The sequence below is a fragment of the Micromonospora sp. NBRC 107095 genome, assembly GCF_030269705.1.
Classification (GTDB): Bacteria; Actinomycetota; Actinomycetes; order Mycobacteriales; family Micromonosporaceae; genus Micromonospora; species Micromonospora parva.
Map to the genome: position 1 here is coordinate 1 of NZ_BSTU01000007.1, position 57,671 is coordinate 57,671.

Annotated in this window: 48 protein-coding genes (1 of these 48 running past the window's edge); 27 read left to right on the forward strand and 21 right to left on the reverse strand. The window is 71.8% G+C overall.

The window, feature by feature from the left end:
* Positions 1–6: 6 nt before the first annotated feature.
* Positions 7–666: a C39 family peptidase gene (locus QSK15_RS28595; RefSeq protein WP_285797162.1), complete on the reverse strand. Its 660-nt coding sequence runs from the start codon at positions 664–666 to the stop codon at positions 7–9.
* 823 nt (positions 667–1,489) lie between these two features.
* Here QSK15_RS28595 and QSK15_RS28600 point away from each other — a divergent pair.
* From QSK15_RS28600 to QSK15_RS28610, 3 genes are read left to right on the forward strand one after another with little or no spacing between them, the layout of a single operon-like run.
* On the forward strand, positions 1,490–2,710 hold the full coding sequence (locus tag QSK15_RS28600) for a macrolide family glycosyltransferase (RefSeq protein ID WP_285797163.1): 1,221 nt from the start codon (positions 1,490–1,492) through the stop codon (positions 2,708–2,710).
* Between the two features lie 3 nt (positions 2,711–2,713).
* Positions 2,714–3,199: a hypothetical protein gene (locus QSK15_RS28605; protein WP_285797164.1), complete on the forward strand. Its 486-nt coding sequence runs from the start codon at positions 2,714–2,716 to the stop codon at positions 3,197–3,199.
* On the forward strand, positions 3,196–4,140 hold the full coding sequence (locus QSK15_RS28610; protein WP_285797165.1) for a hypothetical protein: 945 nt from the start codon (positions 3,196–3,198) through the stop codon (positions 4,138–4,140). The genes QSK15_RS28605 and QSK15_RS28610 overlap by 4 nt, the downstream gene beginning before the upstream one ends.
* Positions 4,141–4,144: 4 nt before the next feature.
* On the opposite strand, the gene QSK15_RS28615 is transcribed toward QSK15_RS28610, so the two are convergent.
* A complete protein-coding gene (locus QSK15_RS28615; protein WP_285797166.1) occupies positions 4,145–5,152 on the reverse strand; it encodes an FUSC family protein in 1,008 nt (335 codons plus the stop codon).
* 350 nt (positions 5,153–5,502) lie between these two features.
* The gene (locus QSK15_RS28620) at positions 5,503–5,691 is read right to left on the reverse strand and encodes a hypothetical protein (RefSeq protein WP_252419996.1); all 189 of its coding nucleotides are present in this window, start codon (positions 5,689–5,691) and stop codon (positions 5,503–5,505) included.
* Positions 5,692–5,710: 19 nt separating this feature from the next.
* Between QSK15_RS28620 and QSK15_RS28625 the strand changes: the two genes are divergently transcribed.
* The 5 genes from QSK15_RS28625 to pulA all read left to right on the forward strand — a co-directional run bounded on the left by QSK15_RS28625 (position 5,711) and on the right by pulA (position 14,116).
* Complete coding sequence (locus QSK15_RS28625) at positions 5,711–6,454, forward strand: hypothetical protein (protein WP_285797167.1); 744 nt, start codon at positions 5,711–5,713, stop codon at positions 6,452–6,454.
* Positions 6,455–6,491: 37 nt separating this feature from the next.
* Positions 6,492–6,881 (forward strand): DUF6841 family protein, encoded by a 390-nt coding sequence (locus QSK15_RS28630; RefSeq protein ID WP_030337824.1) that lies wholly within the window; start codon positions 6,492–6,494, stop codon positions 6,879–6,881.
* Between the two features lie 97 nt (positions 6,882–6,978).
* The gene (locus QSK15_RS28635) at positions 6,979–7,659 is read left to right on the forward strand and encodes a hypothetical protein (RefSeq protein WP_285797168.1); all 681 of its coding nucleotides are present in this window, start codon (positions 6,979–6,981) and stop codon (positions 7,657–7,659) included.
* 143 nt (positions 7,660–7,802) lie between these two features.
* Positions 7,803–8,510: a cellulose binding domain-containing protein gene (locus tag QSK15_RS28640; protein ID WP_285797169.1), complete on the forward strand. Its 708-nt coding sequence runs from the start codon at positions 7,803–7,805 to the stop codon at positions 8,508–8,510.
* A 110-nt stretch (positions 8,511–8,620) separates the two neighbouring features.
* Positions 8,621–14,116: a pullulanase-type alpha-1,6-glucosidase gene (pulA, locus tag QSK15_RS28645; protein WP_285797170.1), complete on the forward strand. Its 5,496-nt coding sequence runs from the start codon at positions 8,621–8,623 to the stop codon at positions 14,114–14,116.
* Positions 14,117–14,198: 82 nt separating this feature from the next.
* Here the strand turns inward: pulA and QSK15_RS28650 are convergent, their stop codons facing one another.
* From QSK15_RS28650 to QSK15_RS28660, 3 genes are all read right to left on the reverse strand, one after another.
* Complete coding sequence (locus QSK15_RS28650) at positions 14,199–15,854, reverse strand: hypothetical protein (RefSeq protein ID WP_285797171.1); 1,656 nt, start codon at positions 15,852–15,854, stop codon at positions 14,199–14,201.
* Positions 15,855–16,145: 291 nt separating this feature from the next.
* Positions 16,146–18,059: a right-handed parallel beta-helix repeat-containing protein gene (locus QSK15_RS28655; RefSeq protein ID WP_285797172.1), complete on the reverse strand. Its 1,914-nt coding sequence runs from the start codon at positions 18,057–18,059 to the stop codon at positions 16,146–16,148.
* A gap of 793 nt (positions 18,060–18,852) precedes the next feature.
* A complete protein-coding gene (locus QSK15_RS28660; protein WP_285797173.1) occupies positions 18,853–20,334 on the reverse strand; it encodes an aminopeptidase P family protein in 1,482 nt (493 codons plus the stop codon).
* Positions 20,335–20,465: 131 nt separating this feature from the next.
* Between QSK15_RS28660 and asnB the strand changes: the two genes are divergently transcribed.
* Positions 20,466–22,427 carry an asparagine synthase (glutamine-hydrolyzing) gene (gene asnB / locus QSK15_RS28665; protein WP_279518935.1) on the forward strand — a complete coding sequence of 654 codons (1,962 nt, stop codon included), beginning with the start codon at positions 20,466–20,468 and terminating at the stop codon, positions 22,425–22,427.
* 87 nt (positions 22,428–22,514) lie between these two features.
* Here asnB and QSK15_RS28670 read toward each other — a convergent pair whose 3' ends face one another.
* Complete coding sequence (locus tag QSK15_RS28670) at positions 22,515–23,609, reverse strand: lytic polysaccharide monooxygenase (RefSeq protein ID WP_285797174.1); 1,095 nt, start codon at positions 23,607–23,609, stop codon at positions 22,515–22,517.
* Positions 23,610–23,961: 352 nt separating this feature from the next.
* On the opposite strand from QSK15_RS28670, the gene QSK15_RS28675 reads away from it, so the two are divergent.
* Together QSK15_RS28675 and QSK15_RS28680 are read left to right on the forward strand one after the other, a co-directional pair.
* Complete coding sequence (locus QSK15_RS28675) at positions 23,962–25,170, forward strand: XdhC family protein (protein WP_285797175.1); 1,209 nt, start codon at positions 23,962–23,964, stop codon at positions 25,168–25,170.
* A 113-nt stretch (positions 25,171–25,283) separates the two neighbouring features.
* Entirely contained in the window at positions 25,284–26,219 is a 936-nt protein-coding gene (locus QSK15_RS28680; protein WP_285797176.1) for a PfkB family carbohydrate kinase, read from the forward strand.
* A 17-nt stretch (positions 26,220–26,236) separates the two neighbouring features.
* On the opposite strand, the gene QSK15_RS28685 is transcribed toward QSK15_RS28680, so the two are convergent.
* Together QSK15_RS28685 and QSK15_RS28690 are read right to left on the reverse strand one after the other, a co-directional pair.
* On the reverse strand, positions 26,237–27,067 hold the full coding sequence (locus QSK15_RS28685; RefSeq protein ID WP_285797177.1) for an MBL fold metallo-hydrolase: 831 nt from the start codon (positions 27,065–27,067) through the stop codon (positions 26,237–26,239).
* Positions 27,064–27,468, reverse strand: a complete 405-nt coding sequence (locus QSK15_RS28690; protein WP_285797178.1) for a thioesterase family protein — start codon at positions 27,466–27,468, stop codon at positions 27,064–27,066. The genes QSK15_RS28685 and QSK15_RS28690 overlap by 4 nt, the downstream gene beginning before the upstream one ends.
* Before the next feature lie 137 nt (positions 27,469–27,605).
* Between QSK15_RS28690 and QSK15_RS28695 the strand changes: the two genes are divergently transcribed.
* Positions 27,606–28,691 carry a phosphatase PAP2 family protein gene (locus tag QSK15_RS28695; RefSeq protein WP_285797179.1) on the forward strand — a complete coding sequence of 362 codons (1,086 nt, stop codon included), beginning with the start codon at positions 27,606–27,608 and terminating at the stop codon, positions 28,689–28,691.
* A 109-nt stretch (positions 28,692–28,800) separates the two neighbouring features.
* On the opposite strand, the gene QSK15_RS28700 is transcribed toward QSK15_RS28695, so the two are convergent.
* From QSK15_RS28700 to QSK15_RS28710, 3 genes are all read right to left on the reverse strand, one after another.
* Positions 28,801–30,384, reverse strand: coding sequence for a PH domain-containing protein (locus QSK15_RS28700; RefSeq protein ID WP_285797180.1), 1,584 nt, complete (start codon positions 30,382–30,384; stop codon positions 28,801–28,803).
* Positions 30,385–30,427: 43 nt separating this feature from the next.
* Positions 30,428–31,000, reverse strand: a complete 573-nt coding sequence (locus QSK15_RS28705) for a PH domain-containing protein (protein WP_502889660.1) — start codon at positions 30,998–31,000, stop codon at positions 30,428–30,430.
* Positions 31,001–31,242: 242 nt separating this feature from the next.
* On the reverse strand, positions 31,243–31,473 hold the full coding sequence (locus QSK15_RS28710) for a hypothetical protein (RefSeq protein WP_030337808.1): 231 nt from the start codon (positions 31,471–31,473) through the stop codon (positions 31,243–31,245).
* A 241-nt stretch (positions 31,474–31,714) separates the two neighbouring features.
* Here QSK15_RS28710 and QSK15_RS28715 point away from each other — a divergent pair, with 241 nt between their 5' ends.
* The 3 genes from QSK15_RS28715 to QSK15_RS28725 are packed head-to-tail and all read left to right on the forward strand — an operon-like array spanning position 31,715 to position 34,739.
* Positions 31,715–32,812, forward strand: coding sequence for an AAA family ATPase (locus QSK15_RS28715; RefSeq protein WP_285797181.1), 1,098 nt, complete (start codon positions 31,715–31,717; stop codon positions 32,810–32,812).
* The gene (locus QSK15_RS28720; protein ID WP_285797182.1) at positions 32,791–33,792 is read left to right on the forward strand and encodes a DUF58 domain-containing protein; all 1,002 of its coding nucleotides are present in this window, start codon (positions 32,791–32,793) and stop codon (positions 33,790–33,792) included. Before QSK15_RS28715 ends, QSK15_RS28720 begins: the two co-directional genes overlap by 22 nt.
* On the forward strand, positions 33,789–34,739 hold the full coding sequence (locus QSK15_RS28725; protein ID WP_279518923.1) for a VWA domain-containing protein: 951 nt from the start codon (positions 33,789–33,791) through the stop codon (positions 34,737–34,739). Before QSK15_RS28720 ends, QSK15_RS28725 begins: the two co-directional genes overlap by 4 nt.
* Before the next feature lie 387 nt (positions 34,740–35,126).
* On the opposite strand, the gene QSK15_RS28730 is transcribed toward QSK15_RS28725, so the two are convergent.
* The 4 genes from QSK15_RS28730 to QSK15_RS28745 form a co-directional block, all read right to left on the reverse strand.
* Entirely contained in the window at positions 35,127–36,395 is a 1,269-nt protein-coding gene (locus QSK15_RS28730; RefSeq protein WP_285797183.1) for an acyltransferase family protein, read from the reverse strand.
* Positions 36,392–37,297: an alpha/beta hydrolase gene (locus QSK15_RS28735; protein ID WP_285797184.1), complete on the reverse strand. Its 906-nt coding sequence runs from the start codon at positions 37,295–37,297 to the stop codon at positions 36,392–36,394. Before QSK15_RS28735 ends, QSK15_RS28730 begins: the two co-directional genes overlap by 4 nt.
* A gap of 99 nt (positions 37,298–37,396) precedes the next feature.
* Entirely contained in the window at positions 37,397–38,059 is a 663-nt protein-coding gene (locus QSK15_RS28740; RefSeq protein ID WP_030337802.1) for a response regulator, read from the reverse strand.
* The gene (locus tag QSK15_RS28745; RefSeq protein ID WP_285797185.1) at positions 38,056–39,291 is read right to left on the reverse strand and encodes a sensor histidine kinase; all 1,236 of its coding nucleotides are present in this window, start codon (positions 39,289–39,291) and stop codon (positions 38,056–38,058) included. Before QSK15_RS28745 ends, QSK15_RS28740 begins: the two co-directional genes overlap by 4 nt.
* 155 nt (positions 39,292–39,446) lie before the next feature.
* Between QSK15_RS28745 and fabG the strand changes: the two genes are divergently transcribed.
* From fabG to QSK15_RS28765, 4 genes are all read left to right on the forward strand, one after another.
* Positions 39,447–40,151 (forward strand): 3-oxoacyl-ACP reductase FabG, encoded by a 705-nt coding sequence (gene fabG, locus QSK15_RS28750; protein WP_124770856.1) that lies wholly within the window; start codon positions 39,447–39,449, stop codon positions 40,149–40,151.
* A 26-nt stretch (positions 40,152–40,177) separates the two neighbouring features.
* Positions 40,178–40,945, forward strand: a complete 768-nt coding sequence (fabI, locus tag QSK15_RS28755) for an enoyl-ACP reductase FabI (protein WP_285797186.1) — start codon at positions 40,178–40,180, stop codon at positions 40,943–40,945.
* A 101-nt stretch (positions 40,946–41,046) separates the two neighbouring features.
* On the forward strand, positions 41,047–42,075 hold the full coding sequence (locus QSK15_RS28760) for a ferrochelatase (RefSeq protein ID WP_285797187.1): 1,029 nt from the start codon (positions 41,047–41,049) through the stop codon (positions 42,073–42,075).
* 15 nt (positions 42,076–42,090) lie between these two features.
* Complete coding sequence (locus tag QSK15_RS28765; RefSeq protein WP_030337797.1) at positions 42,091–42,870, forward strand: HAD-IIA family hydrolase; 780 nt, start codon at positions 42,091–42,093, stop codon at positions 42,868–42,870.
* Between the two features lie 255 nt (positions 42,871–43,125).
* On the opposite strand, the gene QSK15_RS28770 is transcribed toward QSK15_RS28765, so the two are convergent.
* The gene (locus QSK15_RS28770) at positions 43,126–43,920 is read right to left on the reverse strand and encodes an Rv1486c family protein (protein WP_279518916.1); all 795 of its coding nucleotides are present in this window, start codon (positions 43,918–43,920) and stop codon (positions 43,126–43,128) included.
* 129 nt (positions 43,921–44,049) lie between these two features.
* Positions 44,050–44,625: a TetR/AcrR family transcriptional regulator gene (locus QSK15_RS28775; RefSeq protein WP_285797188.1), complete on the reverse strand. Its 576-nt coding sequence runs from the start codon at positions 44,623–44,625 to the stop codon at positions 44,050–44,052.
* A gap of 338 nt (positions 44,626–44,963) precedes the next feature.
* On the opposite strand from QSK15_RS28775, the gene QSK15_RS28780 reads away from it, so the two are divergent.
* Entirely contained in the window at positions 44,964–45,776 is an 813-nt protein-coding gene (locus QSK15_RS28780; RefSeq protein ID WP_285797189.1) for a DUF3097 domain-containing protein, read from the forward strand.
* 25 nt (positions 45,777–45,801) lie between these two features.
* Here QSK15_RS28780 and QSK15_RS28785 read toward each other — a convergent pair whose 3' ends face one another.
* Positions 45,802–47,103, reverse strand: coding sequence for a serine hydrolase domain-containing protein (locus QSK15_RS28785; protein WP_285797190.1), 1,302 nt, complete (start codon positions 47,101–47,103; stop codon positions 45,802–45,804).
* A 109-nt stretch (positions 47,104–47,212) separates the two neighbouring features.
* Between QSK15_RS28785 and QSK15_RS28790 the strand changes: the two genes are divergently transcribed.
* From QSK15_RS28790 to QSK15_RS28805, 4 genes are all read left to right on the forward strand, one after another.
* Positions 47,213–47,686, forward strand: a complete 474-nt coding sequence (locus tag QSK15_RS28790) for an NfeD family protein (RefSeq protein WP_285797191.1) — start codon at positions 47,213–47,215, stop codon at positions 47,684–47,686.
* A 4-nt stretch (positions 47,687–47,690) separates the two neighbouring features.
* Positions 47,691–48,797 carry an SPFH domain-containing protein gene (locus QSK15_RS28795; protein ID WP_030337791.1) on the forward strand — a complete coding sequence of 369 codons (1,107 nt, stop codon included), beginning with the start codon at positions 47,691–47,693 and terminating at the stop codon, positions 48,795–48,797.
* A gap of 151 nt (positions 48,798–48,948) precedes the next feature.
* Positions 48,949–49,716: a hypothetical protein gene (locus QSK15_RS28800; RefSeq protein WP_285797192.1), complete on the forward strand. Its 768-nt coding sequence runs from the start codon at positions 48,949–48,951 to the stop codon at positions 49,714–49,716.
* Between the two features lie 236 nt (positions 49,717–49,952).
* Entirely contained in the window at positions 49,953–52,154 is a 2,202-nt protein-coding gene (locus QSK15_RS28805) for a transglycosylase domain-containing protein (RefSeq protein WP_285797193.1), read from the forward strand.
* Positions 52,155–52,294: 140 nt separating this feature from the next.
* Here QSK15_RS28805 and QSK15_RS28810 read toward each other — a convergent pair whose 3' ends face one another.
* The gene (locus QSK15_RS28810) at positions 52,295–52,657 is read right to left on the reverse strand and encodes a DUF1330 domain-containing protein (RefSeq protein ID WP_285797194.1); all 363 of its coding nucleotides are present in this window, start codon (positions 52,655–52,657) and stop codon (positions 52,295–52,297) included.
* 134 nt (positions 52,658–52,791) lie between these two features.
* On the opposite strand from QSK15_RS28810, the gene QSK15_RS28815 reads away from it, so the two are divergent.
* Positions 52,792–53,409 carry a TetR/AcrR family transcriptional regulator gene (locus QSK15_RS28815; RefSeq protein WP_285797195.1) on the forward strand — a complete coding sequence of 206 codons (618 nt, stop codon included), beginning with the start codon at positions 52,792–52,794 and terminating at the stop codon, positions 53,407–53,409.
* A 122-nt stretch (positions 53,410–53,531) separates the two neighbouring features.
* On the opposite strand, the gene QSK15_RS28820 is transcribed toward QSK15_RS28815, so the two are convergent.
* The gene (locus QSK15_RS28820) at positions 53,532–55,421 is read right to left on the reverse strand and encodes a thiamine pyrophosphate-requiring protein (protein WP_502889658.1); all 1,890 of its coding nucleotides are present in this window, start codon (positions 55,419–55,421) and stop codon (positions 53,532–53,534) included.
* A 50-nt stretch (positions 55,422–55,471) separates the two neighbouring features.
* On the opposite strand from QSK15_RS28820, the gene QSK15_RS28825 reads away from it, so the two are divergent.
* A complete protein-coding gene (locus QSK15_RS28825) occupies positions 55,472–56,320 on the forward strand; it encodes a TrmH family RNA methyltransferase (RefSeq protein WP_285797594.1) in 849 nt (282 codons plus the stop codon).
* Positions 56,321–56,366: 46 nt separating this feature from the next.
* Positions 56,367–57,671, forward strand: partial view of an argininosuccinate synthase gene (argG, locus tag QSK15_RS28830; RefSeq protein ID WP_030337757.1) — the 5' portion only. 147 nt of this gene lie beyond the right edge of the window; the window shows 1,305 of its 1,452 coding nt (coding positions 1–1,305); its start codon is at positions 56,367–56,369; its stop codon lies off the right edge, out of view.

Consider the following 57,671-nt stretch of genomic DNA (forward strand, 5'->3'; position numbering starts at 1 on the left):
TGTGGGTCAGCTGGTGGCGTAGCCGCGGGTGGCGATCCAGTCGGCGAGGTGCTCGACGGTGACGTCGTAGGAGGCGGTGTCGGGGTTGGCGGAGTCGGCGATCTTCACCACGTTCCCGCCGTCGCGGTAGCCGACGACGCTGATGTAGTGCCCGCCCTCGAAGGAGTGGATGGCACCGTCGGTGTCGGTGGTGGTGCCGGCGATGTTGGCGACCACGGCGCGGCCGTCGTCGACGGTGCGGACGATGTCGGCGCGCAGGGTGTCGGTCTGCTTGGCGTCCGCTGCGGGGGTGCTGATCTCCACCGACCGGTAGGCGTCGCTCTTGCCGGTTTCCTTGTTCAGCACGGGGGTGATGTCGTTGATGGAGTTGGTGCCGGCTTCGGTGGTGCCCATTTCCTTGGCCATGGCGTCCACGCTGATGTCCTTGCCCTGCACGGACAGGGCGTTGCGGGTGGCGGCGGGGCCGCAGTAGTAGAAGTTCGGCTGGGCTTCGTAGCGCACGCCGAGCTGACGCTCGCCGGCGGGCTTGCGGTCGGTCTGGGTTTGGGTGGCCGGCTTGGCGTCCGACGCGGCGTACGCGGCGGTGACGGGTCCGGCGATGGCGCCGCCGGTGAAGGCGAGGCCGGCAGCGGTCAGGGCGGTCTTACGGATCAGATCGGTACGCATGATGGCGTGCTCCTCTGCATCAGGGGAAAACCGCACGGGCACTGAACACCGGGGGGTGTGGCCGTGCGGGGAGGTTCGCGGGGGCCCGGCGACCTGCTGGGGGGTCGGCGTCGGGACAGGGTGTAACGGTTGCCGGTGGCGGGTCATTCCGCCTGCCGGTCGGCCCTGTTGTGGTGCCCGGGCCTGGCTGGTTCCGCCTACCCGGGGCCGGCCGGTGGTGCTCGGCCGTGCGGGGGTGTAACCGGGGCGGCCTGGCGGGTGTTCCCGGCGGCTGCTCTCCACCGGCCCGGGGGCGCGGTGGTCTGCCAGGTATAACGACCCCGCCCGGCCCCCGATTCCACCCGTGGGGTGGCCCCGACCACCCGACACCCCCACCCAAACCGGACACCGGTGCCCGTCGGTCCGACCGACACCACGGCCAGCGCGGCGTGATCGACTCGGGTTCCTGAAAACCGCGCTGTCCCGGTGCGGCGGATACCGCGCTTTCCTGAAACCCGAGTGGATCACGCCCGTCTGCGCCGTTTGGACGCGGGACGGGCGGAGCGGACCGGGACGGAGCGGGACAGGGGCGAACCAGCCCCACACCACGATCAGGGTGGCGTGATCGACTCGGATTCACGGGAGTCGCGGTTGTCCCGGTGGCGGGGGATGCCCCGACCTCACTAAAGGTGAGCGGATCATGCCGAACTGGCCGTTGAGGAGTCGAGTACCCGGTCCACGGCGCGCTGCCACCAGGCAGCATCTAGGCTCTGACCCGAGAAGGGTGGATCATGGACGCTGCAACATGCCAAGCTCTGGCCCCTTCCCCGCCCGGGGTCGGCCGATGAGCTCAGTGGCATTCCTGAACATCGCCATGCATGGGCACATCAACCCGACACTGCCCGTTGTGGGGGAGCTTGTCCGCCGTGGTCACTCCGTCACCTACCACACGACGCCGGCCTATGCCGAGCAGATCGCGGCCACCGGGGCGCGGGTGTTCCTCTACCCCGGGGATGACCGACCGCTCTCCGGCCCGCCGACGCCCGTCACGGTGATGGAGCAGCTTGCCCATACCGCCGTACGCGTCCTGCCCGCCGTCCTCGCCGACCTGCGGGGTGCCCGACCCGATCTGATCGTGCACGACTCCCTCTGCCCGTGGGGGCCGGTGGCCGCCAGGGAACTCGGTGTGCCGCCAGCGTCGTCGTTCACCACGTTCGCCTTCAACCGGCACGTGCCCAGCCCGACCCGCGGCTCCTGGGAGCTGCTCCGCGCGGCGGCGGCCCTTCCCCGCCCCACGGTGGGATACCTGAGGTCGCGCTGGGCGCTGCGCCGCCGGTACGACACCCGAAGACTGCCACTGATCGACCTGGCCAACATCCGTCAGTCGCTCAACCTGGTCTACACCTCGCGGGCGTTCCACCCCGAGGCGGACAGTTTCGACAAGTCCTACCAGTTCGTCGGACCGAGCATCGGTGCCCGCCCAGCAGCCCCGTCGTTCCCGGTCGACCGATTGCGGGACCCCGTGATGTACGCCTCCATGGGCACGGTATTCGACGCCCCGCGGCTGCTGCGTACCTTCGCTGACGCGCTGGCCCCGCTGGGTGGCACCGTGGTCATCTCCACCGGGCACACCGATCCCGCCGCGCTCGGTCCGCTACCGGACAACGTGCTCGCCCACCGTTCCGTACCGCAGCTGGAGGTGCTGGCCCGCGCGGCGCTGTTCATCACCCACGGCGGGGTGAACAGCGTCAACGAGGCCCTGTACGCCGGCACCCCGATGCTGGTGGTCCCGCAGGGCGCTGACCAACTGCTGGTGGCGTCCCGCATCGTCGAGCTTGACGCTGGCCTGTCGATCCGCACCGAGGACGTCGCGGTGGAGGTGGTGCGGGCCCTCGCTCAGCGTCTGCTTGACGAGCCTCGCTTCCGGACCGCCGCGACCACCCTGCAGGTTGCCCAGCGCCAGGCGGGCGGCTATGCGCGTGCCGCCGACGTACTCGAGCGCTTCGTGCAGCAGACCGGCGCGGTCACGCCGCCGGGCTCCGCCGATCTGCCACCGCGGGGCTGACCGATGTCTCCCGTTGTCGCCATCCTGCTGCTGGTCGCCGGGCTGTCCGAGGCCGCCGGTCGTCTCCTGCCGGTGGTGGCACGCCTGTCCGGCGTGTCGCACGTGAGGGTGGTCAGCCTGTTGCTGGCGGGCGCGATCGTCGACGGCGCGGTGTTCGCGCTCTGGCCGCTGTCCGCGTGGGCCGTTGCCGATCTGGTGCTGCCCACCGCACCCTCCGACGCACTGGGCTGGACACCAGGTCTGGCCGTTCCGCTGGTGCTTGCCGGAGTCCTGGCGTTCCCGCTGCTCGGGCCACTGCTGCACCTGTTGCTCATGGTGGGAGTGGGGGCCGGCCTCGCCGGTGCACTCGCCACGGTGGTCGGAGTCGGCTGGTGGGAGGCCGCCGGCTGCGTGGCGATCGCGGGAGTCGGGCTCGGCGTCTCCGTCGAGGCCGTCCGGCGCCTTGTCGTGAAGCTCAACACCACCCGAGCAGCGGAGCCAGCCGCGTGATCGGACTGGCGCTCCTGCTGCTGCTCGGCGGCCTCGGACTGGTGCTGATCGCCGAGGCCCTGCTTGCCCGTTACGAGGTGCTGGTCTACGCCGCCGGCTGGCGCACACCCACCATCTCCCGCCCCGAGGGCATGTCCTACGCCCGCGGCGCGGATCCGGACCGCCCGCCGGACGCCTACCTGGTCTATCTGGACGGCATCGGGAAACGCCGTTTCCACGACACCCGCGATGGTGGCCGACTGGTCAAGGCCCTGATCAAGCGTGCGCCGGAGCTCAGGGTGCTGGGCCAGGTGCAGCCCTACTCCCCGCTGGCCGTGCCGCTCGCCGACCGGCCGGTCTGGACCTGGCTGCGCCGCCACATCGGGTTGCTGCTGTTCCTGCACAACGTGATGCAGATCTTCGTCGCCGCCGACCGGCGCTACCGTCCCCTGTACAACCGTGCCGTTGGTGCGCAGATCGCCACCGAGCTCCAGGTTGCCGGTTACCGGCCGGACAGCGGGATACCCGTGGTGTTGCTCAGCTACAGCGGTGGCGCCCAGGTCGCCAGCGGTGCGGTGAACGAACTGTGGTCCCAACTGCGCACCCCGCTCTGGCTGATCACTCTCGGCGGGTTCCACAACGGTGCCAACGACATGACCCATGCCCAGCACCTCGACCAGCTCACCAGTTCCGCCGACTGGATCGAGCGGGTCGGCACCTGGATCTTCCCCCAGCGGTGGCGGCTGTTCCGCTGGAGCGGATGGAACCGGGCCGAGCGCGAAGGCAAGATCACCGTGCACCGGCTCGACCCCGCCACGCACATCGGTCCCCGCAGCTACATCGCTCCGGAGGCCCGCTTACCCGATGGCCGCAGCCACCTTGACCGGACCACCGACACCGTGCTCGCGCTGATCCGGGACCGCCTCAGCGTGAGGGCGGAGACCGACGGCCCGCTCCCCTGAATGCTCACACGTCAGCGTTCAGACCGGCCCGCTGATTCGCCTCCGTCTGGGGGAGTCCGGAGATTTGGAGCAGTTGACTGACGACAACGCGCAGTTGCGAGACGACGACAGCCCCGGAGGACCCGACACCCTCGGCGTATGCCTCGTCGATGTCACTTATCACCTGGAGTGCTCGCCTTCGCGCGCGGTCCGGCTCCCGTCCAGCCAGGAAGTCACGGTGCAGGAGCCTGAACGCCTGGCCGAAGTTCTCGATCGCTGTGGAGAGGCCGGCCGGCAGCGTCTCCCGGGTGTGTAGTGCCGACACCGCCCACTGCACCATCTCGCGGCTGCTGGTGTAGGCGAGTTCGAGGTGCTCGGCCGCCTGCGTGTACCGGCGCATGATGCCCAGCCGTCTCCGCCGCCACGGTGAGAGAATCGCGACTTCGCGTGCTGCGGCGACCACGTCGGCCGTGTTACGTCGCTCCGCCTCTGCCGCACGTAGTCGCCGCAGGGCATCCTCGGCCTGCCGAACGTCGCGGTGAGCCAGCGCGTTGGCGGTGGTGGTCATCTCCCGGGCGATGGCGTCGACTGTGGGACCAGCGGCGCGGTGCACGATCCGCACCGGGTTGAGCGGCAGAATCAACAGGGCCACCACGATGGCCACCAGAACACCGACCAGCGCGTTCGCCGTCCGTGGGACGGCCAGGTCCGGCCGGTCCGGAGAAACCGTGCCGAGCAGGACGGCGGTGCTTCCCGCCTGGACCATGACGGCTCCGGTGCCGCGAAAAACGGCCGCCGCCGAAATCGCAAGTGCCACCACCACACCGGTCTGGATGGGGCCTGCCCCGATGAACCGGATGATCCCGTTTCCGACCAGCACTCCCAGGAACACCCCGGCGAGAAGTTCCAGTGTGCGACGGGCCCGGTTACCGATGGCCGCCGCGATCGTGCCGACTGCGGCGGCGGGTGCGAACAGCGGCTGCGGATTGTGCAGCACATCGCTGGCAACAAACCAGGCCAACCCGGCGGCCACCCCCGCCTGCACCGCGAGGATGAGGTATGTGCGAAGCCGTTCATAGGCCTCCCGGCCCTCGCGCAGCGCACTCTCCGCCGGTCGGGCACCGCGACGTCTGCCGCGCACCGCTCACCCCCCCACCACCGATCGGCTCTCTGACGATCGTCGTACGACGGCGAACGTCGGGTGCGCGAGATCCCCAATCTGATGCGCTGCCGACGCAGGCCCGCGCACGGGGGTGCGGAGGGGCATTCGGCCGACGGGGTGGGTCAGTCGGCGGTGAGTAGCTCCAGGACGGCGTCGCGGGTGGTCAGTACGGCCGTCCCGGATTGCGGGCCGTGGTTGAGGATGTCGAAGGAGTGGACAGGTCAGGCGGGGTCGGCAGGCTTCGCGGCGTCGCTGGCCTGGGCGTGCCGCTCCAGGAGCCGCTGCCGGATCTCCTCCGGGGTGTACGCGCGCCGACGCCGTTCGGCCCGCGCGATGACCACACCGGAGGCTGCGACGCCGGCGAGCCCGGCCAGCCCGAGAACCTTCCACCACCGCATTCGTTGCCGCATCGGCCTAGGCTAGTCCCTCATGAGCATCAGCCTGGACGAGGCCGTCGAGTTGACCCGCACCGGTGACGTGTGGGTTTTCCGGGGCCGCAGCGTGCCGGACCGGGCCATCCAGTTCACCACCAACAGCCCGGTGAACCACGTCGGGATGGCGGTGGTGTTGGACGACATGCCGCCGCTGATGTGGCACGCGGAGCTGGGCAGGTCGTTGCCGGACCTGTGGTCGGGCACCCACCAGCGCGGCGTGCAGCTGCACGACCTGCGGGACGCGGTCTGCGTCTGGGCCAACCGGTACGGCCAGCGGGCCTGGCTGCGACAGCTCGATCCGCCCGCCGACGGGGAGATGGAACGGGCGGTGCTGCGGACGATCGCGCGGTTGGACGGCACACCGTTCCCGTCGACAGCGCAGCTGGCGTGGCGCTGGGTGCGCGGTCGGGTGCCGACGCTGCCGCTCCCCGGCCGCCTGTCCGCGCTGCCGCTTCCCGGCCGGCCAGCACCTCGGCGAAACCCGGCGACCCCGGCGAACCCGGGGACCCCGGCGACCCCCGCCAGCCCGGCCGGATCGGCGGGCGAGCGGGACCGGGCGCTGGAGACGGCGTACTGCGCCGAGGTGGTGGCGGTGACCTACGAGGCCATGGGGTTGCTGCCGGCGGGGCGGCGTCCGAACTGGTATGACCCGGGGCGGTTCTGGAGTGGTGACGACCTCGGTCTGGCCGCCGGTGCCCGGTTGGGGTCGGAGATCGAGGTACGGGTTCCGCCACGCTGAGGTTTGACCAGGGCGGTGACCGGCAATTGCGGTGACCGTGAACGCCTCCACAGATCTTGACACGTTGGCCGACTTCTTCGACCGGTACGGCGTGGCGCTGACCTCCGGCGATCTGCCGGCCATCGCCGGCTGTTACGCCCTGCCGGGGCTGGTGGTGGCCGACACGTACAGCTTCTCGTTCACCACCGCGGCGGCGGTGGCGCTGTCCTTCGTGGGCGCCGCGCCCGACTACCAGGACCGGGAGCTGGTCGCGGCCCACGCCCGCATCGAGGATGTGCAGCCGGTGTCCGCGCTGTTGACGATGGTGGCGGTGGAGTGGGAGTTCCTGGACAGTCGGGGGCAGTCGGTGCCCGGGGAGCGGTACCGCTACCTGTTGCGTACCTCCGATGAGGGGCCACTCATCTGCACTGTCGTCCGGACGGGCTGACCGACCGGGGCCGGTCGGCCCGATCCGTACCCGCCAGGTTCCCGGCCCGCGCGGCGCTGACTACGCTGTCGCGTCGGTGGGGACGAGGGGAGACCTGATGGCGGTGCGGCCGGACGGTGCGGCAGATTCGCGGGCGGCGCGGGTGCTGGTGTCGGTGCCGTGGATCGTGGTGCTGCTCGGTGTGTGCGCGTTGGTGGTCCTCCTGGTGGTGGCGCTGTTCTCGTTCCGTGGCAGGGAGCGCGACGCCGGGCCGCAGGCAGCGCCTCCGGCGTTCCTGCCGACCGTGCCGGCTGGCGCATCCACCACCGGTGGGCCGACCCCGGCCGCTGTGGAGCGGCGCTCGGTGTCGCCGCGACCGTCACGCAGCAGTCGGTCACCGTCGCCGCGGGCCACGGCGACCGGCTCGCCGACGCCGGGGCGGACGAGCGTGCTGTCCGCGCCGACGACACCGGCGGACGAGCCCGTCAGCGCCCGGTACCAGGTTGGCACGAACGGCTGGAACGGTGAGGCGGCGATCCTGTCGATCGCCAACACGTCGAGTCGGTCGGTGGACTGGCAGGTGGAGTTGGCGTTCGACGACGACACCTGGGCGCTGCGAGTCGGTGACGACTCGGGCGTCTCGGTGCGGGGGCGCGGGGACGGCGAGTTCGTGGTGCGCGGCACCCGTTCGTTGGACCCGGGCGACTCCCGGACGCTACGGCTGCGCGTCGGCTTGGGTGAGTCGGCGCAACGACCGCTCACGTGCACGATCAACGGCGTCGACTGCCGGATCGGCTGAGCCGCAGCCGGGCCGGTGGCCCGGCGATGCCGCACGGCCGAGGCTTACCGCCCGGGCCGCCGATCGCTACGCCGCGTGGCCGAGGCTTTCCGGCCCGGGTCGCCGATCGCTACGCTGCGCGGACGATCCGCTGAGGGAGGTACATGTCCGGCATGCGCCGCCGTGCTCCGCGTCCGCCGCACGGTCCGGTCGCGATCGCATCGTCGCCCTGGATCGTGGTGGGTGCCGGTGTCGTCGTGATGGTGGTCCTGCTCTTCGTGGCGCTGGGCGCGTACCGGGGACGCAGCCCTGCGCCGGACAGCGCGCAGCCGCCGGCGCTGCCGGTGCCGTCCGTGGCGGCGGAGCCGAGCGTGCCACCGTCGGTGCCGTCCGCGGTGCCGTCTCCGGCGCCGGTGCTGCCGGGGTTGTCCGGGCGGGCCAGCGGGCTGCCGCCGAGCGCCGCGGCCGGTTCCGGTTCACCGTCGGCCGTTCCGACGGTCGCTGCGACCGGCAGGCCCACGGCGACGCGGTCGCCGACCCGGGCGGCACCGGGTCAGCCGGGGATGGCCGGGCGGTACCGGGTGGTGCAGAGTTTCGACGGCGGCTTCATCGGCGAGGTGGCGATGGTGAACACGTCCACCCAGAGCCGCGGCTGGACGGTGCGGTTGGAGTTCTCCGGTGGACGGTTGGTGACCGCCTGGGTGGAGGGCGTCCCCCAGGGGACGATCCGGCAGGGCGATGACGGCTTCACGTACGTCAGCGGGGTCGAGGTGTCGGCCGGCGGTTCGGTGTCGCTGCGGTTCCACATGGAGCGGGCATCCAGCACGCCACGGGAGTGCACTGTGGACGGGGTGCGCTGCGGCGGCCTCTGAGTGGCGGGTTTCGCAAGGTTGCTGCTTTGTTGCGACCATGTTTGCAAGGTATTGCAGAATGTTTCGGCAAGGGTTAGCGTGCGGCCATCAGCGACCAGAGGAAGGCGTCGATGAGACCCCCGCCGATACCGCGTACCGCCCTGCTGGCCCTTACCTCCCTGCTCACCGTCACCCTCGCCGGCGCTCCGGTCGCCGTGCAGCCCGCCGCCGCGAGCCCTCACCCGTCCGACCGTGCCTCACTCGCGGTCGGCGGCGCGACCCAGTGGCGCGACGAACCCAGCGCCGACGCGCTGCTGAGGGCCGGCGGCAACGCCGGCCGCGCCGAGCAGTTCTACTTCGTCCTGCCGGACCGGTTCGCCAACGGAGACCCCCGCAACGACCGGGGTGGCCTCACCGGTGACCGGCTGCGCACCGGCCTCGACCCCACCGACAAGGGCTTCTACCACGGCGGTGACCTCAAGGGCGTCATCGACAAACTGGACTACATCCAGGGGATGGGCACCACCGCCATCTGGCTCGCCCCGATCTTCAAGAACCGGCCGGTGCAGGGTGCCGGCAACGACATCTCGGCCGGCTACCACGGCTACTGGATCACCGACTTCACCCAGGTGGACCCGCACTTCGGCACCATGGAGGAGATGAAGCGCCTGGTCAGACTCGCCCACCAGCGCGGCATCAAGATCTACCTCGACGTGATCGTCAACCACACCGCCGACGTCATCAAGTACGCCGAGGACAAGTACGCGTACGTGGACAAGGCGACCTCGCCGTACACCGACGCGCAGGGCCGGGCGTTCGAGGACCGCAACTACGCCGACGGCAGCCGCGCGTTCCCGCCGGTCGACAAGGAGTCCTTCCCGTACACACCGACGTTCGCCGAGCCGGAGGACGCGAGCGTCAAGGTCCCGGCCTGGCTCAACGACGTCACCATGTACCACAACCGGGGTGACTCCACCTTCGCCGGAGAGAACAGCGAGTACGGCGACTTCTTCGGCCTCGACGACCTGTGGACCGAGCGTCCCGAGGTGGTCCGGGGCCTGACGAAGGCGTACGGGGACTGGATCGGCGCGACCGGCGTCGACGGGTTCCGGCTGGACACCGTGAAGCACGTCAACATGGACTTCTGGCCGCAGTTCAGCCAGGGCATCCAACGGGCCGCCGAAAAGGCCGGCAAGAAGGACTTCTTCATGTTCGGCGAGGTGTACAGCGCCGACCCGGAGATCAGCTCCAGCTACGTCCGCCAGGGTGGCCTGCCGGCCACCCTCGACTTCGCCTTCCAGGAGGCCGCGCGCGGCTTCACCGCCGCAGCCGGCTCCGCGAAGGCGCTCGCCGACGTGTACGCCCGCGACGACCTCTACGCCGCCCGGAACACCGACGCGGGTCGGCTGCCCACCTTCCTCGGCAACCACGACATGGGTCGGATCGGTTCGTTCATCGCCGGCGGTGGCACCGACCCCGCCAGTCACCTGCGCCGCGACCAGCTCGCGCACCAGTTGATGTTCCTGACCCGCGGCCAGCCGGTGGTGTACTCCGGCGACGAACAGGGCTTCACCGGGCCGGGCGGAGACAAGGACGCCCGTCAGGACATGTTCGCGTCGAAGGTCCCCGACTACCTCGACGACGACCTGCTCGGCACCGACCGCACCCACGCCAGCGACCAGTTCGACACGGGCCACCCGCTGTACCGGACCATCGCCGAGCTGGGCCGGCTGCGTCAGGCCCACCCGGCGCTGCGCGACGGCATGCAGGTCACCCGGTACGCGGCCGACGGGCCGGGCGTCTTCGCCGCCTCCCGGATCGCCCCGGCCGAGCGCACCGAGTACGTGGTGGCCGTGAACAACGCCGACACCGCGCAGACTGTCACGGTGGACACCTGGTCGGCCGGCGCCACCTTCACCGGCATCTACGGCGCCTCCGGCGACGCGCGGGCCAACGGTGACGGCGAAGTCGCCCTCACCGTGCCGCCGTTGTCGGCCGTCGTCTACCGGGCCGGCAGCCCCATCGCACCGGCCGCCGACAAGCCGACCATCACCATCACCAGCCCGACCCCGGACGCACCGGTCGCCACCCGGGCCGCGGTCACCGCCCGGGTCACCGGTGACCCCCTGGCCAGCGTCACCGTCGCGGCCCGGGTGGCCGGTGGCCGGTGGACGCTGCTCGGCAGCGCCGACCACGCCCCGTACACCGTGCAGCACGACCTGACCGGCCTGGCCGGCGGCGTCCGCGTCGAGTACAAGGCGGTGGTCCGCGACGGTCGGGGCAAGACCGCCACCGCCCGGTCCACCGCCGTCGTCGGCACCCCCACGCAGGGCGGCTCCCGGGAGTGGGCGGTGGTGCACTACCAGCGCCCCGCCGGCGGGTACGACGACTGGGGGCTGTACGCCTGGGGGGACATCGACCCGGCGTACGTCACCGAGTGGCCCAAGGGGCAGCCGTTCGCCGGGGAGGACTCCTACGGCCGGTTCGCCTGGGTGAAACTCAAGCCGGGCGCGACGTCGGTGAACTTCCTGGTCGTCGACAAGGCTGGCACGAAGGACGTCGCCCAGGACCGCAGCATCGACCTCACCCAGACCGGGGAGATCTGGCTCAAGCAGGGCGACCCGGCGATCTACCCGAGCCGGCAGGCGGCCACCGGTGAGCCGGACCCGCCGGTCGAGGAGGGCACCGCCGTGCTGCACTACCGGCGGGCCGACGGCAACTACGACGGCTGGGGCCTGCACCTGTGGGACGGGGCGGCCAACCCGACCGAGTGGTCCGCCCCGCTGCGGCCGAGCGCCGTCGACGCGTTCGGGGCGGTGTTCCGGGTGCCGCTGGCGGCCGGCGCCACCGGCCTGAACTACATCATCCACAACGGCGACACCAAGGACCTGCCCGACGACCAGCGGCTCGACTTCGCCAGCGCCGGGCGGGAGGTGTGGCTGCTCGCCGCCACACCGGGCCGGCTGCTGCCGTCGGCGGCCACCACCGCCAGCGGGGACACCGACATCAGCAAGCAGAAGGCACACTGGATCGACAGGTCCACCGTGGCGTGGCAGACACCCCCGACCGACGGCAGGACGTACGCGCTGGTCGCCGCGCCCACCGGTGGGGTCAGCGTGGTCGACGGTGAGCTGACCGGCACGTACACCAGCCTGCCGTTGCGGGCGCAGCGCAACGGGCTCACCGATGCGCAACGCGACAGGTTCCCGCACCTGTGGTCGTACCGTAGCTTCGCCCTGGACCGGGCGGACCTGGCCAAGGTCCCGGCGGCGTTGCGCGGGCAGTTGCTGGTCACCGCGCGCGACGCCGAGGGTGCGCTGCTCGCCGCCACCGGCGTGCAGATCCCCGGCGTGCTCGACGACGTGTACTCCCGGGCGGCCGACGCCACCCTCGGGCCCACCTTCGCGGGCCGGACGCCGAGCCTCGCGCTGTGGGCGCCGACCGCCCGGAGCGTGGCGTTGCAGCTGTTCGACTCGCCCACCAGCACCCCGAGGACGGTGCCGATGCGCCGCGACGACCGCACCGGCGTCTGGTCGGTGCGCGGCGACCACACCTGGACCGGCAGGTTCTACCGGTACGAGGTGCGGGCCTGGCACCCGGCAGCGCAGAAAATGATCACCGCGTCGGTCACCGACCCCTACTCGGTGGCCCTGGCCGCGGACTCCACGCACAGCCAACTCGTCGACCTCAACGACCCGGCACTGGCACCCCCCGGGTGGCGCACGCTGCGCAAACCGGCGCCGGTGCCGGCCGCGAAGGCGCAGATCACCGAGCTGTCCGTGCGGGACTTCTCCATCGCCGACGAGACGGTGCCCGCCGAGCGGCGGGGGACGTTCCTCGCGTTCACCGACCCGAAGACCGCAGGCATGACCCACCTGCGGGCGGTCGGCGCCGCCGGGGTCACCCACCTGCACCTGCTGCCGGCGTTCGACTTCGCGACGATCCCCGAGCGGCGCGCCGACCAGCGCCAGCCGGCCTGCGACCTGGCGGCCCTGCCCCCCGACTCGGCCGAGCAGCAGAAGTGCGTGGCGGCGGTCGCCGAGACCGACGGCTACAACTGGGGGTACGACCCGCTGCACTACACCGTCCCGGAGGGCGGCTACGCCGTCGACCCGGCCGGCGCGGCGCGGACCACCGAGTTCCGGCGGATGGTCGCCGGGGTGAACGACGCCGGGCTGCGGGTGGTCATGGACGTGGTCTACAACCACACGTCGGCGGCCGGCACCGACCCGAAGTCGGTGCTCGACCAGATCGTGCCCGGCTACTACCACCGGCTGCTGGACGACGGCACGGTGGCCAACTCCACCTGCTGCGCCAACACCGCCCCCGAGCACGCCATGATGGGCAAGTTGGTGGTCGACTCGCTGGTCACCTGGGCCCGGCAGTACAAGGTGGACGGCTTCCGCTTCGACCTGATGGGTCACCACCCGAAGGCCAACATCCTGGCCGTCCGGGCGGCCCTGGACCGGTTGACCGTCGCCCGCGACGGCGTGGACGGCCGGTCGATCCTGCTCTACGGCGAGGGCTGGAACTTCGGCGAGGTCGCCAACGACGCCCGTTTCGTGCAGGCCACCCAGGCCAACATGGCCGGTACCGGCATCGGCACCTTCAACGACCGGCTGCGCGACGCGGTGCGCGGCGGCGGACCGTTCGACGCCAACCCCCGGGTGCAGGGCTTCGCCTCCGGCCTCTACACCGACCCGAACGGCGACCCGGTCAACGGCTCACCGGCCGAGCAGAAGGCCCGGCTGCTGCACGCCCACGACCTGATCAAGGTGGGGCTCACCGGCAACCTGCGCGACTATCAATTCACCGACACCGCCGGGCGGCAGATCACCGGGGCGCAGGTCGACTACAACGGCTCCCCGGCCGGCTACACCGCGACGCCGGGGGAGGCCGTCACCTACGCCGACGCGCACGACAACGAGATCCTGTACGACGCGTTGGCGTACAAACTGCCGCAGGCCACCACGGCGGCGGACCGCTCCCGGATGCAGGTGCTGGCGCTGGGCACCGTGGTGCTGGGACAGGGCACCGGGTTCGTCACCGCCGGGACCGAGCGGCTGCGGTCGAAGTCGCTGGACCGCAACTCGTACAACTCGGGGGACTGGTTCAACCAGATCCGCTGGGGCTGTGAACGGGGCAACGGGTTCGGCGCTGGTCTGCCACCCGCGCCCGACAACGAGGACAAGTGGTCGTACGCGAAGCCGCTGCTGGCCGACCCGGCGCTGGTGCCGGACTGCGCGGCGATCAACACCACCGACGCCCGGTACGCGGAGTTGCTGCGCATCCGGGCGTCGTCGCCGGTGTTCGGGTTGGCCAGCGCCGAGCAGGTGCAGCGGCGGGTCGCGTTCCCGCTGTCCGGTGCCCAGGAGACGCCGGGTGTGCTGACCATGACCCTGGACGCCCGCGGGCTGGGCGGTGCGTGGAAGTCGGTGACCGTCGTCTTCAACGCCACCCCGTCGGCGGCCACCCAGACGGTGGCCGGGCTGCGCGGAGCGGACGTGGCACTGCACCCGGTGCTGGTCGACTCGGCCGACCCGGCGCTGCGGACCGCCTCGTTCGACCGGGCGGCCGGCACGTTCACCGTACCGGCGCGCAGCGTGGCGGTCTTCGTCCAGAAGTGACGGTGCACCGGCCCCCTTCCGCGTCTCGCGGAAGGGGGCCGGCCGGTAGTGCTGGCGCTGCGCTGTGGTCACCCGAGGGTGATCAGGCGAAGCAGTTCTCGATGGTGCCGCCCGGGATGGCCAGGCAGTTGGTCGGACGGTTCGCGGTGATGGCGGACTTGTCGTCCACGTTCACGTCTCCGAAGAAGCTGAAGACACCGCCCGGCGCGAAGGTGGAGAAGTTGTGGGCGACCTTCGTCTTCGACAGGTTGACCTCGCCGAAGATGTTGAAGATGCCGCCGCCGACCCCGATCGGGCCGATGGCCCGGTTGCCGACGACCTCGCTGTCGCGCAGCGTGGTGACGCTCAGGGTGTTGAAGAGCCCGCCGCCGAAGAAGCCGGCGGTGTTGTCCTTGATGCTGCTCTTCTCGAACGTGACAGCGCTGCCGAAGGCGATGGCGACACCGCCACCGACACCGGCGGTGCTGTTGCGCTCCACCGAGACCTTGTGCAGGTTCATCTGGCTGTCCGCCGCGGCGATACCGCCGCCAGCGAGAACCGCGGTGTTCGAGGCGAACTTGGTCTCGTACGCCGTGGTGTTGCCCTCGATGTCGAGGTAGCCGCCGCCGAAGCCCAGCGTCTCGTTGTCGGTGAGCTCGGCCTTCTTGAGCTCGACGGTACCGCCGTCGACGTCGTCGGTGAAGATCGGCGCGGCGCCGTTGGAGATGCCGCCACCACCGATGATGGCGGTGTTGTCCTTGATCTTCGACTCCTCGACCTTGAGCAGACCGGCGTTGAAGACGCCGCCACCGAAGAAGAAGGCGGTGTTACGGGTGACGGTGCTGTGCCAGATCTTCGTGGTGCCGAAGTTGGCCACACCACCACCGTTGCCGCCCGACTGGTTCAGGACGACCTCGGACTCCAGGATCTCGGCGGTGCCACCCGGCTGGACCAGGATGCCGGCACCGTCGGTGGAATCCGGGTACTCGACGAGCGGCGTGACGACGCCGCCCTGAGCGGCCGGCGCGGCCTTGGCCGCGACCTTGGGTGCCGCCTTCAGGCCCGCCTTCGGGTTGGCCTGTCGGGCGGTGAGCGCCTGGTTCAGCGGCACGCCCGCCTTCACCTGAGCCGCGATCGCCTCGGAGTCCGAGTAGGACGCCCAGACGGCCGCCGGCTCGACGCTGTTGAACAGCTCGAGGGTCTGGCCACCCTTGATGGTCAGGCCCTTGATCGTGAGGTGACCGCCCGCACCGACGTTCAGGATCCGGAAGTAGTCAGCGGTGGCTTCCCGAGCGATCGTGGTGTGCTCGCCCTTGAGCGTGATCCGCTCGGTGATCACCGGCAGACCGTTGCCCTCGTAGTCGTTGCGGGTCAGGTTGTAGGTGCAGCCCTTGGCCAGCTCCAGCACACCGCCGTGCTTGTTGTTGGCGAACACGATCGCCTGAATCAGCTTGTCGGTGTCGCAGGGCACCTCCTTCCCGCGCTCGTGGTCCTTGTCGCGGCCCTTGTCGTCGCGGCCCTTGTCGTCCCGGTTCTTGTCCTCCCAGTCGCGCCCCTCGTCACCCCGCTGGTCGCCGTCCTTGCTGACCTGCGTGGTGTTCCAGTTCAAGCCGACCGCACCGGCGCTACCCGCGACGCCCACCGCCGCGAGACTGATCACGCCCGTCAAACCGGCCACGCCACTGGCGAGCCAGAGCTTGCGACGACGCTTGGCCGCCGCCCGCCCGGAGGCTTCGTTGTTCGTTAGGTAGTTGGACATCGGAGCTCTCTGCCCTCTCCTCGTACCAGACAGGGTCGCCGCCGTCAGACGGGCGTCCCCTGCTACAAATCGGTTGTAGCTCCCAAAACCACCGTATGAGAAGGTTCCTCGCCTCGCGGGCTTATCCGAGAGAAGCCCACATTCGGTTCATGTTGCCCACACCGGGGCCCGGACCGACACACCACCGCCCAAGCCGGCCGAGCGCCCTGTGACCTGCCCAAATGGGCACGCCCCTCCGAACCGTGACCGGCTCGGAGGGGCGCGCCCTCTATGTGGATCAGCCCCACCCGATCAGGCGAAGCAGTCCGAAACGTTGAAGCAGTTGGTCGGACGGTTGGCAGTGACGGCGGACTTGTCGTCAAGCGTCACGGTGCCGCCGAGGCTGTTGAAGATGCCCCCCGGCGGGAGGGTGGAGAAGTTGTGCGCCACCGTCGTCCGGTGGAGCGTGACCTCGCTCCCCTCGGTGTTGAAGATGCCGCCACCACGAGCGAACGGGCCGACCGCCCGGTTGCCCACCACCTCGCTGTCGCGCAGCGTGGTGACGCTGTCGTCGTTGTAAAGACCGGCACCGAAGAACCCGGCCGTGTTGTCCTTGATCCTGCTGTTCTCGATCGTCGCGACGCTGTCGAAAGCCACCGCCACGCCGCCACCCACGCCAGCGGTGCTGTTCTTGACCACCGTGGCGTCCTTGAGCGTGAGCTGGGTGTCGGCCACCGCGACGCCACCACCAGCGAGAACCGCGGTGTTGTCACTGACCGTCGTCTGGTGCAACGTCGTGGTGCCCGCGACATCCAGAACGCCCCCGCCGAAGCCAAGCGTCTCGTTGTCGGTGACCTCGCTCTTGTAGACCCAGACCGCGCCGCCGTCGACGTCCTCGGTGAAGATCCGCGGCGCACCGTTGGCGATGCCACCGCCGCCGATGATCCCGGTGTTGTCCTTGATCTTCGACTCGTCGACCTGGAGTACGCCGGCGTTGAAGACGCCGCCACCGAAGAAGAAGGCGGTGTTGTGCGCGACCGTCGTCTTGCTGAGCCTGGTGTTGCCGAAGTTGGCCAACCCGCCGCCGTTTCCGCCGGACTGGTTGTAGAGCAGTTCGCTGTCCAGGATCTCGGCACGGCCACCGGGCTGCACCAGCACCCCCGCGCCGTCGGTGAGCCCAGGCTGCTCGACCAGCGGCGTCACCGCCGGCCCGGCACCCGTCGGCTTCGCCGGTGCGGCCGCCGGCGTGGCGGCTGTCGCCGTGGCGGCCGTTGTTGCCGTAGCCGCCTTGGTCGGTGTCGCCTTGGCTGGCGCTGCCGTGGTGGTGGCTTTCGCGGGTGCCGCCTTGGTGGTGGCCTTGACGGTCGGCTTGGCTGCCGGCTTCGCCACCGGCTTGGCTGCCGGCTTCGCCACCGGCTTGGCTGCCGGCTTCGCCACCGGCTTGGCGGCCGGCTTGGCGGCGGTGGACGCGGGCTTCGCCGCTGCCGCCGGTGACTCGGGGGCGGGTGCGGCAGTGGCCGGCGGCTTGGCCACCGTCGAGCGGACCGCAGCCGAGTACGGCGCCCAGACCGTCGCCGGGTCAGCGGTCATCGCGGGCTGAAGGGTCTGGCCACCCCTGATGCTCAGCCCCTTGAGGGTGAGGTGGCCGCCGGCGCCGACATTGAGGATGCGGAAGTAGTCCGCCGTGGCATCCCGTCCGATGGTGGTGTGCTCACCCTTCAGGGTGATGTGCTCGGTGATCACCGGGAGGCCGTTGCCGTCCTGGTTCCGGGTCAGGGTGTAGGTGCAGCCCTTGGCCAGCTCCAACACGCCACCGTTCTCGTTGTTGGCGAACGTTATCGCCTGGATCAGCTTGTCGGAGTCGCACGGGACCTGTTTGGTGCGGTCCTTCTCGTCGTGCTTGCCGTCTTTGCCGTCCTTGCCGGGGTGGTCGTCGAAGCCGCTCCAGTCGCCGCCGCTCCACTCGTCGTCCTGACCGCCATCGTCCTTGGCGCCGTTCTTGTCCGCGCCGCCGTCGTCGCTGACGTTCTGCCGGTTGGTCGACGGCTGCGCGTCGGACACCTGGTCGGACTTCGGCTTGTCGTCTCGAGCGGCGATGCCGCCGAGCGCCGCCAGGCCGACCACCCCGGTCAGCCCGGCCACCCCGGCGACCCAGAGCGCCCGCCTTCGTCGTGTTGGCGGAGCTGTCGACGCCCCGCCGTCGGTACTCGTTACGTCGTTGGACATCAGAGCCTTCCGCCCTTTCCTGCTACAGACGGGATCGCACCGCCCGAGGCGCCACGACCGGCTACAAATGGGTTGTAGCCAACTGATCCTCACCGTATGAGAACCATCTTCGCGATGCGGACGGATCTGAGATAAACACACATTGGGCGCATGGCGGACATGGGCCATCAACCCGTGCGGGCTGGCAGGAGAAGGCCTCTACCAGCACAAACGCCGACTGGCGGCGCAGCCGGTTCTGCCCCGGGTCTAGCTCGGGCCGGCTCGGTGGGCCTCGTCCGGACCAGAGAGTCGTGGGTCTGTGGCGGGGGTCGGTCTGTCGCGGAGTGGCCTGCGGCGAGGTCGGGCCTGCGGCGAGGTCGGGCCGACGGCGAGGTCGGGCCTGCGGCGAGGTCGAATGGCGATGATGTCGGGAGGCGACGGTGTACGGCCGTCGTCGTCGCGGATGCGCCGTTGCGGTGTGCGGATACCGAACACCGCTCGTCTCAGCAGCGTGATCCACTCGGTTTTCCTGATAACGCGGTATCCGAGCGACGCGGATGGCACGACTTCAAGAAAGTCGAGTGGATCACGGGCGGGGTTCAACCCGCCAACCCTCCGGCGAGGGCCAGGCGGGCCAGGGGGCCAGGCGGGCCAGGGTTCAGGCGGGCCAGGGTTCAGGCGGGCCAGGGTTCAGGCGTCCACGCCCAGGTGGGTGAGGCCAGACGGGCCAGGCCCAGGCCCGTCAGAGGACGGGGCCTGGGCCTGGTGGGCCGGGGCCTGATGGGGCCGGGCCGGGCTGATGGGTCGGGGCGGGTTAGCTGGGTAGGCGGGGGCCGGCTTCGCGCTGTTCGGCGAGCCAGGTCTCCACCTCGTCAGAGGTGCGGGGCAGCCCGGCCGACAGGTTCACCGCGCCGGTCGCGGTGACCAGCACGTCGTCCTCGATCCGGATGCCGACGCCGCGCAGTTCGGCGGGGACCAGCTCGTCCTCCGGCTGGAAGTACAGACCGGGCTCGACGGTGAGCACGTAACCCTCGCCCAGCGCGCCGTCGCGGTAGGTCTCCTTGCGGGCGTTGGAGCAGTCGTGCACGTCGATGCCGAGCATGTGCCCGAAGCCGTGCAGCGTCCAGCGGCGGTAGACGGTCGACTTCTCGTCCATCGCCTCGTCCACGCTCACCGGCAGCAGACCCAGGTCGGACAGGCCTTCGGCGAGGACCCGCATGCAGGTCAGGTGGACGTCCTTGAACTTCACGCCGGGACGGATGGCCTCGATGCCGGCCTGCTGCGAGGCGTACACGATGTCGTAGACCTGGCGTTGCAGGGCGGTGAACCGACCGCTCACCGGGAGCACCCGGGTGACGTCGGCGGTGTAGAGGTTGCGGCCCTCGACGCCCATGTCCATCAGCAGCAGGTCACCCGGTCGGGTGGCGCCGTGGTTGTGCACCCAGTGCAGGATCGTGGCGTGTTCGCCGGCGCCGACGATCGAGCCGTACCCGACGTCGTTGCCGTCGTGGCGGGCCCGCAGCGCGAAGACACCCTCCAGCAGCCGCTCGGAGACGGCGCGGTCGGCCGGGAGGATCCGGGCCACGTCCTCGAAGCCGCGGACGGTGGCGTCGATGGCGTCCTGGAGCTGGCCGATCTCCCACTCGTCCTTGACCAGCTTCATCTCCGAGATGGCGATCGCCAGCTCCCGGTCCCGAGCCGGTTGGCCGTCGGCGCGCGGCCCGTCGTAGGGGCGGACGGCCGCGTCCACCTGGGCGTCGAAACCGCGCAACACACGGGTACGCCCCGGGGCCAGGTCGGCGAGCGTCGCCTCCAGGCCGGTCAGGTCGGCGGTGGGCAGGCCCAGCTCGGTCGACTTCTCGGCGAGGGTGTGCCGCCGGCCCACCCACAGCTCGCCGTTGCGGCTGCGGAAGAACTCGTCGGTCTCCCGGGAGGACCGGGGCCGCATGTACAGCGTGGCGTCGTGCCCGGAGCCGTTGGGGCGCAGGACCAGCACGCTGTCGGCGTCGTGGTCGCCGGTCAGATAGGCGAAGTCGCTGCCCGGCCGGAACGGGTAGTCGGTGTCGTTGGCCCGGACCTTCTCGGTGCCGGTGGGGATCACCAGCGTCTCGCCGGGGAAGGCCGCCGAGAGGGCAGCCCGCCGCTTGGCGTAGTTGGGGGTCTCCGGGCGGGGCGTCACGGGGAGCGCGGTGTCGCGCCAGCCCTGCCGCATGAAGGACAGGAACGCCTCCGGGAAGTCCGGATCGTGCGATTCCGTACCGTCCGTCGGCGTACCGTCGGTGCGTCCCTCGGTCATTGCGCCGCTCCCTCCGCTTCGTTGCTGGTCCCGACGGTACCGCGCGTTCGGTTGGCCGTAACGCCCCCCGGGAGTCGGTGGATCGACGGACGGCTGCGAGGGCCGACAGCGCGCGTGGAAAGATGACGACCATGTGCGGACTTCTGGCCTTCTTCAGCGCGAACGGCAACGCCGCCGCGCACCGCGACCACATCGCCGGAGCGTTGGAATGCCTGCACCACCGCGGCCCCGACGAGACCGGGGTCGAGGTGGTCGGCGACGCCTCCGGCCGGTACGCGGACGGCGTGTTCGCCCACAAGCGGCTGGCCATCATCGACGTCGCGTCGAGCCACGAGCCACTGCCCTACGCGAACGGCCGTTACCTGCTGACGTTCAACGGCGAGATCTACAACTACATCGAGCTGCGCGAGGAGTTGATCAGGAACTTCGGTGCCCAGTTCGCGACCGCCGGTGACGGCGAGGTGATCGTCGCGGGCTACCACTTCTGGGGTGAGCAGGTGCTCACCCGGCTGCGGGGCATGTTCGCCTTCGTCATCTGGGACCGGCAGGAACGCCGGGCGTTCGGTGCCCGTGACTACTTCGGCATCAAGCCGATGCACTACCTGGAGACCGCCGACGGCCTCTACCTGGCCTCGGAGAAGAAGGCGCTGCTGCCGTTCGCGCACAGCAACTACCAGGGCGACGCGGGCGTCGACACGGCCAACCTGAGCCACTACCTGACCCTGCAGTACGTCCCCGAGCCGGGCACCCTGCACAAGGGGATCAGCCGGATCGGCTCGGGGGAGTACCTGAACTGGACCCCGGGCGGGCGGATCGACGTGCGCCGGTGGTACCGGCCGGTGTTCCGGCCGGCGCCGGTGGACGACGAGCAGAAGCTCTACCACGAGATCCGGGAGACGCTGCGGGAGAGCGTGCGCATGCACATGCGCTCGGACGTGCCGGTCGGCTCGTTCCTGTCCAGCGGCATCGACTCGACGGCTGTGGTGGCGCTGGCCCGGGAGTTCAACCCGAACATCCTCACCTTCACCGTCGGCTACGACGTGCCGGGTTACTCGGAGATCGACGTCGCGCAGGACTCGGCCCGGCACCTGGACGTCACCACGATCCCCACCAAGATCGGTCCGCAGGACATGATCGACGCGCTGCCGAAGATCGTGTGGCACCTGGACGACCCGGTGGCCGACCCGGCGCTGGTGCCGCTCTACTTCGTGGCGAAGAAGGCCGCCGAGCACGTCACGGTGGTGCTCTCCGGTGAGGGCGCGGACGAGTTCTTCGGCGGCTACACGATCTACCGGGAGCCGCTGTCGCTGGGCACCGTCAACGGCCTGCCCGGCGGGGTGCAGAAGGGGCTGCGCGCGGTCTCCAAGGCGATCCCGCAGGGGGTCAAGGGCAAGAGCTTCCTGGAGCGCGGCACCACCCCGATCGAGGAGCGTTACTACGGCAACGCCCGGATGTTCACCGAGGAGGAGAAGCAGCAGCTGATGCGCCGCTACGACCCCTCGGTGCGCTACACGGATGTCACCGCCCCGATCTACGCCGAGTGCACAGAGCTGGACGACGTCACCAAGATGCAGTACGTCGACCTCTACACCTGGCTGCGCGGCGACATCCTGGTGAAGGCCGACCGGATCTCGATGTCGCACTCGCTGGAGGTGCGGGTGCCGTTCCTGGACCGTGAGGTCTTCGACGTCGCGGCGAAGATCCCGGTCGACCTGAAGCTGCCGCCCCGCTCCGACGCCACCAAGTACGCGATGCGTCAGGCGTTGCAGGGTGTCGTGCCGCCGGCCATCGTCAACCGCAAGAAGCTCGGCTTCCCGACCCCCACCCGGGTCTGGTTGCGCGGCGAGATGTACGAGTGGGCCCGGCACGTGCTCAGCACGTCGGGTGCGGGCGATCTGCTCGACCTCTCGTACGCGCTGCGGCTGCTCGACGAGCACAAGCGGGAGGAGGCCGACCACTCCCGCAAGGTGTGGACGGTGCTGATCTTCTGCATCTGGCACGCGATCTTCGTGGCCAAGACGCTCGACCCGGGAATCCAGCGCAACCAGTCCGCGCTGCTCACGAAGCCGGTGGTCGGCTCCATGGTCCGCTGACCCACGCCCCACCCCTGTCGATCAAGAGGTTTGCGTCACCGGAAGCACTCCGGATGACGCAAACCTCTTGATCATTTCAGGTGGTGGTCAGCGGCCGGTGCAGGTGACAGTGGGAAGCCCGTTCGTTCCTGTGCTGCTGGCCAGGAAGCCGAACGTCGTTGTGCCGTTCGGTGCGACGGTGCCGTTGTACGCGACGTTCGTCGCTGTCACCGTCGAACCGGACGACGTCTGGGTGGCACCCCAGATCTGACTGATCGATTGCCCGTTGGGCCAGGTCCAGCTCGCGGTCCAACCGGAGAACGGCGTGCTGCCGTGATTCATGATCGTGACCTCGCCCTGGAAGCCGCCCTGCCAGGAGCTGCTCACCTTGTAGGAGGCCATGCAGGCACCGCCGGTCGGCGGCGGGGTGGTCGGCGGCGGGTCGGTGGGCGGCGGGTCGGTCGGCGGCGGGGTGGTGGGCGGCGGGTCGGTCGGCGTACCACCCGGACCCACGCCGGTGACCTGGCCGCTGCCGCCGTCGAAGGTCACGTCGGAGCAACCGAAGAAGTTCTCCTGCGAGTCCGAGCGGACCCAACGGGAGTAGATGATGTGCCGGCCACTCTTACCCGACGGCAGGTTGCCGCTGAAGTAGTAGTGCCCGTCGTTGGTGCCGACCGCCCCACGCTGCGGCGGGTTGGTCACCGTGAGGAACGGCTGCTCCAGGTCACTCCAGGCCAGCGCCCGGGTCGGGCTCCAGCTGTCCTTCGTGACGTAGAAGTAGAACGTGCCCGGGTGGTGCGCCCAGTTGCTGTACTTGAAGTCCAACCGCGCCCCGGCGGTCAGGTGGGTCAGCGGCCAGTCGGTGCGGGGCAGGTCGTAGCCGCGGAAACTGGAGTTGCCGCCGCTGCACAGTTGCCCGTCCGGGATGAAGCCGGTGGTCCGGCCACCCGCGTCGGAGCGCAGCACGCTGAACCAGTTGTAGAGCGAGTTCGCCCCGCTCTGCGCCACGGCAGCGGAGCACGCGGGGTTGTTCGGCCTGATCTCACCGGTCTGGCTGCGGCCGTCCTGCCAGCACAGGTACGTGCGGCTGCCCGGCGTCATCGCCGCGCCGTGCGCGGCGGCCGGACTGGACGCCACGGCGACAGCGCCCAGCGCGAGGGTCACGGCCGCGGTGAGTAACGCGGCCGTACGGGAACGATTCACGGGTTCTCCTGACTCGCGAGGCGCGCTGCCTGAGCCGCCTCGCCGCAATCGGGTGGGATGTGGCCTGATCGCCCCGCTGTCGTGAGCGGTGCGACGATCACAGCGACGTGCCCCGGCGGAATCAGCCGGTGGACGTGCGCCGTCGACGGTCCTGTCCTGGACCGGTGCCCTCGCGTCCAACCAACCCGGCAACCGGCGGCGCCGCAGCCCTCGCACCGCCCGGTACGCGTCATCCCACCATGCCGTACCCGCCGGGCGCAATAGGCATTGCTCGATGCAGGAGAAGACCCGCCGTTCGCCGTTGAACGCCATATCCTGCCTACGGGGAGCGGGAACGGAGAGGCGGCCGCCGGTGCCGGACGTGTTCGACGAGGTGCACCGCCGGTGCCGCGACGGCGAGCCGGTCGCGCTGGCCACCGTCGTGGCCACCTGGCAATCCGCCCCCCAGCCACCCGGCGCCGCCATGGTGGTCACGACCGACGGCACCGTCGTCGGCAGCGTCTCCGGCGGCTGCGTCGAGGCGGATCTCTACGAACGGGCCCGCCGGGTGCTCGACACCGGCCAACCCGAGCTGCGCCGCTACGGGATCAGCGACAATGATGCGTACGCCGTTGGCCTGACCTGCGGCGGCATCCTCGACGTGTTCGTCGAGCGCGTCGACGCGAGCGCCCTGCCGGCGCTGGACGCGGTCGCCGCCGCCCGCCGCGACGGCCAGCCGGCGGCAGTCGTCACCTGCGTCGCCGCCGACGCCACCAACCCACCGACCGCCGACGCTGACAGTCGACCGGCCGGGCCCCATGATCCGCCGGTCGCCGCTGACCACGCCGGGGCGAGCGACCCGGCCCGGCGGCTCGGCCGGCGGCTGGTGCTGACCGGCCAGCGCTGCGTCGGCTCGCTCGGCGACGACCGGCTCGACGACGCCGCGAGCGCCGACGCCCTCGGGCTGCTCGCCGCCGGGCGCGGCGGGATGCTCCGGTACGGATACCGCGGGCAGCGCCGAGGCAGCGGCGTCAGTCTCTTCGTGACCACGTACGCCACCCCACCCCGGATGATCGTCTTCGGGGCGATCGACTTCGCTGCCGCGGTGGCCCGGATCGGAGCGTTCCTCGGCTACCGGGTCACCGTCTGCGACGCCCGGCGGGTCTTCGCCACCGCGCGGCGCTTTCCCGAGGCGGACGAGGTGGTGGTTCAGTGGCCGCACCGCTACCTGGCTACCGAGGTGGCGGCCGGTCGACTCGACGGGCGCACGGTGGTGTGCGTGCTCACCCACGACCCGAAGTTCGACGTGCCGTTGCTGGAGCTGGCGCTGCGCCACCCGCTGGGGTACGTCGGCGCGATGGGCTCACGGCGCACCCACGACGAGCGGCAGAAGCTTCTGACCGAGGCAGGGCTCAGCGCGGAGCAGCTGTCCCGGCTCGCCTCCCCGATCGGGTTGGACCTCGGTGGTCGTACCCCTGAGGAGACCGCGGTGAGTGTGGCCGCGCAGATCGTCGCGGCCCGGTGGGGCGGCACCGGCCGCCCGCTCGCCGCGCTCGACGGGCCGATCCACCGGTCGGGGTAGCGCGCCGTCGGTGCCGGGCCTTCGGCGCCCATCGCGGCGCGCGCTGTGCCAGCCTGGTGCCACGGCGATCGATTCGGCGAGCGGCGGCCGGTGGCGACGACGAGAGGAACGGCATGGGATACGCGGTGGTGCTCGGCGAAGCGCTCGTCGACCTGCTCGACACCGAGTTGGACGGTGAGCGGGTCTACCGGCAGGCCATCGGCGGCGGGCCGCTCAACGTCGCGGTCGGGGTGGCCCGACTGGGCGGCGCGGCACAGTTCGTCGGCTCGCTCGGTGATGACGCGCTGGGCGGCCGGATCCGCTCGTTCCTCACCGCAGCCGACGTCGGGGTGGCCGGTGCGATCACGGTGCCCGCGCCGACCACGCTGGCGGTCGTCACGTACGCCGGGCCGGAACCGGACTTCCGTTTCTACGGCGAACCGGCCTCCTACGGACTGCTCGGCCCCGACGATCTGGAGCTGGCGCTGCTGGAGGGTGCCGACGTGCTCTACTGCGGCTCGATCGTGCTGCTCCAACCCGGCACGCTGGCCGCTGCCCGACGTGCCTGGTCGCTCGCCACCGGCCTGCGGGTCTTCGACCCGAACGTCCGTCCCCGGCTGCTGAACGGGCCGGATGCGCTGGAAGGGCTACGCGAGGTGGTGGCGGAGTTCGCCGCCGGAGCGCACCTGGTCAAGCTGAGCGCCGCCGACGCCGTCCTGCTCTATCCCGGTGAGCCGGTGGAGGGGGTGGCGGCGTACCTGCGCGAGTTGGGGGCGGCCACGGTGGTGGTGACGCTCGGCGCGGCCGGCGCGGTACTGGCAGCCGCCGACGCCGACCCGGTCCGAGTGCCGGCCCCCACCGTCAACGCGATCGACGCCACCGGTGCGGGCGACTCGGTGATGGCCGCGCTCATCGCCGACCTGCTCGTCGACGGCGAACCGGAGGACCCGTCAGGCTGGGCCGACCGGGTGGCCTTCGCGCTGCGGGTGGCGGGCCTGGTCTGCGAGTCCCCGGGCGGTGCCACCGCCATGCCCACCCGCGCCGCCGTGCACAACCGCTTCCGCACCTGATCCCTCTGGGGGGCCGGTCAGGCCGTGCCGGTCAGTTCGAGGTAGCCGCGGTGGGCGGCGACCAGGGCGGGACGGGCGCCGAACGGGGCCTCGGCGGCCACCCGCTCCGGCGGGGCGCTTCCGGTGTGCGCCGCCCGGATCAGCCAGGCCAGCTTCGCCAGCTCCGCGTGCTGGGCCCGGACGAACTCGACGTCCACCGGATCGCCGTGGCCCGGGACCACCACGGTGCGCGCGGTGGTCAGCCGCAGCAGGTCCGCGACCGCGTCCGGCCACTGCAGGGGGTACGAGTCCTCGAAGGCGGGCGGTCCGCTCTGCTCCACCAGGTCCCCGGCGACCAGCACGTCGGCGTCCGGCACGTGCACCACCAGGTCTGCCTCGGTGTGCCCCCGCCCCGGGTGTCGCAGCAGCACCCGTCGGCCGCCCAGGTCCAGGACGGTCTCGACGTGCACGGTGTGCGTCGGGGCGAGCAGTGGGGTGTCGGCCAGCTCGGCGGCGAGCGTCGGATGCTGCGTCCGCAACTCCTCGTACGCCTCCCGGCGCAGCCGCTCCGGCTCGTCGCGCAGGGCGGTGGCGGCCAGCTCGTGCGCGTACACCGGGCGGGGTGGCTCGCCGGCCAGTACCGCGTTGCCGAAGCAGTGGTCGTAGTGGTGATGGGTGTTGACCAGCGTCAACGGACGGTCGGTGACCGCCCGGACGGCCCCGGCCAGCTCGGTGGCCTGGGCGGCCGACGAGAGCGTGTCGACCACCAGCGCCCCGTCGTCGCCGACGACCAGTGTGACGTTGACCCGCAGCAGCGGCTCGGCCAGCACGTAGACCCGGTCGGCGACCTCGACGAAACCGACGGTCACGACGCCCGCCCGGCGCGCTCGACGAAACGTGCCCGGTCGACGAGGATCCGTTCCACCAGACCCCGGGCCACCGTCTGGTCCCCGTCGCTGACCGTGACCTCGAACGACAACCGGCGGCCGTCGACGGCCGCCAGCAGTGCCTGCGCGCGGACCGTCCGGCCGACCACCGTCGGCGCCAGGTGCTCCAACTCGACCCGGGTGCCCACCGTCGTCGAACCGGGCGGCATCCCGGTTGCCGTCGCCGCGACGGTGGCCGCCTCGGCCAGCGCCAGCACCCGGGGAGTGCCCAGCACCGGCACGTCCCCGGAACCGACCGCCTGGGCGGTGTCCGCGTCGGTGACCGTCAACTCGACCTGGGCGGTCACACCCGGCACGAAGGCCGGCTCCGGCTGCTCCTGCATGGCGTCAGCCTAGGTGCTAACCGGGCCCGCCGACCAAGCGGCCGGGGATCCGGAACCGCCCGCTCGCCCACCTGTGCACGACCCCGCCAGGTGGTCCCCGTCGGTCGATGCCGCCCCCGTCGTTAACCTTGACCCCGATGGCCGTCGTGACTGACCCCCAGCCCCCCGCCCGGACCGACCCGCCCGCGTCCCCGGACGGGGGTCGTCGGCGCATCGTCGCCATGACCGTCTGGGCGGTCGCCTTCGTCGCCGCGTGGCTGGCCATCGGCCTGCCCACCGACCCGGCGTACGCCTTCGTCTGGATCTGGGCCGCGACCATCGCCTGGAACAGCGAACGGCCCTGGCGCAGTCATCTGCGCTTCGCCCGGGACTGGGTGCCGGTGGTGCTGCTGTTCGTGGTGTACAACCTCTCGCGCGGGTTCGCCGACAACGGGGCGACGCCGCACGCGATGGAGCTGATCGTCGCCGACCGGTTCATGTTCGGCTGGGCCACCGGCGGTGAGGTGCCCACCGTCTGGTTGCAGGAGCACCTCTACCACCCGCAGGTGCACTGGTGGGACGTCGCGGCGAGCTGGGTGTACTTCTCCCACTTCGTGGTGGCGCTGGCCGCCGCCGCGGTGCTCTGGATCCGCGACCGGCACCGCTGGGCGGCGTACATGCGGCGCTGGGGTTTCCTCTGCGCGGCCGGCCTGGTCACCTACTTCGTCTACCCGGCCGCCCCACCCTGGTGGGCGGCGCAGAACGGCCTGCTCACCGAGGTCGCCCGGATCTCGACCCGGGGTTGGAAGGCGTTCGGCATGCACGGCGCCGGCAACGTCCTCAACGCCGGCCAGATCGCCTCCAACCCGGTCGCCGCGATGCCCTCGCTGCACACCGCGTGGGCGCTGTTCGTGGTGCTGTTCTTCCTGACCGCCACCCGTCGTCGCTGGTGGCCGCTGCTGCTCGCGTACCCGCTGGCGATGACCTTCACCCTGGTCTACTCGGGTGAGCACTACGTGATCGACGTGCTGGTCGGCTGGGCGTACGTGGGGATGACCTTCCTGGTGGTCGGTCTGGCCGAGCGCGGCTGGGCGGCGTGGCGCGCCCGCCACCCGAGCGCGAGGTCGGAACAGGCCAAGGAACCCCCACCGACCCCGACCGACCCCCCGACCAACCAGCCGGAACCCCCCACCCCCCGCGAACCAGACCCCACCACCCCCGCCTCAGTCCCCGCCGACCACTAACCACCCACCCTCCGGCCCCCGGGCCCGTTGATCATGAAGTTATTGCCCTCCGGCACGGCGTGTCGGAGCAATAACTTCATGATCAACCAGGCGAGGCGGGTGGGGGTGGTCAGGGGTGGGGGTGGGTGCGGGCCTGGTGGGCTCTGGTGGTCAGGTCGGCGGCCAGGGCCCAGGCCTCGGCCAGGTCGCGGTCCTGGGCGGTGGCGCCGGAGCCGCCAGCGGTGTCCGCGTGGACGGAGGCCAGGCCCAGACGGCGCTGGATCGGCCCCTGGACCACCCGCACGCTCTGGATCCGGGCGTACGGCACGATCACCAGTTGTCGGGTGAGCAGCCCGGACCGGGTGGCGAACACCCCCTCGAACAGCCCCGCGCCGAACGCGGTACGGCCCAGCGGGTGTAGCCAACGGGTTCGCGGTGGTGGTGGGCTCAACGGGAGCGCGTCGAGGCGTACCCCGGGAAGCACCTCGGCGACGATCATCGTCGCCGTCGGCAGGTCGCCGACGGGCAGCAGCCGGTCGGGCCGGTTGCGGTCGTCGGCCTCCGCGACGGAGTAACCGGCCACCTCCAGCCGCAGCCGCAGCCAGCCCTTCACCCGCCACAGCAGCGGCCAGGTGGCCCGCACGGTCTGCACCCGCTCCAGCGGCACGGTCTGCGCGCGCGTCTCCAGCAGGCCGTTGTGCACCCGCAGCGTGCCGCGGTCGCGGGCCAGCCGGAAGTTCCAGTCGTCGAGCACCCGGCGGATCGGTTGCAGCAGGACACCCGCCATCGCGGTCAGGGTGCTCGCCACCGCGACGAACGACCATGAGCCGGCGGTGAGGAACTGCACCACGACGAACGCCACACCGAACGGGAGCAGGAACGCCTGCGGGGTGAGTAGCTGGCTGATCAGCAGGTTCTGGTTGCGTACCGCGTGCAGTGGCCGGCCCGGCACGGCCGGCGGCGGCGCCGTCGCACCCGGGGTGACCGGGGTCGCCGCGTCGCCGGGCGGGGGCGGCTGCGCCACCCGCCCGGCCAGCGCCAGCAGGCGCTCGCGCAGCACTGTCGCGTCGGCCACCCCGAGGTACGCCAGTGGCGCCTCGGTCTTGCCGCCGCCGACCACCTCCAGACGCAGCTCGGCCAGGCCGGTGAGCTGCGCGAGCAGGGGCCGGACCACCTCCACGGCCTGCAACCGTTCCAACGGGATGGCCCGGGTACGCCGCCAGAGCAGCCCTTCGTACACCCGAAGCTCCCGGCCCACCACGTGGTAGCCGGTGTTGTACCAACTGATCACCGACAGCACCGTCGCGCCGAGCGCCAGCACCGCCACCGTGACGGCGAACCAGCCGAAGCCCACTCGGGACAGCGTCGACCAGGACAGCCCGGCGATCACCACGACCAGGGACTTGGCGCCGTGCAGCACCGGGCTGAGCGGATGCAGCCGCTGCCGGGGCTCGCCGACGCCGCCACCCGGTGGTCCCGACCACGGCGCGGGCACCCCCGGCGGCACCGGCCCGGACGACGCCGCACCGGCGAACGGCGGGCCACCAGGCGCGCCAGCGAACGGTTGGCCGCCAGGTGTCTCAGCGAACGGCGGGCCACCGGATGGGTCGGCGAACGGCGGGCCGCCGGGTGCCGTTCCGGTGGGCAGCACCGGACCCGGTGGCGTCGGGCCGGTGGGTGGCACGGTGCTCCGCTCGGCGGGTCCGTCGCTCATCGGCGCGGCCCTCGGCGCGATCGGCGGTTGTCCGCGCGGGTGTTCACAGCCCCTCCGCCCGGTCCTCGCCGAGCGCGGTGAGCCGGTCGCGCAGCCGGGACGCCTCCGCCGGCCGCAGCCCGGGCACCCGGGCGTCGCTGGCCGCCGCCGCGGTGTGCAACTGCACGGTGGCCAGGTCGAAGGCGCGCTCCAACGGCCCGGCGCTCACGTCGACGAACTGCATTCGCGAATACGGAACGATGGAGAGCCGGCGGACCAGCAGCCCGTGCCGGACCAACAGGTCGTTCTCCCGCTCGGTGTACCCCCAGGCGCGGACGGCGCGGACGATCGCGACGGCCCGCCACGCGCCGAGCACCAGCACCACGGCGACGGCGAGCCCGAACAGCCAGTGGCCGCTGAGGGCCCAGCCGACCGCCGTCACCGCCAGCCCGATGGCGACCACGACCGCCAGCCGGATCAGCTCCACCCAGATCAGGTCGGTGGAGATCGGCTGCCAGTTGACGGTGTCCGGCCAGGGCTCCAGCGGACCCCGACCACCTGGCGCCGCCGTCAGCAGCGGCCCGGACGCGCCGGGGTCGGACGGGCGAGCCCCGGACGCGCCGGGGTCGGCCGGCAGGAGACCGGGGGGTGGCAGTTCGGGCGCGCGTTGGTCGGCACCGGATGTCGGTCGGTGACCGGGCGGCAGCGCGCCCGGTGGCAGTGGGGCGGGCGTCGCGACATCCGGCGCGGCGGGCTCGGGGCCGAGCGTGCCCGGCGCCGGGAACGCGCCGGGCGGCGGATCGACGCCGGGAGGGGTGGCGGCCGGGGTGGGCGGCCAGGACGGAGAAGTGGGGCCGGGGGAAGCCGGAGGGTCGCCGCTCACAGGTCGAGCGTAGGCGATCCGGGCACCGGAGTGACGGCACGCAGGAAGCCTCGGGCGTCCAGGAAGTCACCGAGGCTGCCCCGGTGCTCGTCGCAGGCCAACCAGGTCTTGCGCCGATCGGGGTCGTGCAGACGGGGATTGTTCCACTCCAGCACCCAGACGGCGGCCGACCGGCAGCCGCGGGCCGAACAGACCAGGGCCTCGTCGGCGGGGGAGGGAATGCTCATCCCGGCCAGTCTAGGGCGGCGGGACGGAGAGGTTGAGCGCCGGGCGACCACGGGGGGAGCCGCCCGGCGACGGGGTGAATCGTACACGCGGCGGGCCGGTCCGCGCACACCCGCGATGCGCAATTCGGCCGCTGGTGACGGCGCGGCCAAAATCGGCTTCTCCCCACCTCGACACTCAGCAAGGCGTGCGAGTCTTGATACCGCACAAGCCGCGACGACCGACAAACGCTGTGGAGGACCGGTGGCCCAGCCGACCATGCCCGACGCCCCGACGCCGAACGGCGCGGCACCTGCGCCGGTGACCACACCCGCGCAGGACGCCACCCTGCTGGAAAAGGCGCTGTTCGAGATCAAACGCGTGATCGTCGGGCAGGACCGGATGGTCGAGCGGATGTTCGTCGCGCTGCTCGCCCGCGGTCACTGCCTGCTCGAAGGCGTGCCCGGGGTGGCCAAGACCCTGGCGGTGGAAACCCTCGCCAAGGTCGTCGGGGGGTCCTTCGCCCGGGTGCAGTTCACCCCGGACCTGGTGCCCGCCGACATCATGGGCACCCGGATCTACCGGCAGTCGAGCGAGAAGTTCGACGTCGAGCTGGGGCCGGTCTTCGTCAACTTCCTGCTCGCCGACGAGATCAACCGGGCGCCGGCGAAGGTGCAGTCCGCGCTGCTGGAGGTGATGAGCGAGCGGCAGGTGTCCATCGGCGGCGAGAGCCATCGGGTGCCCGACCCGTTCCTGGTGATGGCCACCCAGAACCCGATCGAGCAGGAGGGCGTCTACCCGCTGCCGGAGGCGCAACGGGACCGGTTCCTCATGAAGATCGTGGTGGGCTATCCGACCGACGCGGAGGAGCGGGAGATCGTCTACCGGATGGGCGTGGCCGCGCCCGAGCCGACCGCGGTGTTCGACACCCCGGACCTGATCGCCCTGCAACGCAAGGCGGACCAGGTCTTCGTGCACAACGCCCTGGTCGACTACGCGGTCCGGTTGGTGCTGGCCACCCGCGCCCCGGCCGAGCACGGCATGCCCGACGTCGCGCAACTGATCCAGTACGGTGCCAGCCCGCGCGCCTCGCTGGGTCTGGTCCGGGCGACCCGCGCCCTGGCGCTGCTGCGCGGGCGGGACTACGCGCTGCCGCAGGACGTGCAGGACATCGCGCCGGACATCCTGCGGCACCGGTTGGTGCTCAGCTACGACGCGCTCGCCGACGACGTGCCCGCCGACCACATCGTGCAGCGGGTGATGTCGACGATCCCGCTTCCCGCGGTCGCGCCCCGGCAGCAGGCCACCCCGCCCTCGATCGCGCCGCCGCCGGGCGCTGGTTGGCCCGGGCAGCGGCCGTGACCTCACCCACCCCTCGTCCGGCCCCCCTCGCCGACCGCAGCGAGGCCGTGCTGTCCCGGCTTCAGCTGCTCGTCACCCGCAAACTCGACGGTCTGCTCCAGGGCGACTACGCCGGCCTGCTGCCCGGACCGGGCAGTGAGGCGGGGGAGTCCCGGGAGTACCGCCCCGGCGACGACGTGCGTCGGATGGACTGGCCGGTCACGGCACGCACGACCACACCGCACGTGCGGCGTACGGTCGCCGACCGGGAACTGGAGACCTGGCTCGCGCTGGACCTCTCCGCCAGCCTGGACTTCGGCACCGGGCAGTGGCTCAAGCGGGAGGTCGTGGTGGCCGCCGCCGCTGCCATCACCCACCTGACCGTGCGCGGAGGTAACCGGATCGGCGCCGTGATCGGCACCGGCGGCGGGGTGTCCGCGCCGGCCCGACGCTGGCGGGGCAGAGCAGCGTCGCCGGGGCCGGGGGTGCTCACCCGGCTGCCGGCCCGCTCCGGGCGCAAGGAGGCGCAGGGTCTCTTGCGTGCCGTCGCCGGCACCGCCATCCAGCCCGGCCGTGGTGATCTGGGCGCGCTGATCGAGATGCTCAACCGTCCGCCCCGCCGCCGTGGGGTGGCAGTGGTCGTCTCGGACTTCCTCGCGCCGGCCGAGCAGTGGGCCCGGCCGATGCGTAAGCTGCGCGTCCGGCACGACGTGCTGGCGATCGAGGTGGTCGACCCGCGTGAGCTGGAACTGCCCGACGTGGGCGTGTTGCCGGTGGTCGACCCGGAGAGCGGCGAACTGCACGAGGTGCAGACCGCCGACCCACGGCTGCGGCAGCGCTACGCCGACGCGGCCACCGCCCAACGGGCCACCATCGCCGCCGCCCTGCGCGGCGCCGGTGCGGCCCACCTGCGTCTGCGTACCGACCGAGACTGGCTGCTGGACATGGTGCGATTCGTGGCCGCGCAACGGCACGCACGCACCCGGGGGACGACACGATGATCCGTTTTCTGCAACCGTGGTGGCTGCTGGCCGTGCTGCCGGTGTTCGCCCTCGCCGCGTTCTACGTCTGGCGGCAGCTGCACCGCCGGGCGTACGCGATGCGGTTCACCAATGTGGACCTGTTGCGGACGGTGGCGCCGAAGGGCCTGGGTTGGCGTCGGCACGTCCCGGCGACCGCGTTCCTGCTCTGCCTGCTGGTGTTGGCCACCGCGCTGGCCCGGCCCGCTGTCGACACCAAGGAGCCGCTGGAGCGGGCGACCGTGATGCTCGCCATCGACGTGTCGTTGTCGATGCAGGCCGACGACGTGTCACCGAACCGCCTGGAGGCGGCCCAGGAGGCCGCCAAGCAGTTCGTCAGTGAGCTGCCGGAGAGCTACAACCTGGGCCTCGTGTCGTTCGCCAAGGCGGCCAACGTGCTGGTGCCGCCGGGCAAGGACCGCGACGCGGTGACCAGCGCCATCGACGGGCTGGTGCTGGCCGAGGCGACAGCGACCGGTGAGGCGGTGTTCACCTGCCTGGAGGCGATCCGGTCGGTGCCGGCCGACGGCGCGGCGGGTATCCCGCCGGCGCGGATCGTGCTGCTCTCGGACGGCTTCCGCACCTCCGGTCGGGCGGTGGAGGAGGCGGCGGCGGCCGCGCAGGCCGCCAACGTCCCGGTTTCCACGATCGCCTTCGGCACGGACACCGGCCAGGTCGACATCGGCGGGCAGTTGCAGCGGGTGCCGGTGGACCGGTTGGCCCTCGCCGACCTCGCCGAGACCACCGAGGGGTACTTCTACGAGGCGGCCTCGGTGAGCGAGCTGAAGCAGGTCTATCAGGACATGGGCAGCTCGATCGGGTTCCGCACCGAGCCGCGTGAGGTGACCCAGTGGTACGCCGGGGTGGCGCTGCTGCTGGCCCTCTGCGCCGGTGCGCTCAGCCTGCTGTGGTCGTCGCGGATGCTCTGAGCGGTGGGGCCGGCGGCGGTCACCCACCGCCGCCGGTCGGCACCGACCCGGTGGTCACCGCTGCGAAGGACGAGCAGCTCAGTGATCGCCGCCGGTCGGCGACCAGCTCAGTGGCCGCCGCCGGCGAGGACGAAGACGATGGCCACCCAGACGGCGGCGAGGGTGAAGCCCAGCGGGGCGACGTAGCGGCTCATGGACGGCTCCGGGTGGCGGCTGGACGGTCCGCGTGCGGGGGCGGACCGCAGGGGGTAGGGACGCGCACACGAAGTCGTGACCGGGCGGCTCCCGGCGACCGCCCGGGTTGGGGCGGCGCGGCGCACTCACCTCGGCCTGTGCCGACGTGAGTGGGGAGCGGATCGGGGTCAGCTCACCAGACTGAGTCGTGGCTCAGCGGGACTGACCATCGGCCCGGCCACGACTGGGAGGATCGCTATCTCGCACAGCGATCACCTCCTGCAAGTCGGGCGGGCCGGAACGTCGATGATCGTACACCTGCGGTGCCGGCGGAACGCACTCGGCCGACCGGTCGGCGGCCCCTCCACCGCCCGGTCGGCGACGCCGCTGATCACCAGCCCGGACGCCTCGGCGGCGCGGCGACCCCGGCTGACCCACCCGCACGACAGTGACCAGCACCCCGGCGAGCAGCGGCAGCCAGCAGCAGCGGGCCAGCACCCACCCGAGGTCGTCCGGGACGGTGTGCAGACCGGGCAGGGCGAGCCCGCCGCGGGCGGTGAGCGCCGTCACCGCCACCAGGACCGGCTGGTGCCACAGGTAGATCCGGACCGCGAAGCGGTTCACAGCGGTCACCGCCCGGCCCGGCAGTGGCCGGGCCAGCAGCCGTCGCAGCGCCGGCCGGGCCAGCAACCCCAGCCCGACCTGGGTGACCGCCAGCGCCACGACCAGCAGCGACGGCGGGTTCAGGTTGGACACCCCGGCCCCGGGCACCCCCACCGCGCTCACCGGATAACCGAGCGCCAGCAGCGCCGCCAGCGCGAGCGCCCCACCGGCCGCCGCCGTGCCACCGCCCCGCCGGCTCCGCAGCCACCCGTCGGCGTGCGCCACCCCCAGCAGGTACGGCACCGACCAGGCCGCCAGCACGGTGACCGGGGGCAGGTCGCTGGCGGCCGGCACCAGGCGGATGGCCAGGTCGGCCGCGGCCACCACGGCCACCGCCGGTGTCGCGCAGCGCAGCACACCCCAGCGGCGTACGGCGGCACGCAGCGGACCGGTCGACGCGACCAGGATCACCAGAGGTAGCAGGAACCACAGCGGGCTGACCGCGAGCCGCAGCGCGACGGCGAGCGTGTCGTCGGAGGTGCCGACGACGGTGGCGGCGAGCAGGACGGCGGCACCCACCCCGAGCAGCGCCACGGTGGGCAGCAGCAGCCGACGCAGCCGACCGGCCAGCCAACCGCCCGTACCGCCCGGGTGGCGGGCCAGCGACCGGGCTGAGCCGAACCCGGCGGTGAAGAAGAACAACCCGAGCGTCTGCAACACCCAGGTCAGCGGGGCCAGGCCGGGCAGGGCGGTCAACGGACTGGCCTGGTGCAGCCCGCCGTCGCCGGTCAGCACCAGGCCGGTGACCAGCCAGTGCCCCAGCACCACCCCACCGATGGCGTACGCCCGCAGCGCGTCGATGGCAGGGTCCCGGCTCACCGGGCGTCCCCGGTCCGGTCGGCGTCGACGCCGTCCAGCACGACCGCCGCCACCGCGACCAGTGTGGCGCTGCCCGGTGCGAGATAGCCGTCGTGCCCCGCCACCCCGCCCACCGGCAGCGGTCGGGCGCCGAACGCCGGGTCGCCGGGTCGCCGGCCGAAGCCCAACCCGGGAAGCCGCAGCGGCGGGACCCGTCGGATCCAGTCCGTCGGCGCCTCGGCGGCCCAGAACCGCCGCCCGCCGGGCAGGTCGTCGGCGTGCTGCACACCAGCGCCCACCCCACCCAGGCTGACCACGTCGGTGACCTGGGACGGGGCGTCCGCCGCCGCCAGTGACACCACCAGCGCCCCGTAACTGTGCCCGACCAGCGTGATCGTCGCGCCCGGACGCCGCCCGGCCAGCTCCCGCAGCAGCGGGGCCAGCCCGGCCGCGCCGCGCCGGGCGCTGACGCCACCGGCGGCGCTCAGCACCCCGTCGGGCGGGTCGTAGCCCAGCCAGGCCAGCACCGCGACCCGCGCCGCCGGGTCGGTCGCCCGCAGTTCCCGGTAGACCTGCCCGGCCTGCACGGCGGGCGCCCGCCGTGCCACCCCACCCAACCCCCTGTCGAAGTCGGCGAGCGTGCTGCCGACCCCGGGCACCAGCACCGCGATCCGGTCGGCGGTGGCGAGGTCGCCGAGCACCTCGACGGCGCGGCCGTCACCGCGCGCGTCGAACAGCAGGAACCGGCGTCCATCGGCTGCCCAGTCCGCGTACGGGGGGCCGGCCGCGCGCATCGCCGCCGCCATCATCGGGTACGCCTCGACGAATCCCGCCGCCGTGGCCGGCCCGGCCGGGATCGGCAGGACCAGGTTCACGCCGAGCAGCGCGGCCATCGCCAACCGGCTGGCACCTCGTCGTCGCATCACGTTCTCCCTCCGGAATGTCGTCCGGAGGGAGAGTGCGCCCAGGGGCGAGGGCCGGTCGTCGTGCCGCAGAGCCGTTCCCGGGCTGGCTCCACGGGGCTACTCGCCGGCGGCCACCAGACCCGTCTCGTACGCCAGCACCACGGCCTGTGCCCGGTCGCGCAGCCCCAGCTTGGCCAGGATCCGCCCGACGTGCGTCTTCACGGTCTGCTCGGCCACCACCAGGTCACCCGCGATCTCCGCGTTGTTGCGACCCCGGGCGATCAACCGCAGCACCTCGGTCTCTCGGGGAGTGAGCCCGGCCAGGTCGGTGGGGCGGGGGCGGCGGCGGTCCGGGCGGGCCGCGAACTCGGCGATCAGCCGGCGGGTGACAGCCGGGGCGAGCAGCGCGTCCCCGGCCGCCACCACCCGCACCGCCTGCACCAGGTCGGCGGCCGGGGCGTCCTTGAGCAGGAAACCGCTGGCCCCGGCGCGCAGCGCCTCGTACACGTAGTCGTCCAGGTCGAACGTGGTGAGGATGAGCACCCGGGGACGCTGCGCCGACCGGTCACCGAGCAGGGTGCGGGTGGCCTCCAGCCCGTCCATCACCGGCATCCGCACGTCCATCAGCACCACGTCCGGGTCGAGATGGCGGGCGGCGGCCACGGCCTGCGCCCCGTCGGCGGCGTCACCCACCACCAGCAGATCCGGTTGGGCGGCGAGCAGCGCGCCGAAGCCCTGCCGGACCATCGCCTGGTCGTCGGCGATCAGCACCCGGATCATCGGTCCCCGCCCTCCGCCTCGTACGGCAACTCGGCCGCCACCGCGTAACCCCCGTCGGGCAGCGGCCCGGCGGTGAACGTACCGCCCAGCGAGGTGGCCCGTTCCCGCATGCCGGTCAGCCCGTGCCCGGAGCCCGCCTCGCCGGGCCGGGAGCCCGCCTCGGCGGGTGGCGCGTTCTCCACGCGTACCCCCAGACCGGACGCACCGGCGCGGACCGTGACCCGCACCGCGGCGCCGGCCGCGTGGCGGGCCGCGTTGGCCAGGCCCTCCTGCACGATGCGGTACGCGGCCAGCCCGACCGGCGCGGGCACCCGGTCGTCGTCCACCTGCTCGGCGTCCAACGTGACCGACAGCCCGGCCCGGCGGGCGGCGTCCACCATCGTGCCCAGGTCGGTCAGGTCCGGCTGCGGCGCGGTCTGCGGCCCGGTCGTCTCGCTGCGCAGCACCCCCAGCAGCCGCCGCATGTCGGTGAGCGCGTCGCGGGCCGACGCGGCGATGGCGACGAACTCGGCGGCTGCCGGGGGCGGCACGTCGGTCAGCCGGTACGGGGCGGTCTCCGCCTGCACCGCGATCAGCGACATGTGGTGGGCCACCACGTCGTGCAGCTCCCGGGCGATCCGGGTGCGCTCCTCCAGCACCCCGCGGCGTTCCTGCTCCCGCTCGCTCAGCTCGGTCTGCGCGGCCAGCGCCCGCCGGGACAGCCGGTTGCGTCGGATCAGGTCACCGACGATCGCCAACGCCCCGAGCAGCAGCAGGACCGGAACCCGGTTGTCGGGGTGGACCAGGGTGAGCACCGGCACCGTGCTGATCGTCACCACCCAGGCCAGCACCGGCCGGTCGACCCGTGCGACGACCACCGCCAGCACCACGATCGACCCGAGCGCCAGCGGCGGAGTCCACGGCCAGGCCTGGTCGGCCGGGGCGTTGAACGTGCAGATCAGCAGGGCCAGCACCGTCAGCCGCCAGGCCAGCAGCGGACGCCGGGGCAGCGCCAGCAGCGGTGCCACTGTCATCGCCGAAAACAGCAACGCGACCAGTATCGGCAGGCCCCACTCGCTCTCCACGGTCAGCGTGATCAGGAAGAGGCCGAGAGCGGCCAGCAGGCCGACCGGGGCGGCGTAGCGGGCCGGCCCGGGCCACCGGGCCAGCAGCGGCCGTTCCACCGGCGCGTCCGGGCCCAGCACTGTCTGCCACAGGGCCCGCAGGGCCACGGCGATCGGTTGCCGGTTCACCACCCGGAGGCTACGTGCCGAGCCCGTCACGAGGCGTGCCACCAGGGGTTGATCCCGGTGTCGTACCCCAGTGTGACGCGGCTCCCGTTAGCGCTTACCTGCCGGTAACGCCTAGGCTCCGACGCGTCCGTGCTGACCATTCGCAAGGGGGAACAGTGGCTCGCACCGTGCTGGTGACCGGGGGCAACCGGGGGATCGGCCTGGCCATCGCGCAGGCCTTCGCCAAGCAGGGCGACCGGGTGGCGGTCACCCACCGCAGCGGCGAGGCCCCTGACGGGCTGTTCGGCGTCCGCGCCGACGTCACCGACGCCGCCTCGATCGACGCCGCGTTCGCCGCCGTCGAGGCCGAGCTGGGGCCGGTCGAGGTGCTGGTCGCCAACGCCGGCATGACCGCCGACACGCTGCTGCTGCGGATGTCCGAGGAGCAGTTCACCGACGTGGTGGACACCAACCTCACCGGCGCGTTCCGGGTCGCCAAGCGGGCCTCCGGCAAGATGCTCCGCGCCAAGTGGGGCCGCATGATCTTCATCTCCTCGGTGGTCGGCCTCGCTGGCGGCGCCGGGCAGGTCAACTACGCCGCCAGCAAGGCCGGCCTCGTCGGCGTCGCCCGCTCGATCACCCGGGAGCTGGGCAGCCGCAACATCACCGCGAACGTGGTGGCGCCCGGCTTCATCGACACGGACATGACCGCCGGCCTCTCCGACGACCGCAAGGCGGAGATCCTCAAGTCCATCCCGGCCGGCCGGATGGCCAGCCCGGACGAGGTCGCGGCCGTGGTCACCTGGCTGGCCTCCGACAGCGCCGGGTACGTCTCCGGCGCCGTCATCCCGGTCGACGGCGGCCTCGGAATGGGCCACTAACCCTTTTGACTACGGAGGAAATCTGCATGTCCGGACTGCTCGCCGGTAAGCGACTGCTCGTCACCGGTGTCATCACCGACGCCTCGATCGCCTTCTCGGTGGCGAAGCTCGCTCAGGAAAACGGCGCGCAGGTCGTGCTCACCGGCTACGGCCGGCTCTCCCTGGTCGAGCGGATCGCGAAGCGGCTGCCCGAGCCGGCGCCGGTGATCGAGGTGGACGTCACCAACACCGAGCACCTGGCCGGCCTCGCCGACCGGGTACGCGAGCACGTCGACGGCCTCGACGGTGTCGTGCACTCGATCGGTTTCGCCCCGCAGAGCTGCCTCGGCGGCGGCTTCCTCGACGCGCCCTGGGAGGACGTGGCGACCGCCCTGCACGTCTCCACCTTCTCGTACAAGTCCCTCGCGATGGCGGCGCTGCCGCTGATGTCGCCCGGTGGCGCGGTGGTCGGCCTGACCTTCGACGCGACGAAGGCGTGGCCGGTCTACGACTGGATGGGCGTGGCCAAGGCCGGCCTGGAGTCGGCGTCCCGCTACCTGGCGCTGCACCTGGGCAAGCAGGGCATCCGCAGCAACCTGGTGGCCGCCGGGCCGCTGCGCACCATCGCCGCGAAGTCGATCCCCGGCTTCGACCAGTTCGAGGACGCCTGGACCGAACGGGCCCCGCTGGGCTGGAACCTCACCGACCAGGAGCCCGCCGCGCGGGCCTGCCTGGCGTTGCTCTCCGACTGGTTCCCGGCCACCACCGGCGAGATCGTCCACGTCGACGGCGGCTACCACGCCATCGGCGCCTGACGCCGCACCGCGACGCTCCCTGGCCGCCCGTCAGCGTGATCTACACGTCCGGACCAGGGGGCGTCGCCGGGGCGTCCCGGCCGAGGGGCAAGAATGACCCCATGTCGTACGACGCGGTGGTCCTGGTGTCCTTCGGCGGGCCGGAACGGCCCGAGGACGTGATGCCGTTCCTGCAGAACGTGACCCGGGGTCGGGGTGTGCCGCCCGAACGGCTGGCCGAGGTCGCCGAGCACTACCAGCACTTCGGTGGGGTGTCCCCGATCAACCAGCAGTGTCGGGACCTGCTGGCCGCCGTCCGCGCCGACTTCGCCGCGCACGGTGTCGACCTGCCCGTCTACTGGGGCAACCGCAACTGGGACCCGATGCTCGCCGACACCGTCAGTCGGATGCGCGACGACGGGGTGACCCGTGCGTTGGCCTTCGTCACCAGCGCGTACGGCGGCTACTCGTCCTGCCGGCAGTACCAGGAGGACATCGCCGCCGCCCGTGCCGCCGTCGGCCCGGACGCCCCGGTGATCGAGAAGCTGCGCCAGTTCTGGGACCACCCCGGTTTCGTCGAGCCGCACGTCGACGCGGTCCGGGCGGCCCTGGGCCAGCTCGACCCGGCGAAGCGGGACACCACCCGGCTGGTCTTCACCGCCCACTCCATTCCCAGCTCGATGGCGGCCAACGCCGGCCCGCACGGCGGCCGGTACGAGGCGCAGCTGCACGAGACCGCCCGGCTCGTCGCCGCAGCCGCCGCCCCCGACCTGCGGTACGACCTGGTCTGGCAGAGCCGCTCCGGCCCGCCGCAGGTGCCGTGGCTGGAACCGGACGTCAACGACCACCTGGCCACCCTCGCGCAGGGCGGCACCACCGGGGTGGTGGTCAGCCCGATCGGGTTCGTCTCCGATCACCTGGAGGTCGTGTGGGACCTGGACACCGAGGCGCTGGAGACGGCGAAGCAGCTCGGCCTGGACTTCGTCCGGGCCGCTACGCCGGGCACCGACCCGCGCTTCGTGACCATGGTGCGTGAGCTGGTCACCGAGCGGACCGACCCGGACGGCGCGCAGCTGCGCCGCCGCCTGGGCGAACTGCCGATGTGGGACACCTGCCCCACCGTCTGTTGCGTGCCGACCCGTCGCCCCTGACCTCTGAGGATCATCATGCATGACCGTAAGCCCGTGCAGAGTTGGCTGACCGACATGGACGGCGTGCTGGTGCACGAGGGCCAGCCGGTACCCGGCGCGCCGGAGTTCATCAACCGGTTGCGCGCCTCCGGCAAGCCGTTCCTGGTGCTGACCAACAACTCGATCTACACCCCGCGCGACCTCACGGCCCGGCTCAGCCGCATGGGGCTGGACGTGCCGGAGGAGTCGATCTGGTCCTCGGCCCTGGCCACCGGCCAGTTCCTCGCCGACCAGCGGCCGGGCGGCACCGCGTACGTCATCGGTGAGGCCGGGCTGACCACGGCCCTGCACGCCGTCGGCTACGTGCTGACCGACTTCGCCCCCGACTACGTGGTGCTCGGCGAGACCCGCACCTACAGCTTCGAGGCGATCACCAAGGCCGTCCGTCTGATCAACGACGGCGCCCGGTTCATCTGCACGAACCCCGACGTGACCGGCCCGTCCGTGGAAGGCGCGCTACCCGCCGCCGGGTCGGTCGCCGCCATGATCTCCAAGGCGACCGGGGTGGAGCCGTACTTCGTCGGCAAGCCCAACCCGATGATGATGCGGTCGGCGCTCAACACCATCAACGCGCACTCGGAGAGCACCGCGATGATCGGTGACCGGATGGACACCGACATCCTGTGTGGTCTGGAGGCCGGGTTGGAGACCATCCTGGTGCTCACCGGGATCAGCAGCCGCACCGAGGCCGAGCGCTACCCGTACCGCCCGTCCCGGATCATCAACTCGGTCGCGGACCTGCTCGACGAGGTCTGACCCCGTTGGGGCCGCGCTCGCGCGCTGCCCGCGCTCCTGGCACCGCGCGCGCTGCCCGCGCTCCTGGCACCGCGCGCGCTGCCCGCGCTCGATCCAGGATGTAGTGGTCACCAGCCTGCGCCGGAGGCCACTACATCCATGGTCGAGCGCGATCATGACCGGCGCGGCGGCGCGGCGGCGCATCGGACCGGCGGCGGGCGTGTCGGGCTTCGGCGGTGTGGCGTGGGCCCTCGTGGTGCGGCGCGGGGTGACCGGTCAGGGGCGCAGGGGGGCGTTGCAGGCGGCCACCAGGGCCTGGCGGCAGGCGGCGGTCAGCGGACGAAGTGCCGCGTCGCGCTGCTGCGCCTCGTAGTTGTTGATCGCGCCGCCCGGCGCGGAGTGCCCGGCCAGCGCGAGCACCCGGTCGAGCACCGCGGCTCGGGCGAAGAGCCGACGGGCTCGCGGGTCGAACCCCGGTGGCAGATCGGTGGTGCCGTCCGGGCGGCGCAACGCGGCCAGCGCACCTGCCAGCTCGGGCCGCCACTGGGCGACGTCGAGGCGGGTCAGCGCGGCGGTCGTCTCGGCCAGCGCGGCGGCCAGCTCGGCCTCCGCCTCGGCGGCGCCGGGCAACGAGAGTGACGCGGCGGGCGCGTTGGCCGGCAGCGGGTACACCCGCCACAGCACCGTCTCGAAACAGTCCCCGGAGCCGGAGGTGTGCGAGCGGACCTCCGGGATCAACCCGAGCCCGCCGGCGACCACCGCCTCACCCGCCACCAGCGCCGCGCCGGCGAAGTCGCCGGGGCCGGGCAGACCCCGGGGGTCGCCGGGCGCGGGCAGCACCAGGCGGATCTCGTCGGGGGAGAGCTTGGCCAGGGTGGGCAGCGCGGCGCCCAGCGGGACGTCGGTCCAGGTGCCCGGGGCGTCCGCGACGAGATGTTCCTCGTCGCCGGCGATGGCGTCGGCAACCTCGTCGTACGGCACCAACCCGGCACGCCACGCGCGCACCCAGGCAACGAACCGGCTCGACCGGCGCGGCGCGAGTGTGGCCGCGCCCGTTGCGGGGGTGGACATGCCGAAAGGGTACGTGGTCACGACCGGCCCTGTCTCGACTGCCGCTCCGGCCGCCCTGCGTGCCCCGAACTGCCCCCTTCGCCCGATCCCGTGTGCGGCACGGTCCGCGGCATGGGGTCTTTCCGGGTGCTAACGCAGCCGTAGGCCCGCGATGACCACGTCGACCATGAGACGCGCGTCGTAGGCGGGGTTGTCGGCGCCGATGCAGAGGTTGCCGATGCCCTGCATCAGGACCAGGGGGTTCATGTCGGGAACGATCTCGCCCGCCGTGCTGGCGGCGGCGAGCAGGTCGGCGCAGACGGGGACGAGCCGGTCGAGGAAGTACGCGTGCAGCGTCTGGAAGGCGGCGTCGTCGGACCGCATCGCCTCGGCCAGACCGTGCTTGGTGACCAGGAAGTCGACGAAGAGGTGGATCCAGCTGGCCAGGGCGGCGTGTGGTGTGGCGCTCTGCGCCAGGAGCACGGGGCCGGCCTCGGCGCAGGCCTCGACCTGGTGCCGGTACACCGCGACGATCAGGTCGGCGCGGGTCGGGAAGTGGCGGTAGATCGTCCCGACACCGACGCCGGCCCTGGCGGCGATGTCGCGTACCGGCGCGTTGACCCCGGAGGCGATGAACGCGGCGGCGGCCGCCTCCAGGAGCGCCGTCTGGTTGCGCAGCGCATCCGCCCGCTGCTTCCGTGCGGGACACGCCCCGGTGCTGGCCACCGTTACCTCCGTCACATCCGCTGGTGAACGGAACAGTGCTCCGTACGTTCTAGCGGAACCCAGTTCCACATATGCAGCATGCCAGAACGGCAGGCCAACACCAACTCAGCCAGGAGCGACCGTGCGCGCAATGCCAGCGCCCACGCCGATGGACGCCAGGCGTCCTGCTGGCCGTGGCCGGCCGCGGCGGAGGCGAGGAATCCGTCTGGCCGGCGTCGGTCGACAGCGACCTGGGTCGCCTCGAATCCACGGCGTGATCGCCGCGGTGGTGGCGTGTGGACGAGGTGGGGCGGTGTGTCGGGGAGCGGGGTGGTGGCGCGGGAGTTAGCGTGATCGACATGGCGGGGCGATACGGCGAGGACGTGTTGGCGGGGGACTGGCGACGACGCAAGGTCACCCCCGAGGTGGACGCCGAACCGGACCTCGTGGTGGAGGACGCCGACTCCGGGTTCTGCGGAGCGGTGGTGGGCTTCGAGGCCGGTGCCGTGGTGCTGGAGGACCGGCACGGCAAGCGGCGCAACTTCCCGCTGCTGCCGGCGGCGTTCCTGCTCGACGGCCGCCCGGTCACGCTGCGCCGCCCCACCCGCGCGCCGGTGCCGACCGCCCGGCGGCGGACCGCGTCCGGCTCGGTGGCGGTGGACAACGTCCGCGCCCAGGTGGCCAAGGCCAGCCGGATCTGGGTGGAGGGCATCCACGACGCCGCCCTGGTCGAGCGGATCTGGGGTGACGACCTGCGCATCGAGGGCGTCGTCGTGGAGCCGTTGGACGGCATCGACGCCCTCGACGCCGACGTACGCGACTTCGGTCCCGGCCCGACCCGACGGCTCGGCGTCCTCGTCGACCACCTGGTGCCGGGCAGCAAGGAGAGCCGGATCGTGGCCCGGGTCGACTCGCCGTACGTGCTGGTGACCGGACACCCCTATGTGGACGTGTGGCAGGCGGTCAAGCCGGCGGCGTTGGGCATCGCGGCGTGGCCGGTGGTGCCGCCGGGGCGGCCGTGGAAGGAGGGGGTCTGCGCGGCCCTCGGGGTGGCCGAGCCGGCCGACATGTGGCGGCACATCCTGTCCCGGGTGAACAGCTTCGCCGACGTGGAAACGCCCCTGATCAACGCCATGGAACGCCTCATCGACTTCGTCACCGAGGCCCCCTGACCGCCCGGCCCCGCCGCCGGTCGGGTCAGGGGGCCTCGTCCGGGCTGCGGGTGAAGACGAAGGTGGCGATGTCGACAGCCGTCGCCCGCCCGTTGTCGTCGCGCAGCACCGACAGGATCTCGCCGTTCTCCGGGCCGGAGCGTCCCCGCCAGCGGTCCGGCCCCTCGGCGGTGAACCGGCTCACCCGCTCACCACGGACATGGGCGACCAGGTCACCCGCGTCCCAGCGCAGGTCCAGCGGAAGGCCCATCCACCACCAGCGGCCGGTCAGCTCGGCCAGCTCCGCCGTGGGCGCGGCGGCGGCCGGCCGCCACGGCTGCGGGAGCGCCGGCTCGGCGTCCAGCACGCTGGTCAGCACCCGACGGCCGAGTGTGGTGATCGGGAAGCCGTACGAGTTGGCGAAGCCGACCACGGCGGTACGGGTGGGCCGGTGCACCGCGAGGGCGGCCACGTACCCGGGCATCGAGCCGCCGTGCCCGACGTACACCCGCTCGCCGTCGCGGTAGAGCTCCAGCCCCAGCCCGTGCCCACCGGTCCAGGAGTCGAGATCGCTGATCACCACGGGCGCGCACATCTCGGTGAGCGTCCCGGCGGCCAGTACCGACGGGTCGGGGTCGGCCAGGAAGGCGGCCCAGCGGCCCAGGTCCTCGATCGTCGACCAGAGCTGCCCGGCGGGGGCCATCGCGCCGGTGTCGGTACGGGGTTCCTCGCGAAGCGTGCCGTGCCAGGGGTGGACGACGTAGCCGCGGGCATACGGCTCGGTGGCCGCGTAGGTGGTGCGGCGCATTCCCAGCGGGCCGAACAGCCGTTCATCGAGCAGGTCGGCCCACCGCGTTCCGGTGAGCCGTTCGAGCAGGCCGCCGAGGAGCCCGTACGCCAGGTTGGAGTAGTGGTAGGCGGTGTGCGGCGGATAGGCGATCTTGTCGGCGTTGAGCCCGTCGAGCAGCCCGGCCAGGTCGGCGCCCGCGCTCCGCTCCCACCAGTCGCCCTCGGGTTCGCGTTGCATGCCGCTGGCGTGCCCGAGCAACTGGCGCAGGGTGAGTGCGCCCGCCGCGGTGCCCGGCAGGTGCCGTTCCAGCGGGTCGTCGAGGGACAGCTGGCCGGCGTTCCGCAACTGCATGATCAAGGTGGCGGTCATCGTCTTGCTGATCGAGCCCACCCGGTACTGAAGGTCGGCGTCCGGGCGGGGGTGCTCGCCGGCGGTGGCCAGGTGGACGAGCGCGCCGTCGCGGACCACGCCCAGCACCAGTGACGGGGTGCGACCGTCGATCTGCGCCTGGGCCACCTGGGTGTCGATCTGTCGGGCGGTCGCGGGCAGCAGAGTCACGGGGATCTCCTCGTTCGGCCGGTGGATTCGGTGGGCGGCGATCGTTTTCGCCGAGCCTACTGATGATCACGGGTGGGCTGCTCGTGCATTAACGTGTCACCCTTGCGGTGTGGACGCCGTGGTGTGGATCGTTTTGGGTGTGGTGCTGGCGGTCGCCGAGATTTTCACGACGACGCTATTCCTGATCATGTTCGGGGTCGGTGCGTTCGCCGCCGCCGGGGCGGCCGCCCTGGGGGCGCCGGTCGCCGTGCAGGCACTGGTCTTCGCGGTGGTGTCGGCACTGAGCCTGCTGGTGGTCCGACCGGTCATCCGGCGGCACAGCCGCTCCGCGTTGGAGAGCGGCGAACAGCCGTTCGGCGTGGAGGCGATCGAGGGCTCCACGGCGCTGGTGCTGGAACGGGTGGACGCCGAGCACGGCCTGGTCAAGATCGACGGGGAGCTGTGGACGGCCCGACCGTACGACACGACGCAGATCTTCGAGCCCGGTCAACGGGTTCGGGTGATAAAGGTCCGGGGCGCGACAGCCCTGGTGTGGCAGGACGATGTTTCTTCCGCCAGCGAGCTGCCGGAAGCGAGAGGGTGAACCTATGACGGTCATCGGTGTGCTGATCATCGCGGTGGCGTTGATCGCCGTGATTACGCTGGCCAAGGCGGTGCGGATCGTGCCGCAGCAGCGCCAGGATGTGGTGGAACGGCTCGGCAAGTACAAGCGCACCCTCAGCCCCGGCCTCAATCTGCTGGTGCCGTTCATCGACGCGGTGCGTACCAAGGTCGACATGCGGGAGCAGGTGGTCAGCTTCCCGCCGCAGCCGGTGATCACTTCGGACAACCTGGTGGTCTCGATCGACACGGTTCTCTACTTCAAGGTGGTCGACTCGGTCCGGGCGACCTACGAGATCTCCAGCTTCCTGCAGGCCATTGAGCAACTGACCGTCACCACGTTGCGTAACGTGATCGGCTCGCTCGATCTGGAGCGGGCGCTGACCAGCCGGGACGAGATCAACCGGCACCTCTCGGGTGTGCTGGACGAGACCACCGGTCGCTGGGGCATCAAGGTGACCCGGGTCGAGATCAAGGCGATCGAGCCGCCGGCCAGCATCCGTGACTCGATGGAGAAGCAGATGCGCGCCGAGCGGGACCGCCGCGCGGCGATCCTGACCGCCGAGGGGCACAAGCAGTCGCAGATCCTCACCGCCGAGGGTGAGAAGCAGTCGGCGGTGCTAAGGGCCGACGGTGACCGGCAGGCCCGGATCCTGCAGGCCGAGGGTCAGGCGAAGGCGATCCGGACGGTCTTCGACGCGATCCACCAGGCCAACCCGAGCCAGAAGGTGCTCGCCTACCAGTACCTGCAGGCCCTGCCGCAGATCGCCCAGGGCAGCGCCAACAAGGTCTGGATCGTCCCGGCCGAGCTGACCAAGGCCCTGGAGGGGATGGGTGGCGCGCTCGGCGGGCTGAGCCAGATGGTGGGGGACCTGCCCGCACCGGAGGCCGCCGACCACGCGAGCCAGGTGGAGCGCGAGGCCGCGGAGGCGGCGCAGGCCGCGGCGGCCGCCGCCCAGCAGATCCACGACGAGGTACGCGTCGCCGAGGCGCAGGCCACTGGCGGCAACAAGCCGCAGGGGCTGCCCGCCCCGGAGCCGGTGTCTCCGGCCAGCCTGACCGAGGACCCGGCCGACCAGCGCGAGCGCGGCTGACGCAGGACACCGGCCACCCGGCCGGCTAAATGCGAGAAAGACTCATGGGGCGCTCCGACGCCTGCCACCATCGGTCCTAGGACGGGTGGTGACCAGGCAATCGGGGCGCCCCGGCGCGTCCCGCACCGCTCGTCGACGAGCGAGGTGACGCATGAAGGATCCGGCGAATCGGATGTGGTCCTCGGCCCCGGTGCCCGGCGCACACGACCCGGTCGCCCCGTTGGGCTCCCGGCGCAGCGGCGGCGGGTTCGGCGTACTGCCCTTCGTCGGCGAGCCGACCCCGGGCGCCCCCGCCACGAACGCCAGTTGGGCCTGGTCGGTGCGTCGGTTCGCCCGGGCGGCCGTCTGGCTGCTGCCCGCGTACGCCATCCTCTACGGCGCGGTGGCGATGGCCAGCGACGGAGGGGTGGGCAACGACCCCTATCCGGCCGACGGCCGGGCGGTGTACCTCATCGGTTGGGTCGCCGCGGTCTGGCTCGGCCTGCTCGCGCTGTTGGCCCTCACCGGTCTGCTGGCCGCGACCCGCAGTCGGCGGGTGGCTGCCGCGGGGCTGCTGGTCAGCATCGCCGGTACCGTGCTCATGCTGCCGTTCGCCGGGTTCGAAGAGCAGACGCCGGTCTTCGGCACCACCGCGCGGTCGCTGGTCCTGCTCGGCGCGACGTTCTACAGCGCGGGCTGGTTCCTCACCGGGTGGGCGGTGGCCCGCTCGGGCGCCTTCAGCCTCGGCGACGGCGTCATGCTGATCATCGCCGCGCCACTGCTCGGCCTCGGCGGTGCGCTGATCGGGTCGTTGCAGACCTTCGGCGCGATCTTCGTGCTGATCGCCGGCATCGGCATCGGCTACCGCTCCGGCCGCCTGATGCCCCGCGAGACAGCCCGAGACGCCGCCACCGCCAGCCTCAGTACCCCCAACCCCTAACCCACCCACCACCCACCCCGGCCCTCGGCCAGCTCCGGTGATCATGAGGTTGACGGGCGATTCCGTGATCAACCTCCCGCTAACCCCATGATCACCGGAGCGACGCGACACGGAGCGGGGTGGCGCGGGGAGGGCAGCCGGCGAGCTGGGGGTTGGCTGGTGGGGGGCCGTGAAGTTGGTGACAATCGGGCTCTGAGGGTGGTCGGTTGGCGGTTTTTGTGGCAATCCTGGGTTGCATGGCCGCCCCCCGCTCGCCGCTGTCGCGGCTGTTCACCGTGCTGTTCGCCGGCGTGTTGGCCGGGCTCGTCCTGGCCGTCGCCGCGCTGCCGGGCAACCTGCTGCTCGGGCTCTCCGCCCGCGCCGCGCTCGGGTCGTACGCCGCGTTGCCGGCCTCGCTGAAGACCCCGGCCACGCCGCAGCGTTCGTACCTGTACGCCAACGACGGCAAGACGCTGATCACCACGTTCTACGACGTGAACCGCACCGACGTCCCGTTGTCCGAGATCGCCCCGGTGATGCGGCAGGCGATCGTGGCGGCCGAGGACCGGCGCTTCTACGACCACGGTGGCGCGGACCTGCGCGGCCTCGCCCGGGCACTGGTGGCCAACGTCAAGGGCGGCGGCACCGAACAGGGCGGCTCGACGCTGACCATGCAGTACGTCCGTAACGTGCTGAAGACCGACCCCACCCGCACCGCCGAGGAGCGCGCCGCCGCGACCGATCCCACCGTCGGTCGCAAGATCCAGGAGATCCGGTACGCGAGCGCGCTGGACAAGAGCCTCGGCAAGGACGAGATCCTCGACCGTTACCTGAACATCGCCTACTTCGGCTCCGGCGCGTACGGGATCGCCGCGGCCAGCCAGCGGTACTTCGGCAAGCCTCCGGCGCAGCTGACCCTCGCCGAGTCGGCCCTGCTGGCCGGTCTGGTGCAGTCCCCGGACGCGTACAGCCCGATCAACGGCGACAAGGACCAGGCGCTGGCGCGCCGGTCGTACGTGCTGGACTCGATGGTGGCCACCAACGCGATCACCGCCGCCCAGGCCGCCCAGGCCAAGGCGGAACCGCTGGCCCTGCACCCCACCGCTCAGCCCAACGGCTGCACCGCCGTCTCCCAGGGCCACGACGACTGGGGCTTCTTCTGCGACTACCTGCGCCAGTGGTGGCTGACCCAGCCGGCCTTCGGGGCCACCGTCGCCGAGCGCGAGCAGGCGCTGCGCTCCGGCGGCTACACCGTGGTCACCTCGCTGGACCCGAAGATCCAGGCCACCGCGCAGCAGCAGGCCACCAAGGTCTACGGGTACGACAACAAGCGCGCCCTGCCGATCGCGGCGGTCCAGCCGGGCACCGGGCGGGTGTTGGCGATGGCGGTCAACCGGCACTACAGCCTCGCCGACAATCCGGCCGGACAGGCGAACTACCCGAACACCGTCAACCCGTTGATCTCCGGTGGCGCCAGCGTCGACGGGTACCAGGCGGGTTCCACGTTCAAGCTGTTCACCATGCTCGCCGCGCTGGAGTCGGGTCGTACCCTCTCCACCGGTTTCGACGCGCCCGCCAAGCTGCCCACCCGGTACGCGGCCGAGGGGCCGGGCAGCTGTGACGGCCGCTGGTGCCCGGTGAACGCCAACCCGGACTGGATGGACGGGTACCGGATGATGTGGGACGGCTTCGGCCGCTCGGTGAACACCTACTTCGTCTGGCTGGCCGAACAGGTCGGCCAGGACAAGGTGGTCGAGATGGCGCAGCGGCTCGGCATCACCTTCCGCGCCGACTCGGACGCCGCCTTCGCCAAGGACAACGCCAAGAACTGGGGTTCGTTCACCCTCGGCGTGGCGGCCACGACCCCGCTGGACCTGGCCAACGCGTACGCCACGGTGGCCGCCGAGGGCACCTACTGCACGCCGGTGCCGGTGGTCTCGGTGACCGGCGCGGACGGTGCGAAGGTGCCGGTCGGGCAACCCTCCTGCAAGCGGGTTCTCGACGCCGACGTCGCCCGCGCCGCGACCGACGCGGCGCGCTGCCCGGTGGGCCAGCAGTCCGCGTTCGGGCAGTGCAACGGCGGCACCGCCACCGGCGTGAACGACATCCTCGACGGCCGGCCGGTGGCCGGTAAGACGGGTAGCTCGGAGCAGAACTCCACCGAGACGTTCGTCGGCTTCACCCCGCAGGTCGCGGTGGCCGGGATCGCCGCCAACCCGGACGACCCGGCCGACTCGGTGGGGTCGGCCGTGCAGGCCAAGGTGATCGACGCGGTCGCCCGGGTCATCGCCACCGCCGTCAAGGGCCAGCCGGAGAAGGCGTTCACCGCCCCCAGCAAGGAGTTGGCCGGCGAGCCCCGTCGCCCGGTGGAGCGTCCGGCCGTCCCCGAACGCCAGCAGCCCACCCAGGATCAGGACCCGCGCTCGGCCCTGCAACGCTGGCTCGACCGTCGGGGCTGACCCCGGATTCAGCGGCGGCCTGGCCCACCTCGGGCCGGGCCGCCGTGCTCTGTCCACCGGTCCGCCGGCTGGGTCACGACACTCCGAGGTCACCGCCAGGCTCGGCGGTGACCTCGGAGTGAACCGGCGTCGGCGCAGCCTCAGCTGTTGGCGGAGGCTGCCGAGATCGCGGCGCGCACCTGCTGGGCGAAACCGGCGACCGTGAAGTCCGGGGCCAGGCTGTCGACCAGGATGATGTCCGAGACCGCGTTGTTCGTACGAAGCGGGAGAATCGCCCGGTATTCCGGTGAGTTGTACCACTTCTCGGCGTCGGCGCGGGTGGGGAACTCCATCAGGACGACGGACCCGGGCCAGGCTCCCTCGACCACGTCCACGTCGCCCTGGGCGAGCCACTTGCCGCCGTACGGGTGCACGGTGGCCTCGACCTGCTCCAGGTACGACAGCCCTTCCTCGTTCGGGATGCCGCCGGGGATGCGCAGGTGGTTGATCAGGTAGGTGCTCATGGGGTGTCTCCAACCCTCGAAATTAAGATGACGCCCATAATCTAACCAAGGTTGGTGGCTGCGGCAAGTTTTGGATTAGGTTCATCCTCTATAATTCGGAGGTCGACCGGTGAGCAGGTGGGAGGGGAAGCGCGATGGGCAGGACCTCACGTGCCGAAGCGGCGCGGCACCGCGAGGAAGTGGTGGCCGCCACCTCGAGGCTGCTCCGGGAACGCGGCGCGGCGGGCATGAGCGTGCAGGACCTCATGGGCGCCGCCGGGCTGACCCACGGCGGGTTCTACAAGCACTTCAGCTCGAAGGACGAGTTGTTGGGCATCGCCGCCACGACGGCCTTCGGCGAACTCCTGGCCCTGCTGGACCAACTCTCCGATGATTTCTCCGACCGGTCGGAAGCACGGACCGCGCTGCTGCGGCACTACCTGTCACCCGAGCACCGCGACACACCCGGCACGGGATGTGCCAACACCGCGCTGGCCGCCGACGCCGCCCGGTCGCCCGCCGACAGTCCGCTCCGCGCGTCGTACGCGGTGGGTGTCCAGGAGACCATCAGGCGATTGACGGACATCGAGGACGCACCCGGCGAAGACGCGCCCGAGGCCCGCCGGATGGCGCTCGTCGATCTCGCGACGATGGTCGGTGCGCTCATGCTGGCGCGCGCGACGGCCCCGACACCCCTGTCGGACGAGATCCTCCAAGCCGCGCGGGAAGCCCTGTCCAGCCCGGTCAGCGCTCGCCGCGACGGCGACGGCTAGCGAAACTGCCCGCACCCCGCCCCATCATCCCCGCGATCTTGCACTTTCGGTTGCCGATACGCCGCTCCTGTAGCTCTTTGTCCCCGCAGAAAATGCAAGATCGCGGGGGCGGGGGGAGCAGGTCAGCGGTCGCGGCGGCGGGGGCGGTAGCTCGCGAGCGTCGACGGGAGGCCGCGGCGGATGATCCCGGCCCAGTCGGTGTCGCCGCGCAGCACCGCCGCAGCGGTGTTGCGGGCCTGCTCGGCGGTGAAGTGCGGGGGCAGCATCAGTTCGGCCGGGTCGACCAGGGCGTTGATCACCACTGGCCGGTCGGCGGTGAGTGCCCGGTCCCAGACGTCGCGCACCTGCTCCGGCGAGTCGATCAACTCGCCGTGCAGCCCGAGCACCTCCGCCCACTGGTGGTAGGCGATGTCCGGCAACTGCTGACTGTCCGGGAACATCGGCGTCCCCTCGGTGGAGCGCTGTTCCCAACTGACGAACGCCAGGTCCCGGTTGTTGAGCACCAGCACCACGAAGCGCGGGTCGGCCCAGCTGCGCCAGTACTTCGCCACGGTGATCAGCTCGTTGACGCCGTTCATCTGCATGGCACCGTCGCCGATCAACGCGACCAGTGGCCGGTCCGGGTGGGCGAACTTGGCACTCAGCGCGTACGGCATGGCGCCGCCCATGGACAGCAGCGTGCCGGACAGGCTGGCCAGCATGCCGGGGCGTACCTGGATGTGCCGGGCGTACCAGGCGGTGGTGGTGCCGCAGTCGACGGCGAGCAGCACGTCGTCGGGCAGCCGTTCGTTCAGGGTGTGGAAGAGCAACTGCGGGTTGACCGGTTCGGCGTTCTGCTCGGCCAGGTCGCGCTGCACCCGGCGCCACGCCGAGGTGGCCTCGGCGACCTCCGCCCGCCAGGCGGTCGGCCCGGGGCCGGGGCCCAGCTCGGTCAGCAACGCCCGCAGCGTGGGGCGGGCGTCGCCGGTCAGGTTCACCTCGGTCGGGTACCGCAGCCCGAGCTGGGTGCCGTCCAGGTCGATCTGCACCGCGCGGGCCTGTCCGGGCGGCGGGTAGAACTCCGAGTACGGCATGTTGCTGCCCACGATGAGCAGCCGGTCGCAGTCGTTCATCAGCTGCCAGCTGGGTCGGGTGCCGAGCAGCCCGATCGCGCCGGTCACCCACGGCTCGCGGTGGTCGACGGCGGTGAAGCCGAGCAGCGCGGTGGCCACGCCGGCCCCGAGCCGGTCAGCGATCTCGCGGACCTCGTCGCGCGCGCCGAGGGCACCCTGGCCGACCAGCATGGCCACCCGGTGCCCACCGCGCAGCACCTCGGCCGCCCGGCGTACGTCCGCCTCCGGTGGCACCGTCGGCGTGCTGCTCGGCGCGTTGCTGGTCTGGTAGTAGCCGTGCGCGTGCGGCGGGTTCGGCACAGCCGGCTCGTCCTGGATGTCCAGGGGCAGGACCAGGGCGGTGACGGTACGCCGGGCCAGCGCCGTCCGGCACGCCCGGTCGACCAGGTGGCGCACCTGCGCCGGGTTGTCGAGCTGGGCCAGGAACGCGGCGGCGACGTCCTTGTAGAGGGCGAGCAGGTCCACCTCCTGGTAGTAGCCGCCGCCCTCGGCGGTGGTCGCGGTGTGCCCGACCAGGGCGATCACCGGCTGGTGGTCGAGCTTCGCGTCGTACAGGCCGTTGAGCAGGTGGATCGCGCCCGGTCCGCTGGTCACCAGGGCGCAGCCCAGCGGGCCGCCGCCGTACTTCACGTGCGCGGAGGCGGCGAAGCCGGCGGTCTCCTCGTGGCGGACCTGGACGAACTGGGCCCGCCCGTTGGTGCGTTGCAGCGCGGAGGTCATGCCGTTGATGCCGTCGCCGGGATAGCCGAAGTAGCGGCGTACGCCCCAGCTGAACAGCCGCGACACGATGTGGTCCGCGACGGTCGGGCGTCGGGGCAGGGCGCCCACTTCGCCCGGTGCCGTGTGGTCTGCGCTCACCTGGCTGGTCCTTCCCGTCGTGTCCGATGCCTCGCCGCCCATTCCCCTTCTTCTTCGGACAAAACACCCCGCCGCGCGGGCGTCGGAGCGCGCTGCCCCGCGTCCGGCAGAATCGTCCGGTGCCCGTACACCAGATCACCGACCCTGACGACGACCGGATCGCCGACTACCGGGCGCTCACCGACGTCGAGCTGCGCACCCGCTGGGAGCCACCGCACGGCCTGTTCATCGCCGAGGGGGAGCTGGTGCTTCGCCGGGCGCTGCGCGCGGGCTACCCGGCCCGGTCGTACCTGGTCGACGCCAAGCGGATCGACCAGGTCGCCGACCTGGACACCGGCGACGCGCCGGTCTACGCCGCGACCCAGGACGTGCTGGAGCGGGCCACCGGCTTCCACGTACACCGGGGGGTGCTGGCATCGTTCCACCGCCGGCCGCTGCCGACGGCGGCCGACGTGCTCGCCACCGCGCGCCGGGTCGTGCTGCTGGAGGACGTGAACAACCACACGAACCTCGGCGCGATCTTCCGGGGGGCCGCCGCGCTCGGCATCGACGCGGTGCTGCTCTCGCCGACCTGCGCCGACCCGCTGTACCGGCGCAGCGTCCGGGTCAGCATGGGTGAGGTCTTCGCAATGCCGTACGCGAAGCTCGACAGCTGGCCCGGGGGCCTGGACCAGGTGCGGGAGGCCGGCTTCACGGTGCTCGCCATGACGCCCGCGCCGGACGCCGTACCGATCCAACGGCTGACCCCGGCTCAGCGGGAGCGGGCGGCGCTGCTGCTCGGCGCCGAGGGGCCCGGCCTCACCGCGGCGGCCCAGGCCGCCAGCGACGTGCGGGTGGTCGTTCCGATGCGGCGTGGCGTCGACTCGTTGAACGTCGCCGCCGCGGCGGCGGTGGCGTTCTGGGAGCTGGGCCGCGACGATCCGCCCTTCGGCGGCGAGTAGACCCTTCGGCTTGCATGGCCATGCGTTCTATTGCATAATTTTCCCCGTGTCCAAGGTTCTCACCTCCCTGCCCACGGGCGAACGTGTCGGCATCGCCTTCTCCGGCGGCCTCGACACCTCCGTCGCGGTCGCGTGGATGCGCGACAAGGGCGCGATTCCCTGCGCCTACACCGCCGACATCGGCCAGTACGACGAGCCCGACATCGCGTCGGTGCCCGGTCGCGCGCTCAGCTACGGCGCCGAACTCGGCCGCCTGGTCGACTGCCGCGCCGCCCTGGTCGAGGAGGGCCTGGCCGCGCTGACCTGCGGCGCCTTCCACATCCGCACCGGCGGGCGGGCGTACTTCAACACCACCCCGCTGGGCCGGGCCGTGACCGGCACCCTGCTGGTGCGGGCGATGGTCGCCGACGACGTCCAGATCTGGGGCGACGGCTCGACCTTCAAGGGCAACGACATCGAGCGGTTCTACCGCTACGGCCTGCTGGCCAACCCGATGCTGCGCATCTACAAGCCGTGGCTCGACACCGCCTTCGTCACCGAGTTGGGTGGGCGTAAGGAGATGTCGGAGTGGCTGCTGGAGCGCGGCCTGCCCTACCGGGACAGCACCGAGAAGGCGTACTCGACCGACGCCAACATCTGGGGCGCCACGCACGAGGCGAAGACCCTGGAGCACCTCGACACCGGCATCGAGACCGTCAACCCGATCATGGGCGTCCGGTTCTGGGACCCGTCGGTGGAGATCCCGACCGAGGACGTCACCGTCGGCTTCGACCAGGGCCGCCCGGTAACGATCAACGGCAAGGAGTTCGGCAGCGCCGTCGACCTGGTGCTGGAGGCGAACGCCATCGGGGGTCGGCACGGCCTGGGCATGTCGGACCAGATCGAGAACCGGATCATCGAGGCCAAGAGCCGGGGCATCTACGAGGCGCCCGGCATGGCGCTGCTGCACTACGCGTACGAGCGGCTGGTCAACGCCATCCACAACGAGGACACCCTGGCGAACTACCACAACGAGGGCCGCCGCCTCGGTCGGCTGATGTACGAGGGTCGCTGGCTGGACCCGCAGGCCCTGATGCTGCGCGAGTCGCTGCAACGGTGGGTCGGCACGGCGGTCACCGGCGAGGTGACGCTGCGGCTGCGCCGGGGCGAGGACTACTCGATCCTGGACACCACCGGCCCGTCGTTCAGCTACCACCCGGACAAGCTGTCGATGGAGCGTACCGAGGACTCGGCGTTCGGCCCGTCGGACCGGATCGGCCAGCTCACCATGCGCAACCTGGACATCGCCGACTCCCGGTCGAAGCTGGAGCAGTACGCCTCCCTCGGTCTGGTCGGCGGCGGCAACCCGCAG

Excerpts from the sequence above, each read along its gene's own strand:
- QSK15_RS28605 (WP_285797164.1), top strand. The coding sequence starts at position 2,714 with ATGTCTCCCGTTGTCGCCATCCTGCTGCTGGTCGCCGGGCTGTCCGAG.
- QSK15_RS28680 (WP_285797176.1), top strand. The coding sequence starts at position 25,284 with ATGGGATACGCGGTGGTGCTCGGCGAAGCGCTCGTCGACCTGCTCGAC.
- QSK15_RS28765 (WP_030337797.1), top strand. The coding sequence starts at position 42,091 with ATGCATGACCGTAAGCCCGTGCAGAGTTGGCTGACCGACATGGACGGC.
- QSK15_RS28740 (WP_030337802.1), bottom strand. The coding sequence starts at position 38,059 with ATGATCCGGGTGCTGATCGCCGACGACCAGGCGATGGTCCGGCAGGGC.
- QSK15_RS28770 (WP_279518916.1), bottom strand. The coding sequence starts at position 43,920 with ATGTCCACCCCCGCAACGGGCGCGGCCACACTCGCGCCGCGCCGGTCG.
- QSK15_RS28690 (WP_285797178.1), bottom strand. The coding sequence starts at position 27,468 with ATGCAGGAGCAGCCGGAGCCGGCCTTCGTGCCGGGTGTGACCGCCCAG.
- QSK15_RS28655 (WP_285797172.1), bottom strand. The coding sequence starts at position 18,059 with ATGTCCAACGACGTAACGAGTACCGACGGCGGGGCGTCGACAGCTCCG.
- QSK15_RS28760 (WP_285797187.1), top strand. The coding sequence starts at position 41,047 with ATGTCGTACGACGCGGTGGTCCTGGTGTCCTTCGGCGGGCCGGAACGG.
- QSK15_RS28810 (WP_285797194.1), bottom strand. The coding sequence starts at position 52,657 with ATGAGCACCTACCTGATCAACCACCTGCGCATCCCCGGCGGCATCCCG.
- QSK15_RS28650 (WP_285797171.1), bottom strand. The coding sequence starts at position 15,854 with ATGTCCAACTACCTAACGAACAACGAAGCCTCCGGGCGGGCGGCGGCC.
- QSK15_RS28600 (WP_285797163.1), top strand. The coding sequence starts at position 1,490 with ATGAGCTCAGTGGCATTCCTGAACATCGCCATGCATGGGCACATCAAC.
- QSK15_RS28725 (WP_279518923.1), top strand. The coding sequence starts at position 33,789 with ATGATCCGTTTTCTGCAACCGTGGTGGCTGCTGGCCGTGCTGCCGGTG.
- QSK15_RS28800 (WP_285797192.1), top strand. The coding sequence starts at position 48,949 with ATGAAGGATCCGGCGAATCGGATGTGGTCCTCGGCCCCGGTGCCCGGC.
- QSK15_RS28640 (WP_285797169.1), top strand. The coding sequence starts at position 7,803 with ATGTCCGGCATGCGCCGCCGTGCTCCGCGTCCGCCGCACGGTCCGGTC.
- QSK15_RS28595 (WP_285797162.1), bottom strand. The coding sequence starts at position 666 with ATGCGTACCGATCTGATCCGTAAGACCGCCCTGACCGCTGCCGGCCTC.
- QSK15_RS28620 (WP_252419996.1), bottom strand. The coding sequence starts at position 5,691 with ATGCGGCAACGAATGCGGTGGTGGAAGGTTCTCGGGCTGGCCGGGCTC.
- QSK15_RS28700 (WP_285797180.1), bottom strand. The coding sequence starts at position 30,384 with ATGAGCGACGGACCCGCCGAGCGGAGCACCGTGCCACCCACCGGCCCG.
- QSK15_RS28815 (WP_285797195.1), top strand. The coding sequence starts at position 52,792 with ATGGGCAGGACCTCACGTGCCGAAGCGGCGCGGCACCGCGAGGAAGTG.
- QSK15_RS28695 (WP_285797179.1), top strand. The coding sequence starts at position 27,606 with ATGGCCGTCGTGACTGACCCCCAGCCCCCCGCCCGGACCGACCCGCCC.
- QSK15_RS28820 (WP_502889658.1), bottom strand. The coding sequence starts at position 55,421 with ATGGGCGGCGAGGCATCGGACACGACGGGAAGGACCAGCCAGGTGAGC.
- QSK15_RS28710 (WP_030337808.1), bottom strand. The coding sequence starts at position 31,473 with ATGAGCATTCCCTCCCCCGCCGACGAGGCCCTGGTCTGTTCGGCCCGC.
- QSK15_RS28780 (WP_285797189.1), top strand. The coding sequence starts at position 44,964 with ATGGCGGGGCGATACGGCGAGGACGTGTTGGCGGGGGACTGGCGACGA.
- QSK15_RS28625 (WP_285797167.1), top strand. The coding sequence starts at position 5,711 with ATGAGCATCAGCCTGGACGAGGCCGTCGAGTTGACCCGCACCGGTGAC.
- asnB (WP_279518935.1), top strand. The coding sequence starts at position 20,466 with ATGTGCGGACTTCTGGCCTTCTTCAGCGCGAACGGCAACGCCGCCGCG.
- fabI (WP_285797186.1), top strand. The coding sequence starts at position 40,178 with ATGTCCGGACTGCTCGCCGGTAAGCGACTGCTCGTCACCGGTGTCATC.
- pulA (WP_285797170.1), top strand. The coding sequence starts at position 8,621 with ATGAGACCCCCGCCGATACCGCGTACCGCCCTGCTGGCCCTTACCTCC.
- QSK15_RS28635 (WP_285797168.1), top strand. The coding sequence starts at position 6,979 with ATGGCGGTGCGGCCGGACGGTGCGGCAGATTCGCGGGCGGCGCGGGTG.
- QSK15_RS28805 (WP_285797193.1), top strand. The coding sequence starts at position 49,953 with ATGGCCGCCCCCCGCTCGCCGCTGTCGCGGCTGTTCACCGTGCTGTTC.
- QSK15_RS28660 (WP_285797173.1), bottom strand. The coding sequence starts at position 20,334 with ATGACCGAGGGACGCACCGACGGTACGCCGACGGACGGTACGGAATCG.
- QSK15_RS28795 (WP_030337791.1), top strand. The coding sequence starts at position 47,691 with ATGACGGTCATCGGTGTGCTGATCATCGCGGTGGCGTTGATCGCCGTG.
- QSK15_RS28735 (WP_285797184.1), bottom strand. The coding sequence starts at position 37,297 with ATGCGACGACGAGGTGCCAGCCGGTTGGCGATGGCCGCGCTGCTCGGC.